Raw genomic sequence first — 54,779 nt, 5'->3', positions numbered from 1 at the left:
AAGCTCCCTCGCCACAGGTAAGCGTCCACCCTCGCTTTTACCCTTTAATCACTCAGATCAATAGTGCTGTTCAGCCCTGCATGAGCCCCATATTATCCACGTCATAAACCCGCCTTACGTGGAGTACACCCATGCCTGTCCAAGCCTTGTTCAAACCCTTCCAGCTCGGTGCTCTGCAACTGTCCACCCGTGTGGTCATGGCGCCGATGACCCGCTCGTTCTCGCCGGGCGGCGTACCCAATTCAAAAGTCATCGAGTACTACCGTCGTCGCGCTGCGGCGGGTGTGGGCCTGATCATCACTGAAGGCACCGTGGTCGGCCATCAGGCGTCCAACGGCTACCCCAACGTCCCGCACTTCTACGGCGAAGCGGCCCTGGCCGGCTGGAAGAAAGTGGTCGATGCCGTGCATGCCGAAGGCGGCAAGATCGTTCCGCAGTTGTGGCATGTCGGCAGCGTGCGCCGTATCGGTACCGAGCCTGATGCCAGCGTGCCGGCCTATGGCCCGACGGAAAAACTCAAGGACGGCAACGTGGTCGTCCACGGCATGACTCACCAAGACATCAAGGATGTGGTCAGTGCCTTCGCCCAAGCCGCCAAGGATGCCCAGAGCATCGGCATGGACGGTGTAGAGATCCACGGTGCCCACGGCTACCTGGTGGACCAGTTCTTCTGGGAAGGCAGCAACCAACGCACCGACGAATACGGCGGCAGCCTGGCCAACCGTTCGCGTTTTGCCATTGAGCTGATCCAGGCTACACGTGCCGCCGTAGGCCCGGATTTCCCGATCATCTTCCGTTTCTCCCAGTGGAAACAGCAGGACTACACCGCGCGCCTGGTGCAAACCCCCGAGGCGTTGGGTGAATTTCTCAAGCCGTTGTCTGACGCTGGCGTGGATATTTTCCACTGCTCCACACGGCGTTTCTGGGAGCCGGAATTCGAAGGGTCCGACCTCAACCTGGCCGGCTGGACGCGCCAGCTCACGGGCAAGCCGACCATCACCGTGGGCAGCGTCGGCCTGGATGGTGAGTTCCTGCAGTTCATGGTCAACACCGACAAGGTCGCGCAACCGGCCAGCCTGGAAAAACTGCTGGAGCGCCTGAACAACGACGAGTTCGACCTGGTCGCCGTCGGGCGTGCGCTGTTGGTTGACCCGGATTGGGCGGTGAAGGTGCGTGAAGGTCGCGAGAACGACATCCTGCCATTCAGTCGTGAGGCGTTGATGACGCTGGTTTGACGTGAATGCCGAAGTAGATCGTGGGGTGTGACGGGGGCTGGATAGTGATATTCAGCCCCCGTCGGTTTCAGGTCATGGGATCAGACGTTACTGGCTTCATCCGCGTATTCGACGTAGGGATCCGCATAGGGAAATATTCCGTTGTTTGTCAGTGGGCGGCCCTCGGTTTGTGGGCGATACCATTCGTTGTCGGGACGTGCAGGCTGCGGACGGTTCCAACTGTGGTCGGGTCGGGCAGGCTGCGGGCGGTACCAGTCATTGTCGGGTCGGGTAGGTTGCGGTCGGTACCAGTCGTTGTCGGGGCGGGTGGGCTGCGGTCGGTACCAGTCGTTGTCGGGACGGGTAGGTTGCGGGCGGTACCAGTCGTTGTCGGGACGCGCAGGCTGCGGGCGATGCCAGCTGTTGTCAGGACGTGCAGGTTGCGGGTTATGCCAACCGTGGTCCGGACGCGTTATCTGTGGGCGGCCCGAGCCAGCGCTTGAGCCATGCTTCTGTCGGGGGGAGTGGTACTCGTCGCTCGTGGTGGTGTGAGCGTCTGCGGGGGGCTGGTCTTGCGTATACGTCGGCAGGCGTTGCAGAGCGATTGAGCCATTTATCGAAGTCGTCATAACAGTCTCTATTGATTATTCATCATGAGTGACCTGCCTCTTTTTTGGGGCGCCATCGGGAAGACACGCGCCCTAGGGCAGGTGTCATGTAGGTGGCGATAATCGACGTGACGTTCCTGAAATATCCCGTTGTGGCATGCTGATTCAGACGGCCCTAGGGGAAAAATCTTAGTGTTTGGACCGGTACATGGGGGTTAGGCTGGCAGGAGGGCGCCCCCGCCCACGTTATTCGCAGACCGTTCAACGAGCGTAAGGTACTGTTGGTGCGGCCAAATGTTCCTTGCACACACCCCGTAACTGGCTTTCGAACTGCTCGATAATTGCCGGCCAGCCCTGGCGGCTGGCATGTTGACGTGCATTCAGGCGCGCCCTGCGCAAATTTTCTGGTTCTTCCAACAGCCAGTTGGCCGCATCGCAAAACGCCTCCTCATCCCCCGGCATCGCCAGCACGCCGTTGTAGCCATGGCGGATATGCTGGGTCGCGGCCGCCTGGTCATACGCCACCACGCCCAACCCTGAGGCCATGGCTTCCAGCACCACGTTGCCGAAGGTTTCGGTCAGGCTAGGAAACAGGAACAGATCGCCTGACGCGTAGTGCCGCGCCAGCTCCTCGCCGCGCTGGGTGCCGCAGAACACCGCGTCGGGCAAATCATGTTCCAGCAATGGGCGTTGCGGCCCATCGCCGACGATGATCAATTTCAGCCGGCGCTGTGGATACGTATTGCGCAGGACGTCAAAGCAGCGCTTGAGCACGCCGAGATTCTTTTCCTGGGCCAAGCGCCCTACATGCAGCACGGCAATATCGTCATTGCCCAGGCCCCAGCTCTCACGCAGTGCATTGTCACGTTTGGCGGGGTGGAACAACTGACTGTCCACCCCACGCGACAGCATTCCCAAGCGCTCAAAGTGCCGGCGCTCCAGCTCCAGGCGTTGGCTGGCGCTGGGCACCAGCGTCAGGGTCGACCGGTTATGAAACCAGCGCAGGTAGTGCGTGACCATTCGGCTCAGCATGCTCAAGCCGTATTGGTTGGAGTATTGCTGGAAATTGGTGTGAAAGCCGCTGACCACGCTGATGCCCAGGCGCCGTGCCGCGCGCAAGGCGGATAAGCCCAATGGCCCCTCCGTCGCGATGTAAAGCACGTCCGGGCGTTGGCGGGTCCAGCGCCGCAGCAGCTTGTGCATCGACGACTGGCCCCACTGCAGGCCCGGATAGCCGGGTAACGGCCAGCCACGGCACAACAGCAATTCGTCATCGCTGGCGCGACTCTGGTCGCTACCCTGGCGCGGGCGCACCAGCTCGACTTGATGGCCGCGCGCGCGCAAACCGTCGCACAGGCGGCCAAGGGTATTGGCCACCCCGTTGATCTCAGGCGGGAAGGTTTCGGTAATCAGGGTGATGTGAAGCGAGGCTGTCGTCATGACCCACAGTGTCGCCGTGGGCCGTGTCGTCATTGTGTCATTGGGATGATGGATTTATGACTTGGCCATCGTCTCGGCACCCTGCTCACGCACCCAGAACAACGTGGCCCCGGCCACCGCCGCCGGCATCATCAGCAGGTTGACCACCGGTACCAGCAACACCAGGTAAACAATCCCGCCGAAGCTCATGCTCTGCCAGCGCTTCTGGCGCAGCCAGGCGAGCATTTCGTTCCAGCCTAGCTTGTGGTTATCCGCCGGGTAGTCAATGTATTGGATCGCCATCATCCACACCCCGAACAGCAGCCACAGCGGCGCGGCGATCAGGTTGACCACCGGAATGAACGACAGGATAAACAGGCCGATGGCCCGCGGCAGGAAGTAGCCCAGCTTGCGCATTTCCCGCGCCAAGGTGCGTGGCACCATCGCGATCAGTTCGCCCCAGCTGAACGCCGGGAAGTCATCGGTGCCGCGCACCACCACTTCGACTTTCTCCGACAGAAAGCCGTTGAACGGCGCGGCGATGATATTGGCCAGCATGGTGAAGGTGAAAAACACCATCAGCACCACCAACACGACAAACAGCGGCCATAGCAGGTAGTTGAGGAAGCTCAGCCAGGTTGGCAGCGTCGGCATCAAATGATCGACCCACAGGCTGAACTGATGGCCGGCGAAATAGATCAGGCCGACGAACAGCACCAGGTTGATCATCAGCGGCAACAGCACAAACAGGCGCAAGCCAGGGCTGAGCACCAGTTTGAGGCCTTCACGCAGGTATTGCGGGCCGGAAAGAGCGGGGGCGGGCATGGATAACTCCGAGCAAAGGGGCGAACGCGCCGACCTTACCGGCTTTGCCGCACAGGCGAAAGCGGCGACATCAGCAGTAACAAAGGCGTCGATCAACCACGCCAACTGCATAGAGACCGCCTATGAGCTGGATTGTTAATCCGTATTTCCTTAATCTTGCCCCCCTCTATACGCTGCACCCATTATTTTTCAGGACGTGCGAGTTCAAGCCTTCCCCAAGTGCTTCGCGGTCCTTTTTTATTCCAGCCGCCTTGTTGTCCGGGTGGTCGATAGGAGTGAGTCATGTCTGATACCCGTCATTCGCGAGTGATTATTCTCGGTTCCGGCCCTGCCGGTTACAGCGCTGCCGTCTACGCTGCCCGCGCCAACCTCAAGCCGCTGCTGATCACCGGCATGCAGGCGGGCGGCCAGTTGACCACCACCACCGAAGTCGATAACTGGCCCGGCGACGTGCACGGCCTGACCGGCCCGGTGCTGATGGAACGCATGAAAGAACACGCCGAGCGCTTTGAAACCGAGATCGTGTTCGACCACATCAATCAAGTCGATTTCTCGAAAAAGCCTTACAGCCTGACCGGCGACAGCGGCGTCTACACTTGTGACGCGCTGATTATCGCCACCGGCGCCAGCGCCCGTTACCTGGGCCTGCCGTCGGAAGAAGCGTTCATGGGCAAAGGCGTTTCCGCCTGCGCGACCTGCGACGGTTTCTTCTACCGCAACAAGCCAGTGGCTGTGGTCGGTGGTGGCAACACGGCTGTGGAAGAGGCGCTGTACCTGGCCAACATCGCCAGCACCGTGACCCTGGTTCACCGCCGCGAGACCTTCCGCGCCGAGAAGATCCTGATCGACAAGCTCCACGCCCGTGTGGCTGAAGGCAAGATCATCCTCAAGCTCAACGCCACCCTGGACGAAGTCCTGGGCGACAACATGGGCGTGACCGGTGCCCGCCTGAAAAACAACGACGGCAGCTTCGACGAGCTGACAGTCGACGGCGTGTTCATCGCCATCGGCCACACGCCGAACACGTCGCTGTTCGAAGGCCAGTTGGAATTGAAAGACGGTTATCTGATCGTGCAGGGTGGCCGTGAAGGCAACGCGACTGCCACCAGCATTGAAGGGATCTTCGCGGCTGGTGACGTGGCAGACCACGTGTACCGCCAGGCCATCACCTCGGCCGGCGCCGGTTGCATGGCGGCACTGGATGCCGAGCGTTACCTCGACGACTGAGGTGCGCAGCAAAACAAAAAACCGGCCGTGAGGCCGGTTTTTTTATGCCCGCGATTCAAGCAACACCCAATTCTTGAGCTGTTAACCCAATCCCTGTGGGAGCTGGCTTGCCTGCGATAGCGGTGTATCAGTCACCACCGCTATCGCGGGCAAGCCCGGCTCCCACATTGACCGGGTTTCCAAATTGAATCAGCGGCGAGTCAGGGGCTGCGCGGTGAACTTCACACCGGCCAGGCCATGGGCGATCAATGCACGGATGTTGCCGTGGTCGCTGCCCTCAGGCGTGGCCACTACCGCACGGTAATGCTCGCCAAACGCCAGCAGCGCTTCCTGATCGCTCAGGCCTTCCAGCACAGCCAAACCCAGGGTCTTGCACGAGCCCTCGTTCTGCCCGGCAGCGTTTTCCACATCACCATTGGTAAAGGCTTGCGGCTGGTAGTCGTAACCTGCGGCAACAAAGGCCAAGGTGTCGGCAAAAACGTGTTCGCCGCTGTTGAGGCTGTTGCGCAGGGTGTTCAGGTCAGTCATGGGTTTTTCCTTTGGCGAACGCTGCCTGTTGGTCGGCGCTGGCTTCTTTCTGGTATTGGGCTTTCCATTCGGCGTACGGCATGCCGTACACCACTTCACGGGCGTCATCGAGGCTCAGCTCGATCTTGCGTTCATCGGCCTCGGCCTTGTACCACTTGGACAAGCAGTTACGGCAGAAACCGGAGAGGTTCATCAGGTCGATGTTCTGCACATCCTTGCGGCTGTCCAGGTGGGCCACCAGCCGGCGGAAGGCGGCGGCTTCGAGTTCGAGGCGTTGTTGGTCGTTCATAGGGCTCACGCAAATCTCAGGGGTTAGCGGCTGGCCGCCAGGGTAATCGACACCGATTCGGCAAAGCGCAGCGCATGGGGCTTGTCCACTTCGACTTCGGCGTACAGCACCGATTCATTGCTCATCACCAGGTCCAGCAGCTCCTGGGTCAGGCGCTCCAGCAGGGCAAAGCGGTTGCCTTCGACGTGGGCAATGATGGCCTTGGTGATGGTGCGGTAGTTCAGCGCGTGGTCGATGTCATTGTCGCGCACCGCCTCTTGGGCGGCATACAGGATGGTCAGGTTGATCAGCACATCCTGCTTGTTGAGGATCTCGTCCTCGTTGATGCCGATGTAGGTGCGCAGGCACAGGTCCTTGACCCGGATGCGCGCCATGCCTGGTTGAAGTTGTGGCATTGCTACTTGCTCCGTCCGATCAGTTGCAGGAACTCCATGCGCGTGGTGTTCGACTCGCGGAACGCGCCGAGCATCACCGAGGTGTTCATGGTTGAATTCTGTTTTTCCACGCCGCGCATCATCATGCACATGTGCCTGGCTTCGATCACCACCGCCACGCCGGCGGCCTGGGTCACTTGCTGGATGGCGTCGGCGATTTGCCGCGTGAGGTTTTCCTGGATCTGCAGGCGCCGCGCATACATGTCGACGATGCGCGCCAGCTTCGAAAGGCCGAGCACCTTGCCGGTCGGAATATAGGCCACGTGGGCCTTGCCGATAAAGGGCAGCAGGTGGTGCTCGCACAGCGAATACAACTCGATGTCCTTGAGGATCACCATCTCGTCATTGTCGGAGGTGAACAGCGCGCCGTTGACGATGTCATCCAGGTTCTGTTCGTAGCCGTGGCACAGGTACTGCATCGCCTTGGCTGCGCGCTTGGGGGTGTCGAGCAAACCTTCACGCTCCGGGTCTTCGCCCAGGCTCTTGAGGATCTCGCGGTAGTGTTGGGGCAGGGACAAGGTCATACAACATCCTCACAAACGGCTTACTTGATATGCCGCCCGCCGTTGACGGTCAGGGTGGTACCGGTGACATAGGGGTTGTCCAACAGGTAACGCACGCTCTGGTAAATCACCTCGGGCCCGGGTTCTGTGCCCAGTGCGGACTTGGCCAGCACCTTGGCACGGTAGGCAGCGTCGTCGCCCTCGTTGAACATCACCATCGCCGGGGCGATGCCGTTGACCTTGATCAGCGGCGCGAACTGCGCGGCGAACGACAGCGTGAGGCTGTCGAGCCCGGCCTTGGTGGCGCAATAGGCGATGTGCTGGCGGCTGCCCTTGCGCACCACGTCATCGCTGATGTGCACGATGTCGGCCGGTGTCGAGTGTTGCAGCAAGGGTGAACAATGCAGGTTGATCAGGTAGGGCGCAAGCATGTGTACGCTGAACATGTCGGTAAAGGCGCGGCTTTCGTCGCCGGGTGTTTCCGCGACCCACGCCGAGGCGTTGTGGATGATCGCGCGCAGGCTCTGGGTGTGGGTGTTCAGTTCGGCAATAAAGGCCATGACGCCGGCTTCGTTGGAGAAGTCGGCAAACACACCGATCGCCCCGCGCTCGCGCAGGGCTTGCACGCCAGGGCGTTCGCTGCGGTAGCTGAAAATCACCGCGTGGCCGTCGTCGAGCAAGCGCTGGGCGCAATGCAGGCCGACACGCTGGCCGGCGCCGGTGATCAGGATCGGGGCGTGTGTTGCAGTCATGGGGGGCTCGATTCGCTGGCAGGCTCAAATCATACCAGCGCCGCGGCCCCCTGTACTCACGCGGCGGCTTCGGTGGCCTTGCGCGGTGTTGGCGCCGGATGTAGCCAACTGGCCAGCAGGTGGGTCGACAGCGGAATGAACAGATAAACCATCAGCGGCGTCAGTGCCAGGGTGCTGACCAGCACGCGCGGGACCAGTTCCAAATCAGCGAGCAGCGGGCCCAGCACAAAGTTGAAGATCAGCGACACCGGGAAAAACGCCAGCCAGATTGCCACGGCCTGTTTCCAGCGCGGTGGCCGTGCGCCGACGGCGCCGAACCAGCCATCGATGCCACTCACACGATGCTCCGACGGGTCGGCGAACAGCTCGCTGCCACGGCCCAGCCAGGCACTGCGGGACGCGGAAAACTCCCAGGCATGCAGGGTTTTTTCGTCGGCAAAGCGGAAGATGATCTGGAATTCGTCATCATTGGGCGGCGGCGCAAGCACGCCTGAACCCAGGTAACCGGGAAAGTCCGTGGCCAATTGCTCGCCTTCGCGCAGCCAGGCCATCAACTCTTCGTAGCGACCTTTGGCCACGCGGCGCGCAACCATCAGGGTGACGGGTGAGGTAGACATTGTGTATCTCCAAATATACGGGTGCGCTGGGCCGGGTAGGCGGCGCACGAACATAGCGGCGGGGTAGTGCCGCTATGTAAAAACAGGCAAGGATTATTCCTGTTTTGCAAAAATACGCCAGTGGCATTGGTCCGAAGCTTCTGGCACTTGAAAAAGACAGGTCTAAAAGCGTTAAATGATTGCCCCGATCACCGTTGGTTTTTTGGTCTCAAATGCCCGTGATTACTGCTCCGCTTGATAGCAATTTGCATCTAGATACACCCGATTCAGATGAGCTGTTTCCGATTCGTGAAGTGTCGAGATTGACAGGCATAAACCCCGTCACCCTGCGTGCCTGGGAGCGCCGTTATGGCCTGATCCAGCCCACGCGCACCGAAAGCGGGCACCGCCTCTACTCCAAGGCCGATATTGAGACGGTCAATCGCATCCTCGACTGGATCGAGCGCGGCGTGGCCGTGAGCAAGGTCGGCAAGCTCCTCGCGCGTGATGATCAGCAGGCGCAAGCCGTGCGCGCTGAGCGTGATGTGGCCGGGGAAGCCGAGTGGCCGCAGTGGCGGGCGCGGTTGATGCAGGCGGTCAGTGCGTTCGACGATCGCCAGTTGGAGCATGTGTACGGGCAGATTTTTGCGACCTACCCCCCTCAGCGTGGCGTTCCAGGGCATCCTCATGCCCCTCTGGCAGGACCTGCTGCGCCATCAGGGCCGTTTTGGCCAGGCCAGTGAGTGGTTGTTCTTTGATGCCTTCTTGCGGGTGCAGGCCTTGCAGCGTCTGCAGGTTGCCTGTGCGTCGTCGGCACCACGGGTGCTGCTGGCAGCCCTGCCCGGCGAGTGTCGTAAATTGGAGTTGCTGGTGGCCGCGCTGTTGATCAGTCGCGACGACCTGGTGGTGAAGGTGCTCGCGATGGGGCAGCCGGTGGATGAGTTGATGCTGGTGTGTGAAAAAACCCGTCCCCAGGCGTTGATCGTGTATTCCAACCACTCACATGGACACGACCTGCCCAGTCGCCTGAACCGCTTGGCAATGACCCTGGAGTGCCCACTGTTTCTGGCGGGTGCGGCGTCGGACCTGGCCGAGAAGGACCTGGCTGGCTCTTCCGTGGGTTGCCTGGGCAATGACGGGCGCTTGATGCAGCGCCGCCTGCAGCAGTTTCTCAGTGGGCGCCTGGATACCTGAGATCAGGCGTGCACGTGGGGGTGGACCAACCGGTGTTGGTGCAGGATGAATTGGCGCAGGCGCTCGATCTCGTCCGCATCGCTCTGGCTCAGGCGATAGGCGAACAAGCCGCGCGCGGTTTCCCGCTCCAGCGTGCCGCGCAGGGCAATGCGTTCGTAACCGGAAGGGCTGAACCACAGGGCAAAGGTCTTGGGCGCTTTGACCCGGCCACGGATTTCCACCAGCACACCCTTGAATGACACTTCGTGCACCCACAGTGCGCCTGGCGTGCCCTTGATGTTCTCCAGTGCCACTGGCGATTCAAGCGCCAGGCGCCACGGGCGGATCATCGGGCCGTCTTCGAAAATGCTCGGCACGCCCAGGCGCAGATGCACCGCATGAAACTCATCCTCCACCAGGTGCAGCGGGAAGGTCAGTTGCTGGTTATCGAACTGCGCCTGGATCGTGACGTGGTCGTGAGCGGCCAGCCGGGTGAGCAAATCGCGGATCTGCGCTCCGCCGTTGACGGTCAGGCTCGACGACGCATCCCGCAGGTTGAGCTGGGGGTTGTGCTGCATGTTCTGAATGAAGTCCAGCTCATCCTGGGTCAGAAGCGCGTCGCGGTGCATTGATCGTGCTCAATGAAAGGGGTGTTAAAGTGCCATTATCCTCTCTACTGACCCCAATTTCTAAATTTTGTTAGATCCGCTCGTCGCTTTGAGGGCGGCCAGTTCGGCCTTGACCTCGGCCAGCTCGTTTTCCAGCTGGGCCACGCGTTGCTGGGCCTTGACCTGAAGGGTGACGTCTTTTTGTACGCCGACGAAGTAGGTCTGCTTGTCGGCCGCGTTGTACACCGTCGACAGCGACAGTTCGTTAAAGAAGTGCGTGCCGTCCTTGCGATAGTTGCGCAGGATTTCCCGGCACGCACCGCCGTTATCCAGTGCCTCACGAATGGCCATCAGCCCCGGTTGATCGCGATCTCCCGACTGCAAGAACCGGCAGTCCTGATACAGGATATCGTCCAGGGTGTAGCCAGTCAGCCGCTCGAATGCCGGGTTGACGTAGATCAGCGGCTTGTCCTTGCCTTCGCGTTCGGCGACGACGATCCCGTCGTTGGAGGCGTTGACGACCAGTTGCATCAGTTTGGCGTTGATCATTGAGCGGTCCATGGCTTGTTTTGGAGAATTGGAGTCTATGGCAACTTCTGAATGTTGCACGCGGCCCACTGAAATATTTGCATCTGCTGCTAATATCCCACGCTTTCACTCAACTACAGGATCAGATTGATGAAAGTCGCCATCCTTTCCGGCTCGGTCTACGGCACCGCTGAAGAAGTCGCCCGCCACGCCGCCGGTCTCCTCAACGCCGCCGGTTTTGAAGCCTGGCACAACCCGCGCGCCACCCTGGCAGACGTGCAAGCCTTCGCGCCCGATGCGTTCCTGGCGGTGACTTCGACCACGGGCATGGGTGAGTTGCCTGATAACCTGCAACCGCTGTATTCGAGCATCCGCGACCAATTGCCCGCCGCCTGGCGCGGCCTGCCAGGCGCGGTGATCGGCCTGGGCGACGCCAGCTACGGCGACACCTTCTGCGGCGGTGGCGAGCAACTGCGTGAGTTGTTCGGCGAGTTGGGTGTGCGCGAAGTGCTGCCGATGCTGCGTCTGGATGCCAGCGAAAGCGTGACCCCGGAAGCCGACGCCGAGCCGTGGCTGGCGGAACTGGTCACTGCACTGCGCGGTTGACCGGGTATTCGCGCAACAATGCCAGCCAGGCCTGGGCGGCTCTCGACAGATAAGCGCCGTCGCGCCAGATAAAGGCAATGTCCCAGCGCAGGAAGTCTGGCGCCTTGAGCGTCAGGCGCACCACGCCTGGCCGCACCAGCCCACGGGCGACGACGCTGGGCAGCAGCACCACGCCCTGGCCGGCGGCGACCAGCGCCACGAGAAAGTCCGCCTGGCCGCTGCGGCCAATTTCCTTCGGCGTAAAGCCCACGTGCTGACAGGCCTGCACCAGCCGGTCATTCAGCACAAAACTGCGCTGGTACATCAGGAACGGTGTGTCCGCCAATTCCTCAAGACGCACCTGAGCGTTTTCCGCCAGCGGATGGTCCATCGGCAACAAGGCGTCCAGCGGCTCATCGCAGAAGGCTTGCCAGGCGAAGGCCGGGTCACTGGGCATCAGGCTGCCGCCGACGTCCAGTTCACCGTTGAGAATCCCTTGTTCAATCGTGCGACTGCCGCCTTCCAGGAGCTGGATGGTGACGTTGGGGTAACGCCTGCGGTACTCGGCAAACAGCCCGGCGAACAACGTATCGCCGGCCAGCAGCGGCAAGCCCAGGCGCAGTTCGCCGCGAGCCAGTTGCTGCATGTCGTCCAGCTCGCTGAGCAACTCGGTCTGCAGGCGCAGCATCGCTTCGGCACGTTGCAATACCACCGCGCCGGCGGCGGTCAGGCGGATATGTGAGCCAGTGCGCTCCAGCAGCGGCGTGCCGAGGCTCTGTTCCAACTGTGCCACCTGTTTGCTCACGGCGGACTGGCTGATGTGCAAGGTTTTGCCGGCCTGGGTAAAACCACCGCGATGGATGACTTCGACAAAGCTGCGCAGCTGTTTGAATTCCATGGTCATGATTCCAGTTTGGAATAGTTTGCAGTCTAACAATTCGCTGTGGGTATGGGGCCGGCCTCTTTAAAATGGGCGCCTGCGAGGAACCCAAGCCCATGAAACGTTTCACCCGTCTGTTGATTGAATTGGTCGTGCTGCTGGCCATCTATTTTCTTGGCTGCCAACTGGCCGTATGGCTGGCGTGGCCGATTCCTGGCGGGGTGGTCGGGCTGGGCTTATTGCTGGCGACCTTCGCCAGCGGCCTGATAAAACCTGCCGCCCTGCAATTGGGCGCTGGTGTGTTGATGGCGGAGATGCTGTTGTTCTTTATTCCGGCCCTGATGAGCCTGCTGGACTACGGCGGCCTGGTGCGCAATGACGGCTGGCGCATCCTGCTGGTGATCGGCCTGAGTACCTTGGCGGTGATGCTGGTGACCGCGTTTACCGTGGAGTGGGTGTGCCGCTGGAGGCTGCGCCATGAAGCTTGAGCTGATGCCCCTGTTCTGGCTCGCCATGACCCTGGGCGCGTATGTGTTCAGCCGCTGGTTGTACCGTCGCACCGGGCGCTACCTGTTGTCGCCATTGATCCTTGTGCCGGTGCTGTTGCTGGCGGTGGCTGTGCCGATGAACACCGCCTATGCCGAATACGCGGCCGACACCCACTGGCTGATGCTGGTCCTCGGCCCGGTCACCGTGGCCTTCGCCGTGCCGATCTGGCAACAACGGCGCTTGCTCGCACGCCACTGGTCGGCTTTGCTGCTGGGCATGCTGGCGGGCAGCGTTGCATCCATCGCCACCTCGTTTGGCCTGGCCAAGGCGCTGGCGCTGGACAGCGCGGTGACGATGTCGCTGGTGCCGCGTTCCATCACCACGCCGTTCGCCATGCCGGTGTCGTCCGACCTCGGCGGCGTGCCAGAGCTGACCGCCGTGTTCGTGATGTTCACCGGCGTGTTCGGCGCCATGCTCGGTGGCGTGCTGCTTAAATGGCTGCCGTTGCGCACGCCACTGGCCCGTGGCGCTTTGTTTGGCGTGGGCGCCCATGGCGCCGGGGTCAGCCGGGCGCGGGAAGTGGGCGGCGAAGAAGGTTCGGTCGCAGGCCTGGTGATGGTGTTGACGGGGCTGCTCAACCTGTTCGCCGCGCCTTTATTGGCGGCGCTTCTCTGACGCCGTGCGCGTGGATTTCAACTATTCTCATGGCTGACTCGTTCGGTCATCAAGCTGGCTGCGAAGGCGACTCCCTTCCGTCGTGAGGTCTGTCTAGACTGGCCCATCACTCAAAAAAACAATAAGAAAGTGCGCCAAGGAGGTCGTTGACGTGAGCCTAGCCCCTGTTCTATCGCCACAAAATGTCCAAGCCCAGGTCAGCGCTGCCGAATGGCAAGCCCGTGTCGACCTGGCAGCCTGTTATCGCCTGGTGGCGTTGCACGGCTGGGATGACCTGATCTTCACCCACATCTCGGCCAAGGTGCCGGGCACCGATGACTTCCTGATCAACCCGTACGGGCTGATGTTTCACGAGATCACCGCGTCGAGCCTGGTCAAGGTCGATCAAGCCGGCAACAAGTTGATGGACGGCCCCTACGAGATCAACCCGGCGGGCTACACCATCCATAGCGCCATCCATGAAGTTCGCCACGACGTTACCTGCGTGCTGCATACCCACACCGCCGCCGGTGTCGCGGTGGCGGCGCAGAAACAGGGTGTGTTGCCGATCAGCCAGCAATCGATCTTCGTGCTGGCGAGCCTGGCCTATCACGCCTACGAAGGCGTGGCACTGAACCACGAGGAAAAGGCCCGGTTGCAGGCCGACCTGGGCGACAACAATTTCCTGATGCTGCACAACCACGGCCTGCTGACCTGCGGCAGCACCATCGCCGACACCTTCCTGATGATGTTCACATTCCAGCGTGCCTGCGATATCCAGGTGCTGGCGCAAAACGGCGGCGCCGAGTTGATCCCCATCGGCCCGCAGATTCTGGCCGGGGCCAAGGCGATGGTGGCGGCTGTTACCAAAAGCGCACAAGGCATGGGGGGCGCGCTGGCCTGGCCGGCGTTGCTGCGTAAGTTGGACAGCATCGATCCTGGGTATAAAACCTGATGCCACTCGCCGAGATCCCGCTCAGAGCCTGGCGCAAGCGCGGCCAGAGTTTCGTCTTCCGTGGTCGTACCATCCGCTACTGGGTGGCGGGGCAGGGCGAGCCGTTGCTGCTGATCCATGGTTTCCCTACGGCCAGTTGGGACTGGCATTACCTGTGGCAGCCCCTGGCCCAGCGCAACCTGGTGATTGCCTGCGACATGCTCGGCTTTGGCGACTCGGACAAACCCCTCGATCACGAGTACTGCCTGCTGGAGCAGGCCGATGTGCAACAGGCGCTGCTGGAGTATTTGAGTGTGGATCAGCCGGTGCATGTGCTGGCCCATGACTACGGCGACAGCGTTGCCCAGGAATTGCTCGCGCGGCATTACGAAGGGCGCTTTCTGATGGCCAGTTGCGTGTTTCTCAACGGCGGCCTGTTTCCCGAAACCCATCGGCCTGCGCTGGTGCAAAAACTCTTGCTCAGCCCTCTTGGCTGGATGATTGGCCGCGCCTTTGGGCGCAATGCCTTGTCCGATAGCTTCCGCCAGATCTTCGGCCCGGATACCCGCCCCAGCGAAAGCGCCCTGGATGATTTCTGGAGCCTGCTCAACTGCAACGATGGCACGCGGATCCTGCACAAGCTGATTGCCTATATCCCCCAGCGTCGCCGGATGCGTGACCGTTGGGTGGAGGCGATGCAGCGTCTGGACGTGCCGCTGCGGGTGATTGACGGCGAGGCTGACCCGATTTCCGGTGCGCATATGGTGGCGCGTTATCAGCAACTGGTGCCCGAGGCGGATACGGTGTTGCTGACGAATATCGGCCACTACCCGCAGATCGAGGCGCCGGTGCAGGTGCTCAAGCACTACCTGGCGTTTCGCGAGCGGATTGCCGGGCCGGTGCCCTACATGGCCTATTCCTGAATTCACACAGTTCAACTGTGGGAGAGGGCTTGTGTGGGAGCTGGCCTGTTCCACAGTGAGAGCAGCGCCGGCCCCTTGGCCATCATCCCCCAGCCTTATCGCGCACCATTCAGCCCTGGCTGACTTTATTGTGACCCAAGGCCCCGTGCCTGACACTCAACCCATTCCCATTGTCGCCAGCGGAGTTCGGTATGAGTGAGTCAGTGCAGTTCCAGGATAAGGTCGTGATCGTCACCGGTGCCGGCGGCGGGTTGGGCCGGGCCCATGCGCTGCTGTTCGCCCGGCACGGGGCCAAGGTGTTGGTCAATGACTTGGGCGGCTCGACCCAGGGCGAAGGCGCCAATGCCTCGGCCGCTGACCGTGTGGTCGCTGAAATCCGCGCCGCTGGCGGTATTGCCGAAGCCAACCATGACTCCGTCACCGACGGTGACAAGATTGTGCAGCACGCGCTGGAAGTGTTCGGTCGCATCGACGTGGTGGTCAACAATGCCGGGATTCTGCGCGACAAGACCTTCCACAAAATGGACGACAGCGACTGGGACCTGGTTTACCGGGTGCATGTCGAAGGTGCCTACAAAGTCACCCGCGCCGCCTGGCCGCACATGCGCGAGCAAGGCTACGGCCGGGTGATCTTTACGGCTTCCACCTCCGGCATCTACGGCAACTTCGGTCAGTCCAACTACGGCATGGCCAAGCTCGGGTTGTATGGCTTGACCCGCACCCTGGCGCTGGAAGGGCGCAAGAACAACATCCTGGTCAACGCCATCGCCCCTACTGGTGGCACGCGCATGACCGAAGGCCTGATCCCGCCGCAAGTGTTCGAGCGCCTCAAGCCGGAGCTGGTCAGCCCGCTGGTGGTGTACCTGGGCAGCGCGGCGTGCGAGGACACCGCCGGCCTGTTCGAAGTGGGCGGCGGCTGGATCGGCAAGACCCGCTGGGAGCGCAGCCTCGGCGTGGGGTTTGACCCGGAAGCCGGCTTCTCGCCCGACGACGTGGCCGCGCATTGGCAGCAGATCTGCGACTTCGAAGGCGCCGCCCACCCCAAGGACAACATCGAAGCCCTGAAGGAAATGATGGCCAACTTGCAGAAGTACAGCCTTTGATCGTTGCTTGAACAACAGTGAATCGTGCGGGGCGCCAAGGGCGCCCCGTTTTATTCCGGGCATAAAAAAGGCCGCTGCATAGGCAGCGGCCGAAGTAAGACGTTGGATCAAGGAGCAACAAATCCACGTCAGTGAACACGGGTAACAGATTGAAAACAGGCATCAATCCAGCTAAGTCTGGCTGTTCTTCCGGTGGGGGAAGCGGGCCGTTTGCCCTGAGAGCGCGCTAAGAATAGTCGGTTGTAACAAAATGAGTAATAGCGCTTCAGGACAAGGACTGTTACCGATACGGCAACAGTCGCCGGGCGCGCCATCCACTGGCTTGATAAGCCACCATCCATTCGGTCCATACCCCCGCCCAAACCCGCTGCCAGCACGGCTGCTCATCCTTTCGAGCGACAACACGAATCCCTCCTTGGTGCGCTTATCGCTCCTGATGCGCGGCAGTAGGGTGGGGCCTTCTGTCACTCACCGGGGAAGACGCATGACAAAAACAACAATGCGCGCCATCTTCACGCCTCAGGCGCTGGCCGCTGCGGTTGCACTGGGTTGCTGTGCGCAGGCGCAGGCTGTTTCATTCAACATTGGCGAGATCGAAGGGCAATTCGACTCCTCGCTGTCGGTCGGCGCGAGTTGGGGCATGCGCGATGCCGATAAAAAGCTGGTGGGCACCGTCAATGGCGGCACCGGGCAAGCGTCTACCGGGGATGATGGACGACTGAACTTCAAGAAGGGCGAAACCTTCTCCAAGATCTTCAAGGGCCTGCACGACCTGGAGCTCAAGTACGGCGACAGCGGCATGTTTGTCCGCGGCAAATATTGGTACGACTTCGAACTGCAGGACGAAGACCGCGAATTCAAGCAGATCAGCAACCACCACCGCGACGAAGGCGCGCGCTCATCCGGCTACCAACTGCTGGATGCCTTCGTCTATCACAACTATTCCATTGGCGACCAACCGGGCAACGTGCGCCTGGGCAAGCAGGTGGTCAGTTGGGGCGAGAGCACCTTTATCGGTAACTCCATCAACAGCATCAACCCCATCGACGTGTCGGCCTTCCGCCGCCCCGGCGCGGAGATCAAGGAAGGGCTGATCCCGGTGAACATGCTGTTCGGCTCCCAGAGCCTGACCAACCAACTGACGGTGGAAGGCTTCTACCAGTTGAACTGGCAAAACACCGTGCTGGATAACTGCGGCACGTTCTTTGGTGGCGACGTCGCGGCCCATGGTTGCAATGGCAACTACACCGTGGGCAACCCGGCAATTGCGCCGTTGCAACCGGTGGCCGCCGCGTTCGGGCAGGGTTTTCAAGTGACGCGTGAAGGGGTGATCGTACAGCGCGCCCGGGATCGCGAAGCCCGCGACGGCGGCCAGTTCGGCGCAGCCTTGCGCTGGCTGGGGGACGACACCGAGTACGGCCTGTACTTCATGAACTACCACAGCCGCACGCCGACCGTGGGCACCATCACCAACAACACCAGCCTGGCCACGCTCGGCGCGATCTCTGGCGCAGCCAACGGCATCGCGCCCGGCACCGGTTCAGGGCTGGTCCAGAGCCTGATGCTCGGCCGTGGCCAGTACTACCTCGACTACCCGGAAAACATCCGCCTGTTCGGCGCCAGTTTCTCCACCACCTTGCCCACCGGCACGGCGTGGACCGGTGAAATCAGCTACCGCCCGAATGCCCCGGTGCAACTCAACACCACCGACCTGACCCTGGCCCTGATCAACCCGGTCGCCGGCCAGGCGGCGTCGCCGATCCGCAGCAACTTCGGCGACGACAACAAAGGCTACCGCCGCAAGGAAATCACCCAGATTCAAAGCACCATGACCCAATTCTTCGACCAGGTGCTGGGCGCCGAACGCCTGACGTTGGTCGGTGAAGCGGCCTTCGTCCACGTCGCTGGACTGGAAGACAAATCCAAGCTGCGTTACGGCCGTGACTCGGTCTACGGCGCCTATGGGTTCCAGGGTGACACCGACGGTTTTGTCACGGCCAACTCCTGGGGCTACCGCGCCCGGGCGATCCTTGACTATAACAACGCGATCTTCGGGGTGAACCTCAAGCCCAACCTGTCGTGGTCCCATGACGTCGCCGGCTACGGCCCCAACGGCCTGTTCAACAAAGGCGCCAAGGCCATCAGCGTCGGCGTGGATGCGGATTACCGCAGCACCTATACCGCCAGCCTGAGCTACACCGACTTTTTCGGCGGCGACTACAACACCCTCACCGACCGCGACTTCCTCGCCCTCAGCTTCGGCGTGAACTTCTGATCTGGCTAAAAGAAGGACAAGACTCCATGCGTAAGACACTTGCTGTATTGGCTCTGAGTTTGCTGGCGGCCCATGTCATGGCCGCCGTATCGCCCGAAGAAGCCGCCAAGCTTGGCACCAGCCTCACCCCGGTGGGCGCCGAAAAAGCCGGCAACGCCGACGGCTCGATCCCGGCCTGGACCGGTGGCATTCCTACAAACGCGGGCGCGGTGGACAGCAAAGGCTTTCTCGCCGACCCGTTCGCCAGTGAAAAACCGCTGTTCGTGATCACCGCCGCCACCGTCGACAAGTACAAGGACAAACTCTCCGAAGGCCAGGTGGCGATGTTCAAGCGCTACCCCGAGACCTACAAGATCCCGGTGTACACCACCCACCGCACGGTCAACCTGCCGGCGGACATCTACGAGTCGATCAAGCGCAGCGCGCTGAACGTCAAGCCGATCAACGACGGCAACGGCCTGGAAAACTTCACCGGAAACCGCTACTACGCCTTCCCGATTCCGAAAAATGGCGTGGAAGTGCTGTGGAACCACATCACCCGCTACCACGGCGGCAACCTGCGCCGCATCATCACCCAGGCCACGCCGCAGACCAACGGCAGCTACACGCCGATCCGCTTCGAAGAAGAAGTGGCGGTGCCGCAACTGATCCCGGACATGGATCCGGCCAAGGCGGCCAACGTGCTGACCTTCTTCAAGCAATCGGTGACCGCGCCCGCGCGCCTGGCGGGCAACGTGCTGCTGGTGCACGAAACCCTCGACCAGGTGAAAGAACCGCGCCTGGCGTGGATCTACAACGCCGGCCAACGCCGCGTACGCCGTGCGCCGCAAGTGGCGTATGACGGGCCGGGCACCGCGTCCGACGGCCTGCGTACGTCCGACAACTTCGACATGTTCTCCGGCGCGCCCGACCGCTATGACTGGAAACTGGTGGGCAAGAAGGAGATGTACATCCCCTACAACAGCTACAAGCTCGATCAACCGACCCTCAAGTACGACGACATCATCAAGGCCGGCCATATCAACCAGGACCTGACCCGCTACGAACTGCACCGCGTGTGGGAAGTGGTCGGCACGGTCAAGCCGAGTGAGCGGCACATCTACGCCAAGCGCCACATGTACATCGACGAAGACAGCTGGCAAGTGGCGCTGGTGGATCACTACGACGGCCGTGGCCAACTGTGGCGGGTCGCCGAGGGCCACGCGCAGTTCTACTACAACCACCAGACCCCGGCCTACACCGTGGAAACCCTGTACGACATCATCGCCGGGCGCTACATCGCGCTGGGTATGAAGAACGAGGAGAAGAGCAGCTTTGTGTTTGGCTTCAATGCCAAGGCCGCCGATTACACCCCAGCTGCGCTGAGGGCTGAAGGCGTACGCTGATTTAAGAGGTGAAATGCAATCCAAATGTGGGAGTGGGCTTGTGTGGGAGCGGGCTTGCTCGCGAATACAGTGTGTCAGTCACAGCTGTTTTGACTGACTCGCCGCCTTCGCGAGCAAGCCCGCTCCCACACAAGCCAGCTCCCACATTGTGTTGTGCACACCTTGAGTTTTATGGCCATCAATCACCCCGCTGAATACTTCTTCAACAACCCTTAGCCACAGGACTAGGGTACGCATCAGGTTGCATAACAATAAAAAAGCAGGATGCAGCAATGACCGCCATGACACGCTGCCTGGACCGTCCTGGATTCATGCCCCGGCTGTCCGCCCACCATCTGCTGCGCCCGCGCCTGGCCGCGCCTTTGTTGGCGGCGCAGGCCCGGGTCAAGTTGCTCTGCGCCCCCGGCGGCAGCGGCAAGAGCGCGTTGCTGGCCGAGTGCGCCTTGCAGGCGCCCAACGGTTGCCAGGTGTATTGGCTGCCGCTCAATGGCATCACCCTCAGCCCGCTGGAGTTATGCCAGCGCCTGGCCCTCAACCTCGGCCTGGCCTTTACCGATGAAGCCACGCTGCTGCTCGACCTCGCTCGTTGGCAGGCCCCGGCGTGGCTGTTCCTGGATGATTTCAACCGCCTGCCCGCGCCCGAGTTGGATGCGTTGCTCGACCGCCTGCTTACCGCCAGCAGCCCGGCGTTGACCTGGTGGCTCGGCGCCCGGCGGCGGCCGATCTGCAACTGGCCGCGCTTGCTGCTCGACGATGAGTTGCTGGAGTGCAGCAGCAGCGAGTTGGCCTTCAACGGCGCGGAAATCCAGGTGCTGTTGAGCCCCGGGCACAGCGTGGACAGTGTCATGCAGTTCAGCGCCGGCTGGTGCGCCGGTGTGCGCATCGCCTTGCTCGGCGACGGGCACCCGGACAAGACCTTGCTCGATTACCTGCAACACGAACTGTTCAGCACCTTGCCCGCCGAACTCGCCGAGGCCTGGCGGGTGCTCGCCCATTTACCGCGTTTCAACGCTGGCTTGTGCGAGCACCTGTTCGGCTTTGGCGACGGCGATCAGTACCTGCATGATTTGCAGGCCCTTGGCGCCTACATCCAGCCGTGGGAAGACGCCGCCGACTGGCTGCAAGTGTTCCCGCCCCTGGCGCACTTGCTGCGCGATGAACCTTGGCCGGCCAAGCGCTCCTGGCACCGGCGCGCCTGCCAGTGGTTCACCGCCGAACAGGACTGGCAAGCGGCGTTCGAGCAAGCGCTGCTGGCCGAAGAGTACGAGGTGGCGGTGAGCCTGTTGCAACACTTCAGCTTCGAGGACTTGTTTCGCCAGCAAAACGCCGTGCTGCTGTTGCGCCTGCACGAGCAGCATGGCGATGAATTGATGCTCGGTTCGGCGCAATTGGTCGGCTTGGTCACGGCGGCCTTGCTGTTTGCCGGGCGCTTTGATCAGGCGGCGCAGTGCATCGATCAATTGGCGCGTTTTGCGCCGCAACCCACGGCGGCGCAACAGGCCTATCTGCTGGGGCGCTGGCAGGCGCAGTGGGGCTGGTTGCTGCACCTGCGCGGCGATGCCGACGGCTCGCGCGGGCATTTTCTCGAAGCCTTGCAAGCGTTGCCCGACAGCGCCTGGACGTCGCGTCTGATGTGCCTGTCGGGGCTGACTCAGCAAGCCTTGCTGCGCGGCGAGCTGGACGTGGCCCAGGCCTTGAGCCGCGAGGCGCTGTGCCTGGCCCGTGCCCACGGCTCGTTAGTGCTGGAGGCACTGCTGGAGTTGGACCACGCCCAGTTGCTGGAGCAGCGCGGCGCACCTTATCGCGCACAAAGCCTGCTGGAAGGCGTGCAGGCGATGTTGCTCAAGCAGCGCCTCAAGGCCGGGCCGTTGGTGGGGCGTATCGCCTTGCGCCGTGGGCATCTGGCGTTGCGTCAAGGGCAGGACGTGTTGGCCGCCGAGTGTTTCGACGCCGGCTTGCCGATGTGCCTGCACAGCCAGGACAAACGCGTGCTTTATGGTTTTCTCGGCCTGGCGCTGTTGGCGGCCAACCGCGGTGATTACGCCCAGGCCTTTGTGCAGCTGCGCGACGCCGAGCGGCTGATGCAGCAGCGTCTGGTGCCGGAATCGGTGTATCGCGCTGTGTTGCTGCTGGTCAGTGGGCACTTCTGGTTGCAGCAGGGCCGCGTCGAGTTGACGGTGGAAGCGGTGCGCCGGGTGCTGCGCCACTTCCGTGGGCCGCAGGCCAAGCAAGCGCCGCCGGCGACGTTGGAATTGATTCCGCGTCTGGAATATCTGTTGGTGCTGGCCGAGGTGAAACTAGGCTGTGCCGAGCAACCGCTGGAGCGCTTGAGCGCCTTGCTGGCGACTGTCCAGCAGCGCGGCATGTTGTGCCTGGAAACCGAATTGCACCTGGTGCTGGGCGAGGTGGCCTGGCACCTCGGCGACTCGACTCAAGCGCGGCGTTCGTTGCAGGCCGGTTTGGAACTGGCGGCACGTTGCCAGGTGCAGCAGGCGATTCGCGAGCTGCGTTTGCGCTCGCCGGGGTTGTTGAGTGACGTGGGGCTTGAAGCGCCAGTGTCGCCCGCCGGCACGGCGGAAAACCCCCTGAGCCAGCGCGAACTGGAAGTGCTGCAATTGATCGCGCAGGGCAGCTCCAACCTGGAAATCGCCGACCGCCTGTTTATCTCCCTGCACACGGTCAAGACCCACGCGCGGCGCATCCATAGCAAGCTCGGCGTGGAGCGGCGCACACAAGCAGTGGCCAAGGCGAAGACGCTGGGCTTGATGGTCTAGGCGCAGAATGCCTGGCGGTATTCGCCGGGCGTGGCGCCCATGGCCTGGCGGAAGCGGCTGGTGAAGTGGCTGGCGCTGGAAAAACCGCACATCAGGGCGATCTCGCCAAGGGGCAGGGCGCCACTGCGCAGCAGTGCCTGGGCTCGGGTCAAACGGCGCGCCAGCAGGTATTGATGGGGCGGCAGGCCGAAGCTTTGGCGGAACATCCGCGCAAAGTGGTATTCCGACAGCGCGCACAACCCGGCCAATTGGCTGAGACTGATGGGGTCTTCGAGGTGCTGGTCGATGTACTCCACCAACAGCCGCCGCTGGTACGCCGCCAACCCGCCTTTTAAACGCAACCCCTCGCGTGCGCCGACCTGGCTGAGCAGGGTGTGGCTGAGCATTTCATGGGCCAGGCTGCTGGTCAGCAGGCGTTCGGCGGGTTCGTGCCAGTTGAGGGCGATCAACTGGTGGAAGCGCCGGGCTTGGCTGGCGTCCTCCAGAAAGGTGCTTTCGCGCAGTTGCAGCGCACGCGGTTCGCGGTCGAGCAAGGTGACGCAACCGAGGGCGAACTGTTCCGGGCTGAAATACACATGGGCCAGGCGGATCTCGCCGTTGATCACCCAGGCCGACTGGTGCTCGGCGGGCAGGATGCACAGCTTGTCGGGACCGCCCTTGGTGCCCGGCTGGTCGCGTCGGAACGTACCGGTGCCACCGCCTATGTAGCAGGACAAGGTGTGATGGCTCGGCGCCTGGTAATCCTGGGCGTCGTGATGGTTGCTCCACAAGGCCGCAGACAAGCCGTCACCGAGCTCGGCGCAGGCTTCGAGGCGAGCGTTGGGCGAGCGGTTAAGGGCTTGAAAGACTTGCAGGGATTCCAGTTCGGGCATGGTGAGCACTCGTTGACACCTTGCATCCTACTCCGCGGCGCTGGCGCTGTGATCCTGCGGGCCGACAAAAGCGCAAGAATCTGCAAGAGACTTGCCCGGGTTGGGGGCGACACTGAGGCTCAATCGATGGAGCCCGCTATGAACCTTTCCCTGTATTTACTCACCGTGCTGATCTGGGGCACCACCTGGATTGCCCTCAAATGGCAGCTGGGCGTGGTGGCGATCCCGGTGTCCATCGTCTATCGCTTCGGTCTTGCCGCGCTGGTGCTGTTTGCGTTGTTGCTGCTCAGCCGCAAGTTGCAGGTGATGAACCGGCGCGGGCACTTGATCTGCCTGGCCCAGGGCCTGTGCTTGTTCTGCGTGAATTTCATGTGCTTCTTGACGGCCAGCCAGTGGATCCCCAGCGGCCTGGTAGCGGTGGTGTTTTCCACGGCCACGTTGTGGAACGCGCTGAACGCCCGGGTGTTTTTTGGCCAGCGCGTGGCGCGCAACGTGTTGATGGGCGGCGGCCTGGGCTTGCTGGGGCTGGGCTTTCTGTTCTGGCCGGAACTGGCCGGGCACACCGCCAGCCCGCAGACCTTGTTGGGTCTGGGTTTGGCGTTGCTCGGGACCATGTGTTTCTCGGCGGGCAACATGTTGTCGAGCCTGCAACAGAAGGCCGGGCTCAAGCCATTGACCACCAACGCCTGGGGCATGGCCTATGGTGCGGCGATGTTGGCGACCTATTGCGCGGTGCGCGGGATCCCCTTCGAGATGGACTGGAGCGCGCGGTACATCGGCGCGTTGTGGTACCTGGTGATCCCGGGCTCGGTGATCGGGTTTACCGCGTACCTGACCCTGGTCGGGCGCATGGGGCCGGAGCGTGCGGCATATTGCACGGTGTTGTTCCCGGTGGTGGCGCTGAATGTGTCGGCGTTTGCCGAAGGCTATCAATGGACCGGGCCGGCGTTGGTGGGGTTGGTGTTGGTGATGTTGGGGAATGTGTTGGTGTTTCGTAAGCCTAAGCCGGCTGAGCATGTGAGCCCGGTCTTCAAGGCGAAGCAAATCTAATGTGGGAGCGGGCTTGCTCGCGAAAGCGGTGTGTCAGTCAATATATCTGTCACTGATACACCGCATTCGCGAGCAAGCCCGCTCCCACACAAGCCCGTTCACACATTGGACTGAGGTGTTATTTGAGACCGAGGCGCTTGGCCATGCGGCCGAGGTTGGCGCGGTCCAGGCCCAGTTCGCGGGCCGCACTGGCCCAATTGTGCTGATGGCGCTCCAGGCAGGCGCTGATGATCTGGCGCTGAAAGTGCTCGGTGGCCTGGCGCAGGTCGCCGGTGACCACGGGGATCTCGTCGACCGGGGCTTCGATGGCGGGCGCGGTAACGTCCGGCAAGTCCAGGTCCTGGGCGCTGAGGCTGAGAATCTTCGGCCGTTCGCGACAGTTGCCCAGGGCTTTCAGCGCGCTGCGGCCGATCAAGTGTTCCAACTCGCGCACATTGCCCGGCCAGTTATAGGCCAGCAGTGCCGCCTGGGCGTCGCTGGTCAGGCGCAGGCTGCCCAGGCCCATGCGCGAGCGGTTCTGTTCGAGGAAGAAACCGGCCAGCAGCAACACATCCCGCCCGCGTTCGCGCAGGGCCGGCACTTGCAGCGGGTACACGCTGAGGCGGTGGTAGAAGTCGGCGCGGTAGCGGCCATTGCGCACTTCTTCGGCGAGGTCGCGGTTGGTGGCAGCGATCAGGCGCACGTCCACGTGATGCTCCTTGTCCGAACCCAGGCGTTGCAACTGGCCGCTTTGCAGCACGCGCAGCAGCTTTGCCTGCACGGTCAGGGACAGTTCACCCACCTCATCCAGGAACAGCGTGCCGCCATTGGCCAGCTCAAACTTACCGCGGCGCTCGTTCAACGCACCGGTGAACGCCCCGCGCACATGCCCGAACAGCTCGCTTTCCACCAGGGTTTCCGGCAAGGCTGCGCAGTTGAGGCTGATCAGCGGTTTGTCCGCACGGGGCGAGGCGGCGTGGATCGCCTGGGCGACCAACTCCTTGCCCACCCCGGTTTCGCCGGTGATCAGCACGGTGAGGTCGCTGCCGCCCACCAGCTTGATCTCTTCCACCAGGCGCTTGTGGGGTTTGCTTTGGCCGATCATTTCCTTGTGCTGCTGGCCGCTGGCCTCGCGGTAGATTTCGGCGCGCAGGGTCAGGCGCTCGATCCGCTCGGCGACGTTGACGGTGGCGGCGGCAAGGCTGGCGAAGGCTTGCAGGGCGTCCAGTTCGACCCGCTCGAAGCGCTCGGTGTCGAGGGCATCGAGGGTCAGCAGGCCCCAGGGCTTGTCGTCGACAAACAGCGGGCAGCCCATGCAGTCGTGGACTTCCAACTGCCCATGCAGGCCGGCGACCAGGCCGTCGTAGGGGTCGGGCAATTCGCTGTCGCTGTCGAAGCGCGTCGGCCCGGGGCTGCTCAACAGCACTTCAAAACGTGGGTGCTCGCTGACTTTGAAACGTCGGCCAAGGGTGTCGGGGCTCAAGCCGTCCACCGCCAGCGGAACCAGCCACTCACCGTCCAGGCGCAACAGCGCGGCGGCATCGCAGGGCAGCAGGGCGCGCATGGCTTGCAACAAGCGGCGGTAACGCTCGCCTTCGGGCAGTTCGCGGGATAGGTCGGCGACCAGGGGCAGCAGGGTGGTGAGCAGCGATTGCGCAGTCATAATGACTCCTTGTAGTCCTTATGACTATAATGTGTAGGAAGTCATACTGACTACATATTCTTCAAGTCATTGAAATATAAGGGTTTATAAGTTGGCATGAATACTGACTAGGTAAAGGCAATCAGTAAAAAGACCCAGGAGTCTGCCATGCTTAGTGCCCAAGACCGTGCCATCGTCAAATCCACTGTGCCCCTGCTGGAAAGCGGCGGCGAAGCGCTGATCACCCATTTCTACCGCATGATGCTGTCCGAGTACCCCGAGGTGCGCCCACTGTTCAACCAGGCCCACCAGGCCAGCGGCGACCAGCCTCGCGCCCTGGCTAACGGCGTGCTGATGTATGCGCGGCATATCGATCAGCTGGATCAGTTGGGTGACTTGGTGGCGAAGATCATCAACAAGCACGTGGCCTTGCAGATCCTGCCGGAGCATTACCCAATTGTCGGCGCGTGCCTGCTGCGTGCCATTTCCGAAGTGCTGGGCAGCGAGATTGCCACCCCTGAGGTGATGAATGCCTGGGGCGCGGCCTATGGCCAGTTGGCGGATATCCTGATCGGTGCCGAAACAGCCATCTACGACGAGAAAGCCCAGGCCCCGGGCGGCTGGCGCGGTGCGCGGGCGTTCACGCTGGTCAAGCGCGTGGAAGAGAGCGCCGAGATCATTTCCTTCTACTTTGCGCCTGTGGATAACGGCCCGATCCTGGCAGCTGCGCCGGGTCAGTACATCGGCATGAAGCTGGTGCTGGATGGCGAGGAAGTGCGCCGCAACTATTCCCTGTCGGCCTTGAGCGATGCCGGGCAATACCGCATCAGCGTCAAACGCGAGGCGGGTGGGCGGGTGTCCAACTACCTGCATGATCAAGTACCGGTCGGCGCGACCATCGACCTGTTCCCGCCTTCGGGAGAGTTCACCCTGGCCGCTGGCGACAAACCGCTGGTGTTGATCAGCGGCGGGGTGGGCATCACGCCAACCCTGCCGATGCTTGAAGCGGCGTTGGCAACTGGGCGTGCGGTGCACTTTATCCACTGTGCGCGTAACGGCGGGGTGCATGCGTTCCGCGATTGGGTGGATGCCCTGGCGGCCAAGCATCCGCAGCTGCAGCGCTTTTATTGCTATGCCGAGGACGATGGCGTGAGCCCGGCGGCGGATAAGGTTGGGTTGCTCAGCCAGGAACAATTGGCTGAGTGGTTGCCCGAACAGCGTGACATCGATGCCTACTTCCTTGGGCCTAAAGGCTTCATGGGCGCGATCAAGCGCCACCTCAAGGCGTTGGGTGTGCCGGAGAAGCAAAGCCGTTATGAGTTCTTTGGTCCGGCGGCGGCCTTGGAATAAGACCTGAAGGTTCACACTGTGCAAAATGTGGGAGCGGGCTTGCTCGCGAAGGCGGTGGATCAGTCACCAGATGTATTGGCTGGCACACCGCCTTCGCGAGCAAGCCCGCTCCCACATTTGCATCTGCATTTCTCCAGATTAATCTCCTGTTAACCCCCTTCTGTTTAAACCTCTCTCTGTGTGTAAACTTGCGGCCATTGGCACGACCAGACAAAGGGAAACTGAGATGAGTGACGAATTGCGTTTAGGCAGGGAGCGGCGCTTTCTGGTGTTGCTGGGCATCATCTGCCTGGCGCTGATCGGCGGTGCGCTTTATATGCAGGTGGTGCTGGGCGAGGCACCGTGCCCGCTGTGCATCCTGCAACGCTATGCGTTGCTGCTGATCGCGATCTTCGCTTTCATCGGCGCGGCGATGCGCCGTAAAGGGGCGATCACCCTGTTCGAAGGCCTGGTGGTGCTCAGCGCCCTCGGCGGCGTGGCGGCAGCCGGCCATCACGTGTACACCCAGTTCTTCCCCCAGGTCAGCTGCGGCATTGATGTGCTGCAACCGATCGTCGACGACCTGCCCCTGGCCAAGGTGTTCCCCCTGGGCTTCCAGGTCGATGGTTTCTGCAGCACGCCGTATCCGCCGGTGCTGGGCCTGTCCCTGGCGCAATGGGCGCTGGTGGCGTTTGTGCTGACTGTGATCCTGGTACCCCTGGGCATTTACCGCAACCGTCAACGCCAGGCCTGAACCCATCGGGCAAAACGCCCCGGTCTTCCTGAGGGAAGGCCGGGGCGTTTTTGTTTGTAGGGATTTGTGAAGGGAGCGTGACGCCGGACAATTACGGGTGCGCGCAGCGTGCGACATGTTGTCACACGGAAGCTGCCGCAGGACGTTTCCCGCTCGCGGATTGCCCCATTAAATTTGCCTAAAACGCGCAATTTGTGCTGTCAGTTCGTGGTTTGGGCAGTGATGGGCAGCGCACGCTGTCCGCGCCTTTGCGTGATGTCCGAATGCCTTGTTTTATGGGGACTTTGCTGCGTTTTGCATGCCCTTACAGAGCGTAAGGGCTGTGGTGGATTGAGCAATAACACGGCAATTTTTGTGGTTTTTGTTGAGAATCGAACACGATAAGATCGCGAACCTTTGCGGTTTTGGTGAAGGATTGTTGCTGGAATCGATAAAAATTATTTCTTTATAAGACATGGTTTATACATCGCTAGCTAACTACAATCGCCCGCACTGAATGTCCGGTGCTGTTCAATATTTGAGCACTGGAGCGGTCGAGGGGCAGATGGACGGCTCTGTGCGACCCCAAGGTTCCGGCAGCCTTTCAACTATCCGCACCAAATGGAATTGGTCTGTAACAAGGCCTTTAACCACGAAATCGAATAAGAACTCACCGCAGGTCCGTGAAACGCGCCGTTATGGCGTGATGGGCAGGCTCTTATTCAATCGAAGAGAAATGCCAACCCTTGGCAGGGTGAAGTGTTGGCGATCAAAACCCAACTGCATTGCGCAAGCTGCTTTAGAGGTCGTGAGATGAGTAAAAACAGGTACCCCCGATTACTAGGCTTTTTGCCGCTGATTGGCATGCTGTTAATGCTGGGAGGCTGCAAGTGGACCTTGATGGACCCAAAAGGACAGATCGGTCTGGATCAACGAAACCTGATCATCACCGCTACCCTGCTGATGCTGCTGGTCGTGGTCCCTGTGATCATCATGACCTTCGCCTTCGCCTGGAAATACCGCGCGTCGAACACCAGCGCGACCTACGCGCCGAAGTGGTCGCACTCCACCAAGATTGAAATCGCGGTGTGGCTGGTTCCGGTCCTCATCATCATCGCCCTGGGTTACATCACCTATAAGTCGACCCACGAGCTGGACCCGTACCGTCCGCTGGTCTCCGACGTCAAGCCGATCAACATCGAAGTGGTCGCGCTGGACTGGAAGTGGCTGTTCATCTACCCGGACCTGGGTATCGCCACGGTCAACGAGATCCAGTTCCCGGAGAACACCCCGCTTAACTTCCGGATCACCTCCGACGCCGTGATGAACTCGTTCTTCATCCCAGCCCTGGGCGGTCAGATCTATGCGATGGCAGGCATGCAGACTCGCCTGCACCTGATCGCCAACGAAAAAGCTGTAATGGAAGGCATCTCCGCTAACTACAGCGGCGCTGGCTTCACCGGCATGAAATTCAAAGCGATCTCGACAAGCCAGGAAGACTTCAACGCCTGGGTAGCCGAAGTCAAGGCCGCACCTAAACAGCTTGATCAAGCTGAATACGATGCCCTGACCAAACCAAGCCAGAACAACCCAGTCGCTCTGTACTCCACGTATGAGCCGGACCTGTTTCAGAAAATCGTCGACAAGTACGAAGGTATGAAGCCAGGCAAGCCGGTCAAGCACGAGAAGAAAGAAGTGGCCGCGGTTGAAGGTTCTGACACGGGCTCGCATTCAACTGCTGGGGCAGAGGAGTAAACGATGTTTGGTAAATTAAGTTGGGATGCGATCCCGTTCCACGAGCCGATTGTGATGATTACCATCGCCATGATCGCGCTGGGTGGTCTGGGGCTGTTTGCGGCAATCACTTATTTCAAGAAGTGGACCTACCTGTGGACCGAGTGGCTGACTTCGGTTGACCACAAGAAAATCGGTGTCATGTACATCATCGTGGCCATGGTCATGCTGCTGCGCGGCTTTGCCGACGCCATCATGATGCGTACCCAGTTGGCCATGGCCACCGAGGGTTCGCCTGGCTACCTGCCACCTGAACACTATGACCAGATCTTCACCGCCCACGGTGTGATCATGATCATCTTCATGGCGATGCCATTCTTCACCGGCCTGATGAACCTTGCAGTGCCGCTGCAGATCGGCGCGCGTGACGTTGCCTACCCGTTCCTGAACTCCCTGAGCTTCTGGCTGCTGGTTTCCGGCGTGGTGCTGATCAACGTATCCCTGGGCGTCGGCGAATTCGCCAAGACCGGTTGGGTTGCGTATCCGCCATTGTCGGGCCTGCAATACAGCCCTGGCGTGGGTGTGGACTACTACATCTGGGCCCTACAGTTATCAGGACTCGGGACGACGCTGACGGGGGTCAACTTCTTGGCCACCGTGCTGAAAATGCGCGCCCCTGGCATGAAACTGATGGACATGCCGATCTTCACCTGGACCTGCACCTGGGCCAACGTCCTGATCGTGGCTTCGTTCCCGATCCTGGCCGCTACCATGGCGCTGCTGTCGCTTGACCGTTACCTGGATTTCCACATTTTCACCAATGAACTTGGTGGCAATCCAATGATGTACGTGAACCTGTTCTGGGCATGGGGTCACCCTGAGGTGTACATCCTGATCCTGCCAGCGTTCGGTATCTTCTCCGAAGTGATCTCGACCTTTACCGGCAAGCGCCTGTTCGGTCACCACTCGATGGTTTACGCATCGGGCGCAATCTCTGTACTGGGCTTCATGGTTTGGCTGCACCACTTCTTCACCATGGGTTCGGGGGCGAGCGTCAACGCCTTCTTCGGCCTGGCGACGATGCTGATTTCCATCCCGACGGGGGTGAAGCTATTCAACTGGCTATTCACCATCTATCACGGTCGTCTGCGCATGACCAGCCAGGTTCTGTGGACCCTGGGCTTCATGGTGACCTTCGCCATCGGCGGCATGACTGGCGTACTGCTGGCCATTCCGGGTGCTGACTTCGTCCTGCACAACAGCCTGTTCGTGATCGCGCACTTCCATAACGTGATCATCGGTGGTGCGGTATTCGGTTACATCGCTGGTTTCAGCTTCTACTTCCCGAAAGCGTTCGGCTTCAAGCTGCACGAAGGTTGGGGCAAGGCTGCATTCTGGTTCTGGATCTCGGGCTTCTTCGTCGCGTTCATGCCGCTCTACGCTTTGGGCTTCATGGGCATGACCCGTCGTCTGAACGCTACTACCAACCCTGAGTGGGTGCCGTACCTGTACGTCGCCATGTTCGGTGCGATCATGATCGCGGTCGGTATCGCCTGCCAACTGATCCAGCTGTACGTGAGTATCCGTGACCGTAAGCAGAACGCTTGCGACTCCGGCGACCCATGGAATGGCCACACCCTGGAATGGTCGACCTCGTCGCCACCGCCGTTCTACAACTTCGCCGTGATCCCGACTGCGAACACTATCGATGCGTTCACCGAAGCCAAGGAAGACGGTACTGCGTACCAGAAGCCGGCTAAATACGAACCGATCCACATGCCAAGCAACACTGCCACTGGCGTGGTGATGGGTGCGCTGTTGACCGTGTTCGGTTTCGCGATGATCTGGCACATCTGGTGGCTGGCAATCGCAAGCCTGGTTGGCACTATCGGTTACTTCATCGTTCACGCAGCCCGTGACGATCAAGGCTACATGGTGCCGGTCGAAGAGATCGAACGCATCGAAGCCGAGCAGCACGCTCGCCTGGTAGCCGAGAAGAAGATCCCGGCCAACCGTGTTGAAACCTCGTTGGAACAGGCTTAAACCATGTCGAACTTAGTGACCAATGCTGGACACGCCCATGTCGATGACCATGGGCACGATGACCATCACCACGACTCGGGGCCGATGACCGTTTTCGGTTTCTGGCTCTACCTGATGACCGACTGCATCTTGTTTGCGTCGATCTTCGCGGTGTACGCGGTACTGGTAAACAACGTAGCGGGTGGCCCGTCGGGCCACGACATCTTCGAACTGCCTTACGTGCTCGGCGAAACCGCCTTGCTGTTGTTCAGTTCGATCACCTACGGCTTCGCCATGTTGGCCTTCTACAAGGGCAACAAGAAAGGCGTACTGAGCTGGTTGGGCCTGACCTTCCTGTTCGGCCTGGGCTTCATCGGCATGGAGATCAACGAGTTCCACCTGCTGATCTCCGAAGGCTACGGTCCGCACCGTAGTGGCTTCCTGTCCGCGTTCTTCACGCTGGTAGGCACCCACGGTCTGCACGTAACGGCCGGCCTGCTGTGGATGGCGGTGATGATGTATCAGGTCAATAAACACGGCCTGACCAACACCAACAAGACTCGCCTGAGCTGCCTGAGCCTGTTCTGGCACTTCCTGGACGTGGTCTGGATCTGCGTCTTCACCGTTGTTTACCTGATGGGGACTCTGTAATGGCTAATGCACACTCCCATGACCATGACAGCCACGATGCGAGCCACGGCAGCGTTAAGTCGTACGCCATCGGCTTCATCCTGTCGGTAATCCTGACGCTCATCCCGTTTGGTCTGGTGATGTACCCGACCCTGCCGAAATCGATCACCTTGATGATCGTGCTGGCATTCGCGGTGATTCAGGTTCTGGTTCACCTGGTGTACTTCCTGCACCTGGATCGTTCCAAAGAGCAGCGCGATAACGTGATTGCGTTTGTGTTCGCAGGGTTGGTAATCCTGCTGCTGGTTGGCCTGTCGATATGGATCATGTTCAGCATCCATACGTTCATGATGGCGAAGTGAGGTAAGACCCGATGTCGCTTAAGCACTTTATCCAAATCACCAAACCGGGGATCATTTTCGGTAACGTGCTTTCTGTGGCGGGCGGTTTCTTCCTGGCCTCCAAGGGACATGTCGATCTGGCCATTTTCCTGGCTGCGATGATCGGTACGTCCCTGGTGGTTGCTTCCGGTTGCGTGTTCAACAACTGCATCGACCGTGACATCGATATCAAGATGGAGCGCACCAAGAATCGTGTGCTGGTCCAGGGCCTAATCTCCCTGAAACTGGCACTGATCTATGCGACCGTCCTCGGTGTTGCCGGTGTGGCGTTGTTGTACAAGGTGGCCAACCCGCTGGCGGCGCTGTTTGCCGTGATCGGTTTTGTCATCTACGTCGGCCTATACAGCCTGTACCTCAAGCGCAAGTCCGTTCACGGCACGCTGGTGGGCAGTCTGTCGGGGGCGATGCCGCCGGTGATTGGTTATGTGGCTGTAACCAATAGCTTCGACATGGCCGCGCTGACGCTACTGGTGATGTTCAGCCTGTGGCAGATGCCGCACTCCTACGCCATTGCGATCTTCCGCTTCAATGACTACCTGGCTGCGTCGATTCCGGTTCTGCCGGTCAAGCGTGGCATCCAGGTGGCCAAGAAACACATCCTGCTGTACATCCTGGCCTTCCTTGTGGCGACCTTGATGTTGACCTTCAGTGGCTACGCCGGCATGAGCTACCTCGCCGTCGCCGCCGCCATGGGCATGTACTGGTTGTACATGGCCTGGACCGGCTACAAGGCGGTGGATGACACCGTCTGGGCGCGCAAGCTGTTCGTGTTCTCGATCTTCACCATCACCGCGCTCAGCGTGATGATGTCCCTGGATTTCCAAGTGCCGAAAGAGCTGTTGCTGACCTACGCTCACTGAGTGGACACGCAGTGAAAGAGCCCCGCCTTCGAGAGAAGCGCGGGGCTTTTTCTTGGGCGCGCGGTTAAATCGGACTACGCTTTTCTCGTCATACCTCTCTGTACGAGCTGTGCGAATCAATCACCCGCCTTACAAGGAGTTACCCCATGGTCAGCGTTAGTCGTCGGTCCCTTCTCGCCGTGGGCGCTGCCCTGCCATTGTTGGGGCGCCTGGATTGGGCGGTGGCCGCGCCGAAACCGGCAAAGTCTGACAAGGTGCGGCTCAATTACAACGAAAGCCCCTACGGCCCTTCAGGCGCTGCGCGTGAGGCAATGCAGCGCGGCATTGCCACGGCCGGGTTGTATCCCTACGGCCACATGTACGCGTTGGCCGGGCTGTTTGCCCAGCAGCAAGGGATTGCCGAGGAACAGGTGGCGGTGTTTGCAGGCTCCATGGCGGCGTTGCGCTTTGCGGTGCTGGCGTTCACCAGCGAAAGCCGTGGCCTGGTGATGGCCACGCCGTCCTATGAGGTTCCGCGCCAGGCGGCTGAATCGCGCAAGTCTCCGGTGAAAGAGGTCGCCCTCAATGCCGAGCACGCCCACGACGTGCCGGCAATGCTGGCTGCCGATCCTCAGGCCGGCATGCTCTACCTGTGCAACCCCAACAATCCTACCGGCACCATGACCCCCACCGAGTCGATCCGCCACGCCCTGGCAAACAAACCCAAGGGCAGCGTGCTGGTGGTGGACGAGGCCTACATCGACTTCTCCGACGCCCCCAGCGTGATCAGTTGGGTCAAGGACCACGACGACCTGCTGGTGCTGCGCACCTTCTCGAAAATCTACGGCATGGCGGGCTCCCGTGTTGGCCTGGCGATCGGCCATCCCAAGTTGCTGGAGCAACTGGCCGTGTTCGGCGGCGACAACGTCCCGGCCGGTTCCGCCCTGCTCGGCGCCAAGGCCAGCCTGGAAGACGTCAAGCTGCTGCCCCAGCGCAAGGCGCTCAATGCGCAACTGCGCGACGAGACCGTGGCCTGGCTGAAGGGGCGTGGTTTTACTTGCACCGTGTCCCAGAGCAACTGCTTCATGATCGACGTGAAGCAGCCGGCCGAGCAGGTCATCGAGCGCTTGGCAGAGCAGGGCGTGATGGTCGGGCGGGTGTGGAAAAACTGGCCGCAGTGGGTGCGGGTGACGGTGGGGAACAAGCAGGATATGCAGCGGTTTCGTGAGGCGTTTGAGGCGCAGGATGTACGGGCTGTGTAATCCGACACAAAACGAATGTGGCGTTGCTGACTTCTGGGCAGCTCGTCAGAAAGCCGAATTTGAGTTTGTAAAACTATAGGCAAGTTGCCTATAGTTTGCTCATGCGCTCAATCTTCTTCGAAACCTTATCGTTTACTGCCACCGTAGGTGATTACCTGACGGACGATGAGTATCGGGCGCTACAAAACGAGATGCAGTTGAATCCCCTGGCTGGCGATGTGATGCCCCGTACGGGAGGGTTTCGCAAACTCAGGTGGTCAGATGGCAGGCGCGGTAAAGGCAAGCGTGGCGGCTTGCGGATTATTTACTATTGGCTCACGACTGACGGTCACTTCTGGATGTTTGCAATCTATAACAAGGACGAATTGGAAAATTTGACTGCCGACCAAGAGAAGGCACTTAAGAAGGCCATAGAGGCCGAACTGAAAAAACGAGGTACCCCATGAAAAAGCGCGATCTATTTGCAGAGTTGATGCAGGGCGTTGAAGAGATGGCAGCGCACCGCGAAGGTAAAATTACCCTTCGGCAAAGCACTGTGGAGGATAAGCCGGCTCCCGAGGTATCAGCCCAAGAAATTGTGGCGTTGCGGGATAAGCTGCACATGTCGCAATCGGTGTTCGCCAGGAGCATACGCACCAGCCCCGGGACGCTGAAAAACTGGGAACAAGACAAGTCGAAACCCAACGCGCAGGCCGCACTCCTGATTCGGTTGGTCGAGAAGTTTCCCGATATGGTGGACCGACTGTCCACAGTCTGATCGAAAAAAGCCCCGCCTTCATCCGAAGTGCGGGGCTTTTTGTTGGGGGTGACCCAGGTTACTGCTGCGCGATACTGTAACCCTCAAACGCGCTCTGCTGCTGCAACGCAGCAATCACTGTCTTGCGGCTCAGCGGCTGCTCGGCGCCGGTGTTATCCACAAAGCTTTCCACTTCCAGCTCGGCTTCATCACCTTCACCGACAAAGCTGAAACCGAGGAATTCGAACGCCTCGCGGTCAACGTTCAGCTTCGAGCGCGGTGTACGCAATGGCAGGGTGACGCTGATGCCGTCCTTGCTGATCACAAACACTTCGGCTTCTTTCTTCGGGCGTGAGGCCTTGCTCTTGCCGGCGCTCGGGTTGCTGATGGCCTGGTGGCTCTGGTTCAGCACTTTCAACGCCAGGCCGTAGACCAGCTCCTGGAACTCGGGGTCGTCCTTGAAGCTGGACAGGATGCGGCTGATGGAGAACTTGCTGCTCAGGTCTTCCAGGGCGATGCTGTCGGCGGCTTCGGCGTCCTTGAGTTGCTTGAGCTGGCCCATCAGGTCGTAGGCTTTGTCGTCGTCAAAGGCGTCGTGGGCCTGGCGGATGGCCACGCGCAGCTCGCGGATCTGGTCGCTTTCCTTGGAGGTGTGAAACGCGTCCAGCACCATCTCGCTGATGATCTTGGCGGCGGGCACATGCTGTGAAAGATTGATGGCGTTTTCGTATTCAGCTTTGGATTGCAAGGCGACTACGGATTCTTCGTGGTGGGAATCAGACATTGAAATTTCACTACTTCAGTAAACGGGAGACAAAAAAGCGTCGCGCATTTTCAAGGCGTGGGGGGATCAGGTCAAGGCAGCACATTGCCCTCATCGCGACGCAAGGCGGCAAGCGCACGCTGCAGCTTGATGGCCCGCCCGCAAAACAGACCTACGGTAAATCCCGAGACCGCGCCGATGGTCGCCAGCATGCTCGGTGTGCTCAGCAACAACGGATGCACCGCCTGCTGGTAGCCGAAGTAATACTTCACCGCGAAGAACAGCTGCGAGATCAGCAGAGTCTTCCAGGTGCCCGCCAGCACCAGGGTTTCGCCATTGGCGTCGAGACGGGCGCCGTTGGCGTTGAACAGCAGCACCCCCACCAGGCTGCCGACCACGGCGCCGCCCGCCCAGGCGCTACTCGACAACAGTGAAGGCGCCAGCGACATCAGCGACCACAGCACCAGCACCACCGGCAGGATCAGCAGCGAGCGCCGATTCTCGCGCCCGCCCAGGCAGGCCTTGATGCCGTAGTAGCAAATCCACAGGTAAACCGCGTAAACCCAGAGGGGCGTGCCTTGGAGGATGTCGAGCATGGTGCGCTTCCGTGCGAGAGAGGTAAGGGCTGGATAGTCGTTGAGCCCTCGTCCTCTTGTCCATCGTTTTGCCCCTGACCCACATCAAAACCCCCCGCCGGTAAATCCGTTACAACACCCAAAGCCTGATGAACCCATAAAAACGACCACTGACCTGCGCCGAGGGGACCACCCCACGCCAGGTGATTAAAGGACTAACACGATGGCGCTTTCTCTTGCACGCCTGGCCATGCTGGGGGCGACGCTGTGTCTGGCGCTTCCCTTGCACGCCAACACCCCCGACACCCCGCTGATCGAACACGGCAAGTACGTCGCGCAACTGGGCGACTGCATCGCCTGCCACACCGCCAAGCAAGGCCAGGTGATGGCGGGCGGGCTGGAGCTGAGTACGCCGATGGGCACGATCTTCTCCAGCAACATCACGCCCGACCGTGAAACCGGCATCGGCAACTACACCTTCGAGCAATTCGACCGGGTCATGCGTGAAGGGGTCACGCCGAGCGGTATGAACCTTTACCCGGCGATGCCGTATCCGTCCTACGCGAAGATGAGCGAGGAGGATATGCGTGCCCTGTACGCCTACCTGATGCAAGGCGTCGAGCCGGTGCAGCAAGCCAACCTCGAAGCGGACATGGGTTTCCCGTTCAACCAGCGCTGGGGCCTGGCGCTGTGGAATTTTGCCTTTGTCGACAAACGGCCGTTCGCACCTGACCCGGCGCGGGATGAGTCGCTCAACCGTGGCGCGTACCTGGTCCAGGGCCTGGGCCATTGCGGTTCCTGCCACACGCCGCGCGGCATCGCCTTCCAGGAAAAAGCCCTGAGCGATGAAGGCAGCAGCGGCCAGCACTACCTGGCCGGTGAAACCGTTGAGCACTGGCGCGCCCTGAGCCTGCGTAACCTGTGGACCGTGGAAGACACCGTGCAATTGCTCAAGACCGGGCAAAACCGCTTTGCCACAGTCGCCGGCAACATGGCCGATGTGATTCACCACAGCACCCAGCACTTCAGCGAGGACGACCTCACCGCCATCGCCCGCTACCTCAAATCCCTGCCACCGGGCAAAGACGACCTGCCGATGCCGTCCGTGGCCCACGCACCCGCAGCGCCGCCGGCGGACTTGTTCACCAGCCGTGGCGGCCTGGGTTATATGCAGTTCTGCAGCGACTGCCATCGCAGCGACGGCGCCGGTGTCAAAGGCCTGTTCCCGCCGCTGGCGGGCAACCCGAGCATTGCGTCCAACAACCCGACGTCGCTGCTGCATATCACCCTCACGGGCTGGGAAACCGCGCAAACCGCCGCTCATCCACGGGTCTACACCATGCCCGGCTTCGCCCGCCTGGCGGATCAGGAAATCGCCGAGATCCTCAGCTTTGTGCGCACGCGCTGGGGCAACGAGGGCACACCCATCAGCGCCGCCCAGGTGAAAAAGCTGCGCGACCAACTCAACCCGGCCACCACCGATTCATCGGCGTTCGAAACCCCGCGCCTGGCCGATCTGCTCGCCGCACCCAACGCCGATCAAGTGGTGCGCGGCATGCGCCTGCACCTGCAAACCAAGGCGCTGCTGCCGGACAACGTGGGCAATTCGCTCAATTGCACCAGTTGCCATCTCAACGCTGGCACCGTGGCGGACGGCTCGCCGTTTGTCGGCGTGTCGGCCTTCTTCCCCAGCTACGCGCCGCGTGCCGGCAAGGTGGTGACCCTGGAAGAGCGCATCAACGGCTGCTTCCGTCGCTCGATGAATGGCAAGCCTCTGGCGCCGCAATCGGCGGATATGCAAGCGATGGTTGCCTACTTCGACTGGATGAAAAACAACACCCGGCCCGAAGACAAAGTCGCCGGGCGCGGCGTGGGCAAGGTCGATCCGGCGATCAAGCCGGACTTGGCCAATGGCCAGGCGGTGTACGCCAAGCAATGCGCGGTATGCCATGGTGACAACGGCCAGGGCCTGGCGCGGGCCGACGGCGAGCTGATCTACCCACCTCTGTGGGGTGAGCAATCGTTCAATATCGGCGCCGGCATGGCCCGCACTTACACGGCGGCGGCGTTCGTCAAACGCAATATGCCGATCGGCTTCCACGAGAAATTCCCGTTGGGCCAGGGCGGTTTGTCCGACCAGGACGCGGTGGACGTGGCGGCCTACTTCTCGGGGCAACCGCGCCCGGACTTCCCGGACAAGGTCAAAGACTGGCCCAACGGCGGCAAGCCCGTGGATGCCCGCTACTAGGTCAACTGCCGCAGGCACGCCTCAAGGATATTCAGGCCTTCCTCCAGCACCGCGGGCTCAATGGTCAGCGGTGCGAGCAAACGGATGATATGCCGCGACTTGCCGCTGGGCATCAGCAGCAAGCCGGCATCCCGCGCCAGGCCCAGCAATTGGGCCAGTTGCTGTGGGGCGGGCGTGCCGTCGGCGTGGGCCAATTCGATACCGCGCATGGCGCCGACGCCGGTCAGGCGGCCCAGGTAGGGTGACAGGCCTTGCGCCCGCCAGCGCTCATAGCGGCCGACGATGGCTTCTTCCTGCTGCGCACCCCAGCTTTTCAGGTGGGCATCGCTCATCGCCTCCAGGGTGGCCAAGGCTGCCGCGCAGGCGATGGGGTTGCCGGAGTAGGTGCCACCCAGCCCGCCCTTGGGCAGGTTGTCGAGCAACGCCTGGCGCCCGACCACCGCACCCAGCGGCACGCCACCGGCGATGCTTTTGCCGAGCAGGATCAGGTCCGGCTCGATACCCAACCGCGAAAAGGCAAAGCGCTGGCCAGTCCGACCAAAGCCCGATTGGATTTCATCGGCAATCAGCAGGATGTTTTTCTCATCACAGAAGCGCCGCAGGGCTTGGGCGAATTCCCTGTCCAGGGCAAGGAAACCGCCTTCGCCCTGCACCGGCTCAATGATGAAACAGGCCACGTCGTTGACGTCGATTTCCACGCTGAACAGACGGTCCATGGCCTTCAGGGCTTCGTCGCAGGTCACGTCGTTATCGGCACTGGGGTAGGGCAGGTGATACACAGGGCCGGGTAATACGCCGACCTTCTGCTTATAGGGCGCCACCTTGCCGTTGAGGTTCAGGGTGGCCAGGGTGCGCCCATGAAAGGCGCCGTCAAATGCGATCACTGCCGTGCGGCCGGTGGCGCCGCGCACGATCTTCAAGGCGTTTTCCGCCGCTTCCGCGCCGCTGTTGGTGAGCATGCCGCTGACCGGGTAGTCCACCGGGATAAACGCGGTGAGGCGTTCCATCAGTTCGATGTAAGGCGCGTGGGGGGCAGCGTTGAAGGCGTAGTGGGTCAACTTTGTCGCTTGCTCACGAATCGCGTCCACCACGCCGAGGTGGCAATGGCCGAGGTTGAGCACGCCAATGCCGCCGACAAAATCGATGTAGCGCTTGCCCGTGCTGTCCCAGACCTCGGCGTTCTTGCCGTGGCTGAGGGTGATGGGGTGGACGATGGAAATCGACTGGCTGATGGTTGGGCGGCTCATGAATCCTCGACTCGGCGGTGGCGGGCGTCTTTTTATCTAAGCTGCGCGCCAGGCCTTGGCACAAACGAAATAAAGTCGCCGGGTCATTCCAAATCGGAACGAGTTGTTGCCGAAAGGTCGTTTGTGGCAATGCGCCCAAGGGCTTGATACTGCCTGACCAATAAGAATCGACAGGGAGAGCAGCGCATGAAATACCTCAAGAACACCTTGGTCGCCATCACCTGCGCTTGGGCGGCGAGCGCCCAGGCGGGCGTGACCCTCGATGCGATCCAGAAAAAAGGCTTTATCCAGTGCGGTGTCAGCGATGGCCTGCCGGGCTTTGGCGTGCCGGACAGCACAGGCAAGATGACCGGCATCGATGTGGACGTGTGCCACGCGGTCGCTGCGGCCGTGTTCGGCGATGCGTCAAAGGTGAAGTTCAGCCAACTGACCGCCAAGGAGCGTTTCACTGCGTTGCAGTCCGGCGAAATCGATCTGATCTCGCGTAACACCACCTGGACCAGCTCTCGCGATACGGGCATGGGCCTGGTGTTCACCGGTGTGACGTACTACGACGGCATCGGCTTTCTGGTGAACAACAAACTGGGGGTGACCGGGGCCAAGCAGTTGGATGGCGCCACCGTGTGTATCCAGGCGGGCACCACCACCGAGCTCAACGTCGCCGACTACTTCCGCACCCATGGCATGAAGTTCACGCCGATCACCTTCGACACCGCCGACGAAAGCGCCAAGGGCCTCGAGGCCGGGCGCTGCGACGTGCTGACCACCGACCAGTCGGGCCTATATGCCCAGCGCATCAAGATGGCCCACCCGGACGAGTTTGTGGTGTTGCCGGAGATTATCTCCAAGGAACCCCTGGGCCCGCTGGTGCGCAAGGGCGATGACGAGTGGTTCAGCATCGTCAAGTGGACCCTGTTTGCCATGCTCAATGCCGAGGAAATGGGCATCACCTCGCAAAACGTCGAAGAACAGGCGAAGACCACCAAGAACCCGGACGTCGCCCGTTTGCTCGGTGCCGACGGCGAGTACGGCAAGGACCTCAAGCTGCGCAAGGACTGGGTGGTGCAGATCGTCAAGCAGGTGGGCAATTACGGCGAAGTGTTCGAACGCAACATCGGCCAGGGCAGCGTGCTGAAGATCAAGCGCGGGCTTAATGCGTTGTGGAATAACGGCGGTATCCAGTACGCGCCGCCGGTCAGGTAAGCACGCAGATCCAGTGTGGGAGCTGGCTTATGTGGGAGCGGGCTTGCTCGCGAATGCGGAGTGTCAGTCGATAGATGTTTGACTGATACACCGCATTCGCGAGCAAGCCCGCTCCCACACAAGCCTCACCCACATTTGATCGTTGTCACCTACTCCGAAACCACATCCTTGCCCGCCGCCTTGGACCGGTACAAAGCCTGATCGGCCCGCGCCATCAGCGCAGCCGGAGATTCACCGGGGTGACGCTGCACCACCCCCAGGCTCAAGCTCACTTTGAAGCTGCCCAGGGTCGGCATCTGCGCGACTTTTTCGCGAATGCGCTCGGCCAGTGCCCTTGCCGTTTCCAGGTCGCCTTGTGGCAGCACCACCATGAACTCATCGCCGCCCCAGCGCGCCAGCAAGTCTGTCGGGCGTAGGCAGGCCTCCAGGGTTTCGACCACATGCACCAGCGTCTGATCGCCCACGGCGTGGCCGTAGCGGTCATTGATCGGCTTGAAATCATCGATATCCATGGCCACCAGTGCCAGCGGCAGGCGGAAACGCTCGGCGCGGTCGCATTCTTCCAGCAGCACTTTTTCCAGGCGGTAGCGGTTGGCCACACGGGTCAGCGTGTCGCGCTCGGCCAGGGAGCGGTTTTCGTCCAGTTGCAGCAGTAACTGTTGGTTGACCCGTGACAACTCACGGGTGCGCTCGGCTACCAGGGCTTCAAGGGATTGATTGCGCCGTTCCAACTGCTCGATGGAACATTTGCGCGTATGGATATCACGATGGGCGCCGACCATGCGCGCGACCGAACCGTCGGGGTTGCGCGCAACGATGTAGCCACGGTCTTCGATCCACAGGTAAGTGCCGTCTGCTTTTCGGCAGCGGTACTCGGCTTGGTAGTGAGGGGTGTGTTGGTGGATGTAGCTATCAAACACCGTCATCACCTGGGGGTAATCCTCGGGGTGGATCACGTTCTCCCAGGTGAACACGCTGTTTTCCAGGGAGTGTCGGGGGTAGCCGAGCATTTCGTACCAGCCGGGGCTGCGGTACACAAAACCGGTATTGGCGTTCCAGTCCCAGATCCCGTCGCTGACCAACTCCATGACGGCGTGCAGCATGTCGGCGTTCAGGTCGGAAAAGTCATTCCTCATCGGTTTGCTGCTGGATGTATCGTCCATTTGCGCTTCCTGCGTGGGCTGGCGCCCAAGGCCAGTCATGGTTGACGCCGATACTCCGTGGCTGGGGGCTACTGTACATCGCGGCTTGCGGGGTTTGAATAGGGTGGGTGCGGTGCTTTAGTGGAGGTGGCGATGGGCTATTACTGCGGCGGCACCATCCTCGTCCGTGGCTTCCCATCCGCGTTGTGTTGGTAGATCGCCTCAGGCTGGCCCTGCTCGTTGAAGAACACCTGGCCAATCCCCGCCGAATTCCACAATCGTTCACCCGCTTCAGCGTGTTCCGGGATATGCGGTACCACCTGCATGGTGCGCCGGCGGGTGAACCAGTTCAGCGGCGAGCGCGGTGAGTAGAGCCAGCGGTTGAGGCGGTCGAACCATTCCAGCAGGCGTGGCGGGAATTCGTTCTTGATGCCGCTGCTGGTGATTTGCCAGATCTTCGGCCCGGCGTTGCGGTGACGGATCAGCACTTCGTAGACAAACGAGTAGTGCACGTCCCCCGAGAGGATTACGTAGTTACCCGGTGTGCGGGAGTGGCGGAAGATGTTGAGGATCACTTGGGCCGCGCCGCGATGGGCCATCCAGTTTTCGGCGTCTACCAGCAGCGGGTAGCCGCACCAGCTGAACACCTTTTGTATGGTCTCGATCAGCTTCACGCCAAAGATCGGTGCGGGCGAGACGATGATGGCGCTCGGATGATCCAGCAGCTCCTGTTGCAGTTCGCTCAAGGCTTCCCAATCCAGCAGGCCGGAGGGTTGCGTGAGGTTGAACTCGCTGCGCCAGCGGCGGGTGCGGGTGTCGAGCACCACCAGGGCGGGCGTGGTCGGCAATACGTAGTGCCAGTGCTGGAATTTCAACAGGGCTTCGAGCAGTGCATCCTGTTTGTTCGCGTCGAGATGATTGCCCTGGGCCCCTGCGGTGAGTGTCTGGGTCTGCCCCAGCAACTCGCCGAAGACATCTGGCTGGTTGCCCCAGCCCTGGCACAGCAGGTAGGCCAGCAGCGCGTTACCAATGATGCGCTTGGAGAACGGGTGGCCGTAGGCGGTTTCTTCCCACTGGGCGCTGAGGTTCCAGTCGTCGGTGATGTCGTGGTCATCGAAGATCATCAGGGTGGGCAGGTGGGCGAATACCCGCGCGACCCCTGGCAGGCCATCGCGAAAGCGCTCGATCTGCACCTGTTCGCGGGTATAACGCTTTTGTTCTTCAGCGCTCAATTGCGGCGGTTCTAGGGTGATCAGCGTCCAGGGTATGGGCGACCACACCAGCAAGTACATGGCGATGACTTCGGCGAAGGTCACCAAGTGATTGTCGGCGGTGCTGCTGGTGAAGATCGGCTTCTTTACGCCGCCAAAAAAACGCTCGCGCAGGGTCTCGTTGCTGTCCAGCGCTGGCAGCAGGTCGGCGCGATGGTAGTAGCTGGCGCGGTGCTTGTAGAGGCTGCGGCTGTCATCGACCACGGCGCCTTCGAGGTATTCGTCGAACAGGCCCAGCCGCTCGATCAGCGTATGAATCGCCCGCAGCATCGGCCCGGCGACATCGTCGGCGTAGATCTGGTCGCCACTCATCATCAACAGGGCCGGGCGCTCGGCCGGGGTATGGGCGCCGGCCAGCAGGCGGTCTACGCATAACAAGCCTTCGTCGGCGTTGTGATGGGGTTTGCGGCATGAGCCGTGTACCAATTGTTGGAGGCGACTGTGCAGGACGAAGCTGGGCATCGTTGTGCCTGGGTACAGCAAGTGGGGAGCCCACTGAGCAATGCCGCAATCGTCTATCAGCACATCAAAGCCGATGCTGACATCCTCGGGCAATCGTTCAGCCAGTGGCACATCGATCAGATAGATAAAGGCGTGAGCGCCAACAGGAACGACCAGGCAATGAGCCTCAAGGGCAATAGCCAGTGTTGTCTGGGGAAGTTGCAGCCTTAGGACCGGCGTCAGTTCCCGGCTCGCCACGAACCAAAGCACCAGGCGGGTGGGCTCCAGGCGACGCAGAATGGGGCCGGCAAGCACGCAGGGTAGTGACGACGGATCGGGCATGAAACGGGCAGCTCAAGTTGAACGACAGGAGTGCAGGATAACGCAGTGAATGTCGGCGTTTCGTTAAGGGATTGCAGAACGGAGAAGTCATTGAAAGAGGCACTCATACAGAGGAAGCAGAACGGTTTGGTTCTGCTTCTTTTGAGGCTGTTTAGTTAGGTGTTAACTTACAGTAAGTTACCTCGGCCGAGGCTGTTCAAACCACCGCTGTTGCGTCGACGGGGCTTATCAATATTCGATGTGGTTTCAAAGTCCGCAGCCTGTGTGAAAGATTGATCAAGGCTGCGCTTGGTGCGCGTGTTCGGCTGTTCATTGGCTTGAGTGTCTGGCGCGACAGGGTATTGAACAGGGTAGGTGCTGATAGAGTTGATCATGGTTGTATACCTATGTTGAATCGTAGAGTTGAGGTTTTACATGGCATGTTCTTCCCTGTAACAGTGCGAGAGATAAGTTAGAGGCATTTGGTTTGTTTGGCGAGTGATTGAATGTTGCTAGTTGTGGATGAAGTTATTGTTTATTATGAAAAAAATAGCGTGAGGTTATTGAGGTTTTATTAAGCCTTGCTTAATTGCACTTGGCGCTGTGTGAACCAATAGATGCAAAGTGTGTATCAGTGCTGAACAGGCAGCACGGGCAGCAAGGCTGCCCGGCTAGCCAATCGATCAGCTATGGACGCTGCCCGTCACTTTGGGCACCGTGAAACGGAACTCACTGCCACGCCCCACCTCACTTTCAGCCACAATCTTGCCGCCATGGGCCTGGATGATGCCTTGGGTGATATACAGCCCCAAGCCACTGCCGGTGGGGTTGTTTTCGGTCTGGGTCCAATAGCGATCAAACACGTGTGGCAGTTGCTCCGGCGCGATGCCTTCACCGGAGTCGCGCACCGAAAACACGATCTCTTCGCCGTTGCTCATGGCGCTGATGCCAATATTGCCCTGGCGTGGGGTGAACTTGATGGCATTGCCGATGAGGTTGGACAGCACCTGGAACAAACGCTCCGGGTCAGCATTGATCTGCAGGCCAGGCTCGGCGTTGAACGACAGGTCGATGCCTTTTTCCATCGCCAAGGGCGCCAACAGGGAATAGGCCTCTTCAAAGATCTGGCTGACATCCAGCGCCACCGGCTTGACCACGTAGCGGCCGGCTTCGATTTTCGAGGTGTCGAGCAAATCTTCCAGCAACACATTCATCCGCCCGGCGGCCTGTTGCATGGTGTCGATAGCCGAGGAAATCCGCCGAGAGGTATGGGGGCCATCGGAGCTGAACGCCTTTTGCATCATGCCGCAGAGCATGGAGATGACCGTCATCGGGTTGCGCAGGTCGTGGGAAACCACCGCGACCAGCTCATCACGTGCACGCACGGCCTGTTGCTCGCGCAGTACCTGGCGTGCCAGGTCGTTTTCCAGGGCGGAACGGCGCAGGTCGTTGGCGGCGAAACGGTCTCCATGGCTCCACTTGGTGGAGATGCCGGCCATTTCCACCTTCCAGATCTCAAACGAGGTGCGTGGGCGAAGGCGCAGGCCGGCGTCGGAGTTTTCCAGGTCCAGTGGTTTTTTCGGGTCACCGCTCCAGTTGATGTTCTCTTTCACTTCCGGGCGGAACCACAGCACGCCGTTATCCACAGGCTTGGGCAGGCTCATGGCCAATACCCCACTGGCCACCTGCTGGAACTCGGCCGCCGGCGGGTAAACCGACGCCAGGTTATGGCTGGAAAACACCGGCTCGCCGCTCTCTTGCAGCCACTTGTGCAAGGCGCGGATCTGCGCCGGCTCCGGGCAGTTGCCGTAGCGGTGCAGTTGCTTGTCTTCGATGATCGCCACGCCGCCGGACAGGGTCAGGTCCATCAGCAACTGGCCTTGCTGGGCCAGGCCGTCGAAGACGTTTTCCTGCGACGCTTTCATCGCTTGATCCAGCAGGGCCAGGGCCTCGACTTTCTCCTCGCGCTGGCGGCTCAGGTCCAGGGCTTCCATGGCACTGATCTGCAGCGACAGCACCTGGCCAATGGTCTGGCAGGCGGTACGCAAGTCATTGGGCACCAGCAATGGCTCGCGGTTGCCGCAACTTATCAAGCCCCAGAGCTTGTCGCCCTTCATCAGCGAGATGCTCATGGACGACAGCACGCCCATGTTCTGCATGTACTGGCAATGAATCGGCGACACGCTGCGCAGGGTGGCGAAGCTCAGATCCAGTGGCTGGCCGGTGTCCGGGCGCAGCTTGGGCAGCAGCGGCACCGGCTCATACGCCGCGTTGGGGATGATGCGCAGCCAGTTGGTGCGATACAGCTCGCGGGCCTGTTCGGGGATGTCGGATGCCGGGAAGAACAGCCCGTTGAAAAGCTCCATGCTTGGCGCCGACGCTTCGGCGATCACCTGGCCGTGGCCTTCGTCTTCGAAGCGGTAGATCAGCACGCGGTCGTAACCGGTCATGGCCTGGATTTCATTCACGCTGATTTCGTACAGCGCTTGCAGGGTTTTCGCCGCCTGCAAACGTTGCAGCATCTTGCCCAGGTCACTGGTGCGACCGTTCAACGCCCGTGGGCGGAAATCCTTGAGCAGCGGTTCGAACTCCAGCACCAACACGTTTTGATGGCGGTGCAGCAATCCTTCGAATGGCGCCTCGTTAAAGCTGACATGCAGTGGCGGGGCGTCGAAAAACGTATTGTTTTCGGCCATGGTCGCGACGGCGTTGGCGGGTTCGGCGCCCAGTAGCGCATGCAGCGGTTGGCCCAGCAGCGTTTCGGGCGCGTGGCCGAACAGGGTGGCGACGTTGGCGCTGACCTGGATGATCGCAAGGTCTGGCTCCGACAAGGTCAGCAACACGCCATGGGGCTGGATCGCCCCCGGAAAACGAATGGGCTCGTCGGCACAGTTGGCAAGCAGCTCTTCAAAATCTTCGGGTTTCATAGCAGTACCTCCTGGCTGTCGAGCCATTGCTCAAAACAGCTGAATGTTGAGCGGGCTGCATCCACCGCGCGCTGTTTTGCACACACATCCAGCGGCTGGCGGCCCAGGTAATCGAGAAAATCCTTCCAGCGCCGACCGGTCTCGGCACCGTATACATTGAGAAACGCGCCGCCGTTGTCGGCGTCCAGGGCCAGGCGCTGGGCCATTTCCCGGCGCAATACCTGGCCGCCGAGGGTCGCGCCTTCCAGCACATACAGGGCGCCGAGGCAGGCAGCAGGGGTGTCGAGGGGCGGGAGTGCGCAGCAACGGGGCAGGGCATTGATGGCCGGGTTATCCAGGCCCAGGGCGTGAAGATCGCTCACGAGGGTCGGCGTTTTCACACGCAGTACCTGATCGAAACCATCAGGGATCAGGGCACCTTCATCCAGTGCCGCTTCCATCGGCTGATAAAAGCCGTAACACGCCTGGAGCAAGCGCCCGTACCAGTCGGCATCCAGGCGTTCGCAGAAAAACGGCAGGCGTTTCTCCAGCGCTACGTGCAGCAGGGCAGTGCCTGTGCGCAACGCTTCCAGCAAAGTGGGCGCACCAACGTCATGGGCCTGTGAATGCATTCAATAAGCTCGAACTGTGGGCCTTCCGGCCATGAATGACGCGTGGAAATGGGCGACGATTCTACACACCTCAAAGCCGTCAGCTGTGCGCACAAGGCGAAACAGCTGACCAGCGGATCAGAAAAGTCGCTCCATGCCTCATTAATGACCGTAGAGCGTGTTGCGAAGTTCGGTTTAAGTGATGTCGTGAAGCTATCAGTGCATGGACGGCCCCTGCGCAGTCAGCGCCGTTTGCACCTGTTCCAGCAAATGCTCGGCGCTCCACGGCTTGGGCAGGAATCGCACGGAACCGCCCAGTTGCGCCGCCAACTTGGTGTTGCCGGACGTCAGCAACACCGGCACCCCCGGCCAGCGATGCGCCACCACCCGGCTCAAGTCGTAGCCGTTGAGCAAACCCGGCATCTGAATATCACTGACAATCAGGTCCACTGGCTCATCGCCGCGTTCCAGGTAAATCATCCCTTCATCCGCCGAAGGAAACGACGTTACCAGCGCCCCGAATTCCTCCAGCACATCCACCATTAACGACCGAATGATCTCGTCGTCTTCCAGCACTAAAATCGATGGCTGAGCCATGATCCTTACTCCACCATCAGGGTTCATAGGGGTGGAGTAGAACACGCCTGCATAGGTTCGATTGGATGTGTTTGAGGCGATGGGTGGTCATAAGGATGTGCTTGCTGGATACTCCGCCCACCTCAAGCCCCCGCACAAGGCAGCCCACCGTGACCGACCCGGATATCGGCAACCGCATGATCAAAGTCGACCATGCCGGCGAACATGGCGCGATCTGCATCTACAGCGGCCAGTTGTTCATGGCCCGGCTGTTTGTCCCCGGCATGGTGGCCGAACTCCAGGAATTCCTCAGCCACGAACGGCGCCACCGCGAGGTGTTCAGGGCCGAGTTGCAACGTCGTGGCTACCGGCGCTGCCGCAGTTACTGGCTGTGTGGCCTTGGCGGATTGGTGCTGGGATTAATCACCGGGGTGTGCGGGCGCAAGGCCATCGTCGCCACCACCGTTGCCGTGGAAAGCGTGGTGCTGCGCCACCTGGCCCATCAACTGCACACACTGCGCGACATCGACCCACAGGCCTTGGCGGCGATTGCCTCGATTGTCGAAGAAGAACAACACCACCACGACCACTCGGCGGCCCAGATTGATGTGGGTGACCCTTGGTTCCGTGGGCTGACGCCAGTGGTCACAGCGTGGACCGAAGCCGTGATCTGGATGGGCATGCGTTCCTGACAAACAGGCATAATTGCCCGCGATACCTGATGGGGAACCCTGCATGAAGTACACCTTGATCACCCTCGCCCTGATCCTCAGTGCCGGCCCCGCCTTTGCGGCCGGCGACGCCGAGGCTGGCGGCAAACTCTTCACCAAGACCTGCGGCGGCTGCCACAGCGTCGGCGAAGGCGCGCGGGGCGGGTTTGGCCCGGAACTGAACGGCATCATCGGCCGACCTGCCGGCACCACCACCGACTATCAATACTCCGACGCGATGAAAAATTCCGGCGTGGTCTGGACCCGCGACAAGCTCGCCGCCTATATAGAAGCCCCGAAGAAGGTGGTGAGCGGCACACGGATGATCTTCTGGGGCATCAGCGACCAGGAAAAGATCGACAACATCCTGGCGTACCTCGAAACCTTCCAGCCCAAGTAATCACTCGCGCACATTCCTGAACAACATCAAGCGCGCACTTTCATGCAGCCCCCGGGTCAGCCCCTGCAAACGCTGAAACTCTTGGGGATACTGCGCAGCCACGTCTTCGCGCGGGGTTGGCGAGGCCAGGTCATGCAGGGTCGGCGAGCTGCCGTCGTGCTGCATCTGCAACAGGAAGTGCTGGGTCACGCCGCCGATGATGGGGAAGGTGCCTTCGCGCAGGACCAGCGGCACCACGCGTTCGCCTTCGGGCGCGGGCTGCTGGATGTCGCGGCCCAGTGCGCCATTGCGAAACGGCATGCCCGCCATGCCTGCCACGGTGGGAAGCAGATCGGCGAGGCCGACGGCTTCTTCGATCACCCGTGGCGCCAGGCCAGGGGCGTGGATCAATAGCGGCACATTGTTGCTCTCCAAACCCAGCTGTTCGAAGGCCGGCGCCATGTGCGGGATCTGGCTGATGCGCGTGTTGTGGTCGCCGAAGAACACAAAGATGCTGTTGTCGTACCAACCGCCGGCCTTGGCGATTTCCATCAGGCGGCCGATGTTGTAGTCCAGCAGGCGCACCGCGTTGTACTGCTCGACGCTGCGTGAACCGGCGGCCTGGACTTGTTCCAGGGTCACCTCGGCGACCTGGAACCCATCATTGTGCTTGGGGATGGTGAACGGCCGATGGTTGCCGGAGGTTTGCAGGTAGGCGAAGAACGGCTGGTCCGCGGGTACGGCGCGCAGCAACTGGTCGCCTTCCTTGAACAGGTCCAGGTCGGAAATGCCCCACACGTCCACCCGTGGCGAGCGCCAGTGGCTTTCTTCATAGAGCTGCACACCGTCGATGCTCTGGCGGATCAGCGCGTTGATATTCGCCCAGCCGGCATTGCCGCCGATCATGTAGAACTTCTGGTAACCCGCGAACGCGTTGATCAGCGTGTGTTGCCGGGTGATCAGCGGGTTGCGCGTGGCGGTCTCCTGGCGGGTCACGTCCGGCACGCCGCTGATACTGGCCCACACGGTCTTGGCGGTGCCGGTGACGGGCACGTAGAAGTGTTTGAAGAACCAGCTTTGCGTGGCCAGTTTGTCCAGGTTCGGCGTGGGGTTCAGCGGGTTGCCGTAGGCGCCGACGGCACTGGTGCCGAGGGATTCAAGCATCACGAAAATCACATTGGGTGGACGCTCGCCGGCCAGTCGGTAGGGCTGCAGGCCTTGTTTGCGGATGAAGTTCAGTGACTGCGCATCCGGCTGCTCAACCCCCAGGTAGTGGGCGATTTGCGGGTAGTGTTCGCGCACCTTGTGTTCATCGAATTGCGATTGGCCGACCTTGACGGTGTCGTACAAAAACAGCACCGGGTTCAGGCCCACGGCGGCTAATTGGCTGTTGCCGGAAAAGAACGCATCGCTCCAGCGCAGGGGTACCGGGTTTTCCAGGTTGAGGTTGGCGACGCGGCCGAGCAGGGCCAGCAGCACAGCGACAACACCGATCACACAGATAGGCACCAGCGCCCATTTGCGCATGGGGCGGGCCGGCCGATCCAGAGTCAGGCGTTCCAGGCAGACCAGTGCCCACACCCACAGCGCCACGGCTGTCAGCCAGCAGGCCGTTATCCACAGCACCGGGTAGGTTTCCCACACCATCTGTTGGGAAATCTGCGCGTCTTGCAGGTAACGCAACACGGTCGCGTTGATGCGTACACCGAGGTAGGCGTAGTGGCCGAAGTCGATGATGTAGACCAGGCCGACCACGGCCAAGGCCACCACCAGATAACCCCGCGCCAGCCAGCGCAGGGCGGGCAGGGTGATGAGGTTCCAGCGCGGCAGCCAGGCCAGCACGGCCAGGGGCAGCAGCAGTAACAGCGCCAGGCGCAGGTCGAAACGCAGGCCGATGCCGAGGGTTTCCAACAGGTGTGGGGTGTTTAACGGCAGGCCGGAAAAGGCCAGCACAAACACCAGGCGCAACGCCGCCAGCAACATAAACACCAGGCCGATCGCGCCCACGCCGTAGCGCAGGCGGCGTGATTGCAACGCAGTCATCATCTTCCTCATTCTAAAAAACACCGCAAATCAAATGTGGGAGCGGGCTTGTGTGGGAGCGGGCTTGCTCGCGAATGCAGTGGGTCAGCCAAACATGTACCGACTGACACCCCGCATTCGCGAGCAAGCCCGCTCCCACAGTTTGAATTGCATTAGCCCAGCGATTACGCAGTAGGTCGCCAAGAGCGGGTCCACCAGATAATCCCAATAGTTCTCCGACGCCTTCAGCCGCAGCGCAAATGCCAGCGTCCCCACCACCAACATCCAAACCGCCAGCGCATTGCGCAGGGCCAACATCCCCAGCGCCGCCACCGCCACCATCACAATCATCGGCCGCGGATTGAACCCCCACCGGTACGGATCGACATACGTCAGCCCCATCGTCGCCGGGTACAGCACCACGCCCAGCACACAGAACAGCAGCAACATCTGCACCCGGTGCGCGCGAGCAATCGGCTGCACCAACCCCAATCGGCTCAAGGCAACCCACGCCAGCAACACCAGCGTGCTGATCGCCAAATCATCGGTAAAACTGCGCACATACGCCGCCAACGGCAGTTCATTGACCGGGATAAAACTCAACGCCACCAACACCGGCAACAACCACGGCCGCCACGGCTGGGTGACGCGCAGCGCGCACAGCGCCACAAACCCCAGCAACACAAAACTCAAATGGGCCTGCCACAGGGAAACCATCACAGACGCTCCGCCAGCCAGGCTTCGTTGAAGCTGACATGTTTGATAAAGGTGTTATTCCACGAATAAACCAGGTGGTAAGTACCGTCCGGGCTGCGGCTGAAATACGGGTACTCGTACTCGAAATCGCAGCCACGGGGTTTGCACACGCGGTAATCCAGGTTGCTCAGGAAACGTTGTTCCAGGGGCAAACGTTTCGCGCCGCTGGAGGCGCGGAAGCCTTCGCCGATGATCTCTTTGTAGGCCTCGGGGGAGAACGGCGCGCCCAGCGGGTCCGGCGATTGGTCCAGTTGCACCACCGTGCGCCACTGGCTGAGCTGGGCGTCGGTGCCGTAGAGGCTGAGCTTGAAGCGACCGTCTTGCAGATCGTTAAGCGCCACCAGCAAGCCATCGTCCACCGTGCCCACCGCCGCCAATGACGAGTTGGGGTTGGCCGGTTCCAGCGGGTACGGCTCGCTCCAGGTTTGCCCGGCGTCGGTGGTGCGGCTGGCCAGCACGCGGTGGTGGGTATCGCCGGCGTAACGCAACATCGCCACGGCGCGCTGGCCGTCCAGCGGCACGATGGTTGGTTGCAGCGAATGCTTGCCGCGGCTGATGCGGAATTTGTCGATCACCGCTCCATCGGCGCTCAAGTACAGGTACTCGGCAAACTTGCCCATGAACTCGTGATACACCGGCAAACCGATGGAGCCGTCGGCGTGGAACACCGGCGCGGCGCGCACCAGGGTGCTGATATTGAAGAACGGCGACGTCACCAGTTGCCTCGGCGCCGACCAGCTGGCGCCGAGGTCATCCGAGACGATCACGTTGATTGCGCTGGCGGCCCAGCCACCCACCGACACCGAGACATAAAACATCCACAGGCGTTTATCCGGCGCGAGGGCGATCACCGGGTTGCCGAGTTTGCGGATGTAGCGTTGGGTGCCGTCGCGGGTGCTTTCCCGCGTGGCCAGTACCTGCTCGGCGCCCCATTCGCCACTGTGGGCATCGAAGCGCGCGGTGCGCACCTGCACATCGGCGGCGCCTTCGCGGGAGCCGGCGAACCACACCGCCATCAAGTCGCCACCGGGCAGGGCGGTGACGGAGGAGGAGTGCACAAAGTCCGTCAACTGTGTCGACACAAAGCGGCTGGTGTATTGCGGGGCCGCTGCGACTTTTGCAGTGTTCGGGCTGGCCTGGGCAAACGGCGCCAGGACATGGGGCGGATGGCTTTGCCAGGCGGCGAAAAACACCGCGAGCACGCTGCATATCAATAAGGCGGAGCGCATAGGAGACCTGTGGATAAAAGGATTACTGCCCACGTTCATCCGGCAGGCGCTTCCTGCGACCGGTGAGCATGGATAACGGCAGGTTGTCGCGCACCTGGACACTTTCAAACAACGCCGCCAGCACATGGATACACACCAGGCCCAGCAGCATATTCGCGGCGGTCTCGTGGATTTGTTGCGGCCAGTCGGCGCCCCACAGGGCATCGACTTCCTGCATCAAAAAGCCGCTGATGCCGAGGGTGAGCAATGCGAACAACATCAACAGCATCACCAGCGCGCCAATCGGCGAATGGCCCAGCCGATGCTGCGGCCGGCGATTGAGCAACGAACGCAGGTGGGCATTCAGCCGTTTGGGCGTAGGCCAAAAGTCCGCCCAGCGTGCGCTGCGCGGCCCGACGAACCCCCACACCAGCCGTACCAGCAGCCAGGCCATGGCGTAGTAGC

General features: G+C 61.1%; 53 protein-coding genes and 2 pseudogenes (1 of these 55 only partly in view). 28 read left to right on the top strand and 27 right to left on the bottom strand.

Annotated features, from left to right (window positions below):
• Window positions 1-131 precede the first annotated feature (131 nt).
• Window positions 132-1,235, top strand: coding sequence for an NADH:flavin oxidoreductase (locus tag DBR46_RS12595; RefSeq protein ID WP_124526461.1), 1,104 nt, complete (start codon window positions 132-134; stop codon window positions 1,233-1,235).
• Between the two features lie 848 nt (window positions 1,236-2,083).
• On the opposite strand, the gene DBR46_RS12590 is transcribed toward DBR46_RS12595, so the two are convergent.
• Both DBR46_RS12590 and cysZ read right to left on the bottom strand, forming a co-directional pair.
• Window positions 2,084-3,262 carry a glycosyltransferase family 1 protein gene (locus tag DBR46_RS12590; RefSeq protein ID WP_124526460.1) on the bottom strand — a complete coding sequence of 393 codons (1,179 nt, stop codon included), beginning with the start codon at window positions 3,260-3,262 and terminating at the stop codon, window positions 2,084-2,086.
• A 54-nt stretch (window positions 3,263-3,316) separates the two neighbouring features.
• Window positions 3,317-4,066, bottom strand: coding sequence for a sulfate transporter CysZ (gene cysZ / locus DBR46_RS12585; RefSeq protein WP_124526459.1), 750 nt, complete (start codon window positions 4,064-4,066; stop codon window positions 3,317-3,319).
• Here cysZ and DBR46_RS30315 point away from each other — a divergent pair.
• Window positions 4,065-4,205, top strand: a complete 141-nt coding sequence (locus tag DBR46_RS30315) for a hypothetical protein (protein ID WP_177414041.1) — start codon at window positions 4,065-4,067, stop codon at window positions 4,203-4,205. The genes cysZ and DBR46_RS30315 overlap by 2 nt on opposite strands.
• A gap of 143 nt (window positions 4,206-4,348) precedes the next feature.
• On the top strand, window positions 4,349-5,293 hold the full coding sequence (trxB, locus tag DBR46_RS12575; protein WP_124526458.1) for a thioredoxin-disulfide reductase: 945 nt from the start codon (window positions 4,349-4,351) through the stop codon (window positions 5,291-5,293).
• Window positions 5,294-5,482: 189 nt separating this feature from the next.
• On the opposite strand, the gene DBR46_RS12570 is transcribed toward trxB, so the two are convergent.
• From DBR46_RS12570 to DBR46_RS12545, 6 genes are read right to left on the bottom strand one after another with little or no spacing between them, the layout of a single operon-like run.
• Window positions 5,483-5,821, bottom strand: coding sequence for a HopJ type III effector protein (locus tag DBR46_RS12570; RefSeq protein WP_124526457.1), 339 nt, complete (start codon window positions 5,819-5,821; stop codon window positions 5,483-5,485).
• Window positions 5,814-6,110: a DUF1244 domain-containing protein gene (locus DBR46_RS12565; RefSeq protein ID WP_124526456.1), complete on the bottom strand. Its 297-nt coding sequence runs from the start codon at window positions 6,108-6,110 to the stop codon at window positions 5,814-5,816. Before DBR46_RS12565 ends, DBR46_RS12570 begins: the two co-directional genes overlap by 8 nt.
• Before the next feature lie 23 nt (window positions 6,111-6,133).
• Entirely contained in the window at window positions 6,134-6,505 is a 372-nt protein-coding gene (gene folX / locus DBR46_RS12560; protein WP_003176029.1) for a dihydroneopterin triphosphate 2'-epimerase, read from the bottom strand.
• A gap of 2 nt (window positions 6,506-6,507) precedes the next feature.
• On the bottom strand, window positions 6,508-7,068 hold the full coding sequence (folE, locus tag DBR46_RS12555; RefSeq protein WP_017735035.1) for a GTP cyclohydrolase I FolE: 561 nt from the start codon (window positions 7,066-7,068) through the stop codon (window positions 6,508-6,510).
• A gap of 20 nt (window positions 7,069-7,088) precedes the next feature.
• On the bottom strand, window positions 7,089-7,799 hold the full coding sequence (folM, locus tag DBR46_RS12550; protein ID WP_124526455.1) for a dihydromonapterin reductase: 711 nt from the start codon (window positions 7,797-7,799) through the stop codon (window positions 7,089-7,091).
• A gap of 56 nt (window positions 7,800-7,855) precedes the next feature.
• Window positions 7,856-8,416, bottom strand: coding sequence for an antibiotic biosynthesis monooxygenase (locus tag DBR46_RS12545; RefSeq protein WP_124526454.1), 561 nt, complete (start codon window positions 8,414-8,416; stop codon window positions 7,856-7,858).
• Between the two features lie 212 nt (window positions 8,417-8,628).
• Here DBR46_RS12545 and DBR46_RS12540 point away from each other — a divergent pair.
• A pseudogene (locus tag DBR46_RS12540) lies at window positions 8,629-9,589 on the top strand (MerR family transcriptional regulator).
• A gap of 2 nt (window positions 9,590-9,591) precedes the next feature.
• On the opposite strand, the gene DBR46_RS12535 reads toward DBR46_RS12540, so the two are convergent.
• Together DBR46_RS12535 and DBR46_RS12530 are read right to left on the bottom strand one after the other, a co-directional pair.
• Window positions 9,592-10,197, bottom strand: coding sequence for a hypothetical protein (locus DBR46_RS12535; RefSeq protein WP_124526453.1), 606 nt, complete (start codon window positions 10,195-10,197; stop codon window positions 9,592-9,594).
• 60 nt (window positions 10,198-10,257) lie between these two features.
• On the bottom strand, window positions 10,258-10,725 hold the full coding sequence (locus DBR46_RS12530) for a PAS domain-containing protein (protein ID WP_124526452.1): 468 nt from the start codon (window positions 10,723-10,725) through the stop codon (window positions 10,258-10,260).
• A 129-nt stretch (window positions 10,726-10,854) separates the two neighbouring features.
• On the opposite strand from DBR46_RS12530, the gene DBR46_RS12525 reads away from it, so the two are divergent.
• Entirely contained in the window at window positions 10,855-11,310 is a 456-nt protein-coding gene (locus DBR46_RS12525) for a flavodoxin (protein WP_124526451.1), read from the top strand.
• On the opposite strand, the gene DBR46_RS12520 is transcribed toward DBR46_RS12525, so the two are convergent.
• Window positions 11,291-12,187: a LysR family transcriptional regulator gene (locus DBR46_RS12520; protein ID WP_124526450.1), complete on the bottom strand. Its 897-nt coding sequence runs from the start codon at window positions 12,185-12,187 to the stop codon at window positions 11,291-11,293. The two genes, DBR46_RS12525 and DBR46_RS12520, sit on opposite strands and share 20 nt — an antisense overlap.
• A gap of 98 nt (window positions 12,188-12,285) precedes the next feature.
• Between DBR46_RS12520 and DBR46_RS12515 the strand changes: the two genes are divergently transcribed.
• The 8 genes from DBR46_RS12515 to DBR46_RS12475 all read left to right on the top strand — a co-directional run bounded on the left by DBR46_RS12515 (window position 12,286) and on the right by DBR46_RS12475 (window position 22,706).
• Window positions 12,286-12,657: a CidA/LrgA family protein gene (locus DBR46_RS12515; protein ID WP_124526449.1), complete on the top strand. Its 372-nt coding sequence runs from the start codon at window positions 12,286-12,288 to the stop codon at window positions 12,655-12,657.
• A complete protein-coding gene (locus tag DBR46_RS12510) occupies window positions 12,647-13,333 on the top strand; it encodes an LrgB family protein (protein WP_124526448.1) in 687 nt (228 codons plus the stop codon). The genes DBR46_RS12515 and DBR46_RS12510 overlap by 11 nt, the downstream gene beginning before the upstream one ends.
• A 151-nt stretch (window positions 13,334-13,484) precedes the next feature.
• Window positions 13,485-14,267 carry a class II aldolase/adducin family protein gene (locus DBR46_RS12505; RefSeq protein ID WP_124526447.1) on the top strand — a complete coding sequence of 261 codons (783 nt, stop codon included), beginning with the start codon at window positions 13,485-13,487 and terminating at the stop codon, window positions 14,265-14,267.
• On the top strand, window positions 14,267-15,169 hold the full coding sequence (locus tag DBR46_RS12500; protein ID WP_124526446.1) for an alpha/beta fold hydrolase: 903 nt from the start codon (window positions 14,267-14,269) through the stop codon (window positions 15,167-15,169). Before DBR46_RS12505 ends, DBR46_RS12500 begins: the two co-directional genes overlap by 1 nt.
• Before the next feature lie 191 nt (window positions 15,170-15,360).
• Window positions 15,361-16,272, top strand: coding sequence for an SDR family oxidoreductase (locus tag DBR46_RS12495; RefSeq protein ID WP_124526445.1), 912 nt, complete (start codon window positions 15,361-15,363; stop codon window positions 16,270-16,272).
• Window positions 16,273-16,756: 484 nt separating this feature from the next.
• Window positions 16,757-18,547, top strand: coding sequence for a DUF1302 domain-containing protein (locus tag DBR46_RS12490; RefSeq protein WP_124526444.1), 1,791 nt, complete (start codon window positions 16,757-16,759; stop codon window positions 18,545-18,547).
• Window positions 18,548-18,573: 26 nt separating this feature from the next.
• Window positions 18,574-19,932: a DUF1329 domain-containing protein gene (locus tag DBR46_RS12485; protein ID WP_124526443.1), complete on the top strand. Its 1,359-nt coding sequence runs from the start codon at window positions 18,574-18,576 to the stop codon at window positions 19,930-19,932.
• A gap of 272 nt (window positions 19,933-20,204) precedes the next feature.
• Window positions 20,205-22,706, top strand: a complete 2,502-nt coding sequence (locus DBR46_RS12475; protein ID WP_124526442.1) for a LuxR C-terminal-related transcriptional regulator — start codon at window positions 20,205-20,207, stop codon at window positions 22,704-22,706.
• Here DBR46_RS12475 and DBR46_RS12470 read toward each other — a convergent pair.
• On the bottom strand, window positions 22,703-23,578 hold the full coding sequence (locus tag DBR46_RS12470) for a helix-turn-helix domain-containing protein (protein WP_124526441.1): 876 nt from the start codon (window positions 23,576-23,578) through the stop codon (window positions 22,703-22,705). The genes DBR46_RS12475 and DBR46_RS12470 overlap by 4 nt on opposite strands.
• Window positions 23,579-23,716: 138 nt before the next feature.
• Here DBR46_RS12470 and DBR46_RS12465 point away from each other — a divergent pair, with 138 nt between their 5' ends.
• Window positions 23,717-24,628, top strand: a complete 912-nt coding sequence (locus DBR46_RS12465; RefSeq protein ID WP_124526440.1) for a DMT family transporter — start codon at window positions 23,717-23,719, stop codon at window positions 24,626-24,628.
• A gap of 118 nt (window positions 24,629-24,746) precedes the next feature.
• Here the strand turns inward: DBR46_RS12465 and norR are convergent, their stop codons facing one another.
• Window positions 24,747-26,270: a nitric oxide reductase transcriptional regulator NorR gene (norR, locus tag DBR46_RS12460; RefSeq protein WP_124526439.1), complete on the bottom strand. Its 1,524-nt coding sequence runs from the start codon at window positions 26,268-26,270 to the stop codon at window positions 24,747-24,749.
• Window positions 26,271-26,417: 147 nt separating this feature from the next.
• On the opposite strand from norR, the gene hmpA reads away from it, so the two are divergent.
• On the top strand, window positions 26,418-27,599 hold the full coding sequence (gene hmpA, locus DBR46_RS12455) for an NO-inducible flavohemoprotein (RefSeq protein ID WP_124526438.1): 1,182 nt from the start codon (window positions 26,418-26,420) through the stop codon (window positions 27,597-27,599).
• A 226-nt stretch (window positions 27,600-27,825) separates the two neighbouring features.
• Window positions 27,826-28,332: a disulfide bond formation protein B gene (locus DBR46_RS12445; protein ID WP_124526437.1), complete on the top strand. Its 507-nt coding sequence runs from the start codon at window positions 27,826-27,828 to the stop codon at window positions 28,330-28,332.
• A 473-nt stretch (window positions 28,333-28,805) separates the two neighbouring features.
• Here DBR46_RS12445 and DBR46_RS30685 read toward each other — a convergent pair.
• Window positions 28,806-29,097: pseudogene (locus DBR46_RS30685) on the bottom strand (hypothetical protein).
• Window positions 29,098-29,124: 27 nt separating this feature from the next.
• Between DBR46_RS30685 and cyoA the strand changes: the two are divergent.
• The 8 genes from cyoA to DBR46_RS12400 all read left to right on the top strand — a co-directional run bounded on the left by cyoA (window position 29,125) and on the right by DBR46_RS12400 (window position 35,956).
• Window positions 29,125-30,066: a ubiquinol oxidase subunit II gene (gene cyoA, locus DBR46_RS12435; RefSeq protein ID WP_026136523.1), complete on the top strand. Its 942-nt coding sequence runs from the start codon at window positions 29,125-29,127 to the stop codon at window positions 30,064-30,066.
• Window positions 30,067-30,069: 3 nt separating this feature from the next.
• Complete coding sequence (cyoB, locus tag DBR46_RS12430; RefSeq protein ID WP_017734787.1) at window positions 30,070-32,088, top strand: cytochrome o ubiquinol oxidase subunit I; 2,019 nt, start codon at window positions 30,070-30,072, stop codon at window positions 32,086-32,088.
• A gap of 3 nt (window positions 32,089-32,091) precedes the next feature.
• Window positions 32,092-32,718 carry a cytochrome o ubiquinol oxidase subunit III gene (locus tag DBR46_RS12425; protein WP_017734786.1) on the top strand — a complete coding sequence of 209 codons (627 nt, stop codon included), beginning with the start codon at window positions 32,092-32,094 and terminating at the stop codon, window positions 32,716-32,718.
• Window positions 32,718-33,059, top strand: coding sequence for a cytochrome o ubiquinol oxidase subunit IV (gene cyoD / locus DBR46_RS12420; RefSeq protein ID WP_010206434.1), 342 nt, complete (start codon window positions 32,718-32,720; stop codon window positions 33,057-33,059). Before DBR46_RS12425 ends, cyoD begins: the two co-directional genes overlap by 1 nt.
• Before the next feature lie 11 nt (window positions 33,060-33,070).
• Window positions 33,071-33,958, top strand: coding sequence for a heme o synthase (gene cyoE / locus DBR46_RS12415; protein WP_003194050.1), 888 nt, complete (start codon window positions 33,071-33,073; stop codon window positions 33,956-33,958).
• 146 nt (window positions 33,959-34,104) lie between these two features.
• Window positions 34,105-35,199, top strand: a complete 1,095-nt coding sequence (locus tag DBR46_RS12410) for a pyridoxal phosphate-dependent aminotransferase (protein ID WP_124526436.1) — start codon at window positions 34,105-34,107, stop codon at window positions 35,197-35,199.
• A gap of 101 nt (window positions 35,200-35,300) precedes the next feature.
• Window positions 35,301-35,645, top strand: coding sequence for a toxin (locus DBR46_RS12405; RefSeq protein ID WP_124526435.1), 345 nt, complete (start codon window positions 35,301-35,303; stop codon window positions 35,643-35,645).
• Window positions 35,642-35,956: a DNA-binding transcriptional regulator gene (locus DBR46_RS12400; protein WP_124526434.1), complete on the top strand. Its 315-nt coding sequence runs from the start codon at window positions 35,642-35,644 to the stop codon at window positions 35,954-35,956. The genes DBR46_RS12405 and DBR46_RS12400 overlap by 4 nt, the downstream gene beginning before the upstream one ends.
• A 58-nt stretch (window positions 35,957-36,014) precedes the next feature.
• Here DBR46_RS12400 and DBR46_RS12395 read toward each other — a convergent pair whose 3' ends face one another.
• Both DBR46_RS12395 and DBR46_RS12390 read right to left on the bottom strand, forming a co-directional pair.
• Window positions 36,015-36,719, bottom strand: coding sequence for a hypothetical protein (locus DBR46_RS12395; RefSeq protein ID WP_017734783.1), 705 nt, complete (start codon window positions 36,717-36,719; stop codon window positions 36,015-36,017).
• Between the two features lie 71 nt (window positions 36,720-36,790).
• A complete protein-coding gene (locus DBR46_RS12390; RefSeq protein ID WP_124526433.1) occupies window positions 36,791-37,294 on the bottom strand; it encodes a hypothetical protein in 504 nt (167 codons plus the stop codon).
• Window positions 37,295-37,496: 202 nt separating this feature from the next.
• On the opposite strand from DBR46_RS12390, the gene DBR46_RS12385 reads away from it, so the two are divergent.
• Window positions 37,497-39,521, top strand: a complete 2,025-nt coding sequence (locus DBR46_RS12385) for a c-type cytochrome (RefSeq protein WP_124526432.1) — start codon at window positions 37,497-37,499, stop codon at window positions 39,519-39,521.
• On the opposite strand, the gene DBR46_RS12380 is transcribed toward DBR46_RS12385, so the two are convergent.
• The gene (locus DBR46_RS12380) at window positions 39,518-40,768 is read right to left on the bottom strand and encodes an aspartate aminotransferase family protein (protein ID WP_124526431.1); all 1,251 of its coding nucleotides are present in this window, start codon (window positions 40,766-40,768) and stop codon (window positions 39,518-39,520) included. The genes DBR46_RS12385 and DBR46_RS12380 overlap by 4 nt on opposite strands.
• Window positions 40,769-40,954: 186 nt before the next feature.
• On the opposite strand from DBR46_RS12380, the gene DBR46_RS12375 reads away from it, so the two are divergent.
• On the top strand, window positions 40,955-41,971 hold the full coding sequence (locus DBR46_RS12375) for an amino acid ABC transporter substrate-binding protein (protein ID WP_124526430.1): 1,017 nt from the start codon (window positions 40,955-40,957) through the stop codon (window positions 41,969-41,971).
• A 149-nt stretch (window positions 41,972-42,120) separates the two neighbouring features.
• Here the strand turns inward: DBR46_RS12375 and DBR46_RS12370 are convergent, their stop codons facing one another.
• From DBR46_RS12370 to DBR46_RS12345, 6 genes are all read right to left on the bottom strand, one after another.
• On the bottom strand, window positions 42,121-43,134 hold the full coding sequence (locus DBR46_RS12370) for a sensor domain-containing diguanylate cyclase (protein WP_124526429.1): 1,014 nt from the start codon (window positions 43,132-43,134) through the stop codon (window positions 42,121-42,123).
• A 140-nt stretch (window positions 43,135-43,274) separates the two neighbouring features.
• Window positions 43,275-45,167 carry an alkaline phosphatase D family protein gene (locus tag DBR46_RS12365; protein ID WP_124526428.1) on the bottom strand — a complete coding sequence of 631 codons (1,893 nt, stop codon included), beginning with the start codon at window positions 45,165-45,167 and terminating at the stop codon, window positions 43,275-43,277.
• Between the two features lie 167 nt (window positions 45,168-45,334).
• Complete coding sequence (locus DBR46_RS12360; RefSeq protein WP_124526427.1) at window positions 45,335-45,541, bottom strand: hypothetical protein; 207 nt, start codon at window positions 45,539-45,541, stop codon at window positions 45,335-45,337.
• A 288-nt stretch (window positions 45,542-45,829) separates the two neighbouring features.
• The gene (locus tag DBR46_RS12355) at window positions 45,830-48,073 is read right to left on the bottom strand and encodes an ATP-binding protein (protein ID WP_124526426.1); all 2,244 of its coding nucleotides are present in this window, start codon (window positions 48,071-48,073) and stop codon (window positions 45,830-45,832) included.
• Window positions 48,070-48,684 (bottom strand): biliverdin-producing heme oxygenase, encoded by a 615-nt coding sequence (locus DBR46_RS12350; RefSeq protein ID WP_124526425.1) that lies wholly within the window; start codon window positions 48,682-48,684, stop codon window positions 48,070-48,072. The genes DBR46_RS12355 and DBR46_RS12350 overlap by 4 nt, the downstream gene beginning before the upstream one ends.
• A 195-nt stretch (window positions 48,685-48,879) precedes the next feature.
• Window positions 48,880-49,260 carry a response regulator gene (locus DBR46_RS12345; protein ID WP_124526424.1) on the bottom strand — a complete coding sequence of 127 codons (381 nt, stop codon included), beginning with the start codon at window positions 49,258-49,260 and terminating at the stop codon, window positions 48,880-48,882.
• 149 nt (window positions 49,261-49,409) lie between these two features.
• Here DBR46_RS12345 and DBR46_RS12340 point away from each other — a divergent pair, with 149 nt between their 5' ends.
• Window positions 49,410-49,931, top strand: a complete 522-nt coding sequence (locus DBR46_RS12340; RefSeq protein WP_256659284.1) for a demethoxyubiquinone hydroxylase family protein — start codon at window positions 49,410-49,412, stop codon at window positions 49,929-49,931.
• Between the two features lie 43 nt (window positions 49,932-49,974).
• Entirely contained in the window at window positions 49,975-50,349 is a 375-nt protein-coding gene (locus DBR46_RS12335; protein WP_124526423.1) for a cytochrome c family protein, read from the top strand.
• Here the strand turns inward: DBR46_RS12335 and DBR46_RS12330 are convergent, their stop codons facing one another.
• The 4 genes from DBR46_RS12330 to DBR46_RS12315 form a co-directional block, all read right to left on the bottom strand.
• Entirely contained in the window at window positions 50,350-52,371 is a 2,022-nt protein-coding gene (locus DBR46_RS12330; RefSeq protein WP_124526422.1) for an LTA synthase family protein, read from the bottom strand.
• Between the two features lie 84 nt (window positions 52,372-52,455).
• Window positions 52,456-53,067, bottom strand: coding sequence for a hypothetical protein (locus DBR46_RS12325; protein WP_124526421.1), 612 nt, complete (start codon window positions 53,065-53,067; stop codon window positions 52,456-52,458).
• A complete protein-coding gene (locus DBR46_RS12320; RefSeq protein ID WP_124526420.1) occupies window positions 53,067-54,335 on the bottom strand; it encodes an exo-alpha-sialidase in 1,269 nt (422 codons plus the stop codon). The genes DBR46_RS12325 and DBR46_RS12320 overlap by 1 nt, the downstream gene beginning before the upstream one ends.
• Window positions 54,336-54,357: 22 nt before the next feature.
• Window positions 54,358-54,779, bottom strand: partial view of a cytochrome b/b6 domain-containing protein gene (locus tag DBR46_RS12315; protein ID WP_124526419.1) — the 3' portion only. 124 nt of this gene lie beyond the right edge of the window; the window shows 422 of its 546 coding nt (coding positions 125-546); the start codon falls outside the window, past its right edge; its stop codon occupies window positions 54,358-54,360.

The organism is Pseudomonas sp. KBW05 (assembly GCF_003852405.1).
Taxonomy (GTDB): Bacteria; Pseudomonadota; Gammaproteobacteria; order Pseudomonadales; family Pseudomonadaceae; genus Aquipseudomonas.
This window is presented reverse-complemented; position numbering and strand designations above follow the sequence as displayed.

Bases quoted from the DNA above. Each gene is read 5' to 3' on its own strand.
- DBR46_RS12385 (WP_124526432.1), top strand. From the start codon at position 37,497: ATGGCGCTTTCTCTTGCACGCCTGGCCATGCTGGGGGCGACGCTGTGT.
- DBR46_RS12400 (WP_124526434.1), top strand. From the start codon at position 35,642: ATGAAAAAGCGCGATCTATTTGCAGAGTTGATGCAGGGCGTTGAAGAG.
- folM (WP_124526455.1), bottom strand. From the start codon at position 7,799: ATGACTGCAACACACGCCCCGATCCTGATCACCGGCGCCGGCCAGCGT.
- DBR46_RS12470 (WP_124526441.1), bottom strand. From the start codon at position 23,578: ATGCCCGAACTGGAATCCCTGCAAGTCTTTCAAGCCCTTAACCGCTCG.
- DBR46_RS12425 (WP_017734786.1), top strand. From the start codon at position 32,092: ATGTCGAACTTAGTGACCAATGCTGGACACGCCCATGTCGATGACCAT.
- DBR46_RS12330 (WP_124526422.1), bottom strand. From the start codon at position 52,371: ATGACTGCGTTGCAATCACGCCGCCTGCGCTACGGCGTGGGCGCGATC.
- folX (WP_003176029.1), bottom strand. From the start codon at position 6,505: ATGCCACAACTTCAACCAGGCATGGCGCGCATCCGGGTCAAGGACCTG.
- DBR46_RS12350 (WP_124526425.1), bottom strand. From the start codon at position 48,684: ATGCATTCACAGGCCCATGACGTTGGTGCGCCCACTTTGCTGGAAGCG.
- DBR46_RS12525 (WP_124526451.1), top strand. From the start codon at position 10,855: ATGAAAGTCGCCATCCTTTCCGGCTCGGTCTACGGCACCGCTGAAGAA.
- DBR46_RS12500 (WP_124526446.1), top strand. From the start codon at position 14,267: ATGCCACTCGCCGAGATCCCGCTCAGAGCCTGGCGCAAGCGCGGCCAG.
- DBR46_RS12445 (WP_124526437.1), top strand. From the start codon at position 27,826: ATGAGTGACGAATTGCGTTTAGGCAGGGAGCGGCGCTTTCTGGTGTTG.
- DBR46_RS12320 (WP_124526420.1), bottom strand. From the start codon at position 54,335: ATGCGCTCCGCCTTATTGATATGCAGCGTGCTCGCGGTGTTTTTCGCC.
- DBR46_RS12325 (WP_124526421.1), bottom strand. From the start codon at position 53,067: ATGGTTTCCCTGTGGCAGGCCCATTTGAGTTTTGTGTTGCTGGGGTTT.
- DBR46_RS12395 (WP_017734783.1), bottom strand. From the start codon at position 36,719: ATGTCTGATTCCCACCACGAAGAATCCGTAGTCGCCTTGCAATCCAAA.
- DBR46_RS12475 (WP_124526442.1), top strand. From the start codon at position 20,205: ATGACCGCCATGACACGCTGCCTGGACCGTCCTGGATTCATGCCCCGG.
- cyoE (WP_003194050.1), top strand. From the start codon at position 33,071: ATGTCGCTTAAGCACTTTATCCAAATCACCAAACCGGGGATCATTTTC.
- DBR46_RS12535 (WP_124526453.1), bottom strand. From the start codon at position 10,197: ATGCACCGCGACGCGCTTCTGACCCAGGATGAGCTGGACTTCATTCAG.
- DBR46_RS12335 (WP_124526423.1), top strand. From the start codon at position 49,975: ATGAAGTACACCTTGATCACCCTCGCCCTGATCCTCAGTGCCGGCCCC.
- DBR46_RS12520 (WP_124526450.1), bottom strand. From the start codon at position 12,187: ATGGAATTCAAACAGCTGCGCAGCTTTGTCGAAGTCATCCATCGCGGT.
- DBR46_RS12510 (WP_124526448.1), top strand. From the start codon at position 12,647: ATGAAGCTTGAGCTGATGCCCCTGTTCTGGCTCGCCATGACCCTGGGC.
- DBR46_RS12390 (WP_124526433.1), bottom strand. From the start codon at position 37,294: ATGCTCGACATCCTCCAAGGCACGCCCCTCTGGGTTTACGCGGTTTAC.
- DBR46_RS12570 (WP_124526457.1), bottom strand. From the start codon at position 5,821: ATGACTGACCTGAACACCCTGCGCAACAGCCTCAACAGCGGCGAACAC.
- DBR46_RS12595 (WP_124526461.1), top strand. From the start codon at position 132: ATGCCTGTCCAAGCCTTGTTCAAACCCTTCCAGCTCGGTGCTCTGCAA.
- DBR46_RS12410 (WP_124526436.1), top strand. From the start codon at position 34,105: ATGGTCAGCGTTAGTCGTCGGTCCCTTCTCGCCGTGGGCGCTGCCCTG.
- DBR46_RS12365 (WP_124526428.1), bottom strand. From the start codon at position 45,167: ATGCCCGATCCGTCGTCACTACCCTGCGTGCTTGCCGGCCCCATTCTG.
- norR (WP_124526439.1), bottom strand. From the start codon at position 26,270: ATGACTGCGCAATCGCTGCTCACCACCCTGCTGCCCCTGGTCGCCGAC.
- cyoA (WP_026136523.1), top strand. From the start codon at position 29,125: ATGAGTAAAAACAGGTACCCCCGATTACTAGGCTTTTTGCCGCTGATT.
- DBR46_RS12495 (WP_124526445.1), top strand. From the start codon at position 15,361: ATGAGTGAGTCAGTGCAGTTCCAGGATAAGGTCGTGATCGTCACCGGT.
- DBR46_RS12485 (WP_124526443.1), top strand. From the start codon at position 18,574: ATGCGTAAGACACTTGCTGTATTGGCTCTGAGTTTGCTGGCGGCCCAT.
- DBR46_RS12545 (WP_124526454.1), bottom strand. From the start codon at position 8,416: ATGTCTACCTCACCCGTCACCCTGATGGTTGCGCGCCGCGTGGCCAAA.
- DBR46_RS12565 (WP_124526456.1), bottom strand. From the start codon at position 6,110: ATGAACGACCAACAACGCCTCGAACTCGAAGCCGCCGCCTTCCGCCGG.
- DBR46_RS12380 (WP_124526431.1), bottom strand. From the start codon at position 40,768: ATGAGCCGCCCAACCATCAGCCAGTCGATTTCCATCGTCCACCCCATC.
- folE (WP_017735035.1), bottom strand. From the start codon at position 7,068: ATGACCTTGTCCCTGCCCCAACACTACCGCGAGATCCTCAAGAGCCTG.
- cyoD (WP_010206434.1), top strand. From the start codon at position 32,718: ATGGCTAATGCACACTCCCATGACCATGACAGCCACGATGCGAGCCAC.
- cysZ (WP_124526459.1), bottom strand. From the start codon at position 4,066: ATGCCCGCCCCCGCTCTTTCCGGCCCGCAATACCTGCGTGAAGGCCTC.
- trxB (WP_124526458.1), top strand. From the start codon at position 4,349: ATGTCTGATACCCGTCATTCGCGAGTGATTATTCTCGGTTCCGGCCCT.
- DBR46_RS12515 (WP_124526449.1), top strand. From the start codon at position 12,286: ATGAAACGTTTCACCCGTCTGTTGATTGAATTGGTCGTGCTGCTGGCC.
- DBR46_RS12345 (WP_124526424.1), bottom strand. From the start codon at position 49,260: ATGGCTCAGCCATCGATTTTAGTGCTGGAAGACGACGAGATCATTCGG.
- DBR46_RS12490 (WP_124526444.1), top strand. From the start codon at position 16,757: ATGACAAAAACAACAATGCGCGCCATCTTCACGCCTCAGGCGCTGGCC.
- cyoB (WP_017734787.1), top strand. From the start codon at position 30,070: ATGTTTGGTAAATTAAGTTGGGATGCGATCCCGTTCCACGAGCCGATT.
- hmpA (WP_124526438.1), top strand. From the start codon at position 26,418: ATGCTTAGTGCCCAAGACCGTGCCATCGTCAAATCCACTGTGCCCCTG.
- DBR46_RS12360 (WP_124526427.1), bottom strand. From the start codon at position 45,541: ATGATCAACTCTATCAGCACCTACCCTGTTCAATACCCTGTCGCGCCA.
- DBR46_RS12375 (WP_124526430.1), top strand. From the start codon at position 40,955: ATGAAATACCTCAAGAACACCTTGGTCGCCATCACCTGCGCTTGGGCG.
- DBR46_RS12530 (WP_124526452.1), bottom strand. From the start codon at position 10,725: ATGATCAACGCCAAACTGATGCAACTGGTCGTCAACGCCTCCAACGAC.
- DBR46_RS30315 (WP_177414041.1), top strand. From the start codon at position 4,065: ATGGATAACTCCGAGCAAAGGGGCGAACGCGCCGACCTTACCGGCTTT.
- DBR46_RS12355 (WP_124526426.1), bottom strand. From the start codon at position 48,073: ATGAAACCCGAAGATTTTGAAGAGCTGCTTGCCAACTGTGCCGACGAG.
- DBR46_RS12405 (WP_124526435.1), top strand. From the start codon at position 35,301: ATGCGCTCAATCTTCTTCGAAACCTTATCGTTTACTGCCACCGTAGGT.
- DBR46_RS12590 (WP_124526460.1), bottom strand. From the start codon at position 3,262: ATGACGACAGCCTCGCTTCACATCACCCTGATTACCGAAACCTTCCCG.
- DBR46_RS12370 (WP_124526429.1), bottom strand. From the start codon at position 43,134: ATGGACGATACATCCAGCAGCAAACCGATGAGGAATGACTTTTCCGAC.
- DBR46_RS12465 (WP_124526440.1), top strand. From the start codon at position 23,717: ATGAACCTTTCCCTGTATTTACTCACCGTGCTGATCTGGGGCACCACC.